Annotated in this window: 58 protein-coding genes and 1 pseudogene (2 of these 59 running past the window's edge); 40 read left to right on the top strand and 19 right to left on the bottom strand. The window is 55.0% G+C overall.

The window, feature by feature from the left end; translation table 11 throughout:
* The 3 genes in view from WMW72_RS18100 to WMW72_RS18110 are tightly spaced (at most 30 nt apart) and all read left to right on the top strand, a layout consistent with a single transcriptional unit that may run on beyond the window.
* Nucleotides 1–311, top strand: the 3' end of a protein-coding gene (locus WMW72_RS18100) for an SDR family NAD(P)-dependent oxidoreductase (RefSeq protein ID WP_341416926.1). 415 nt of this gene lie to the left of the window's left edge; 311 of the gene's 726 nt are visible here — the last part of the coding sequence; its start codon lies off the left edge, out of view; the stop codon is at nucleotides 309–311.
* A gap of 30 nt (nucleotides 312–341) precedes the next feature.
* Entirely contained in the window at nucleotides 342–980 is a 639-nt protein-coding gene (locus WMW72_RS18105) for a ThuA domain-containing protein (protein ID WP_341416927.1), read from the top strand.
* Between the two features lie 10 nt (nucleotides 981–990).
* Nucleotides 991–1755 (top strand): SDR family NAD(P)-dependent oxidoreductase, encoded by a 765-nt coding sequence (locus WMW72_RS18110; protein ID WP_341416928.1) that lies wholly within the window; start codon nucleotides 991–993, stop codon nucleotides 1753–1755.
* A gap of 83 nt (nucleotides 1756–1838) precedes the next feature.
* Here WMW72_RS18110 and WMW72_RS18115 read toward each other — a convergent pair whose 3' ends face one another.
* The gene (locus tag WMW72_RS18115; RefSeq protein ID WP_341416929.1) at nucleotides 1839–2033 is read right to left on the bottom strand and encodes a DUF6199 family natural product biosynthesis protein; all 195 of its coding nucleotides are present in this window, start codon (nucleotides 2031–2033) and stop codon (nucleotides 1839–1841) included.
* An 83-nt stretch (nucleotides 2034–2116) separates the two neighbouring features.
* Nucleotides 2117–2563, bottom strand: coding sequence for a NucA/NucB deoxyribonuclease domain-containing protein (locus WMW72_RS18120; protein WP_341416930.1), 447 nt, complete (start codon nucleotides 2561–2563; stop codon nucleotides 2117–2119).
* A gap of 166 nt (nucleotides 2564–2729) precedes the next feature.
* On the opposite strand from WMW72_RS18120, the gene WMW72_RS18125 reads away from it, so the two are divergent.
* Complete coding sequence (locus WMW72_RS18125) at nucleotides 2730–3671, top strand: hypothetical protein (RefSeq protein ID WP_341416931.1); 942 nt, start codon at nucleotides 2730–2732, stop codon at nucleotides 3669–3671.
* Here the strand turns inward: WMW72_RS18125 and WMW72_RS18130 are convergent.
* Nucleotides 3654–4100 (bottom strand): PilZ domain-containing protein, encoded by a 447-nt coding sequence (locus WMW72_RS18130; protein WP_341416932.1) that lies wholly within the window; start codon nucleotides 4098–4100, stop codon nucleotides 3654–3656. The two genes, WMW72_RS18125 and WMW72_RS18130, sit on opposite strands and share 18 nt — an antisense overlap.
* Before the next feature lie 112 nt (nucleotides 4101–4212).
* The gene (locus tag WMW72_RS18135; RefSeq protein ID WP_341416933.1) at nucleotides 4213–4440 is read right to left on the bottom strand and encodes a hypothetical protein; all 228 of its coding nucleotides are present in this window, start codon (nucleotides 4438–4440) and stop codon (nucleotides 4213–4215) included.
* Between the two features lie 205 nt (nucleotides 4441–4645).
* On the opposite strand from WMW72_RS18135, the gene WMW72_RS18140 reads away from it, so the two are divergent.
* Nucleotides 4646–4939: a DUF1811 family protein gene (locus tag WMW72_RS18140; protein ID WP_341416934.1), complete on the top strand. Its 294-nt coding sequence runs from the start codon at nucleotides 4646–4648 to the stop codon at nucleotides 4937–4939.
* Here the strand turns inward: WMW72_RS18140 and WMW72_RS18145 are convergent.
* Nucleotides 4936–5652, bottom strand: a complete 717-nt coding sequence (locus tag WMW72_RS18145) for a Crp/Fnr family transcriptional regulator (RefSeq protein WP_341416935.1) — start codon at nucleotides 5650–5652, stop codon at nucleotides 4936–4938. The genes WMW72_RS18140 and WMW72_RS18145 overlap by 4 nt on opposite strands.
* Before the next feature lie 193 nt (nucleotides 5653–5845).
* Between WMW72_RS18145 and mobA the strand changes: the two genes are divergently transcribed.
* Together mobA and WMW72_RS18155 are read left to right on the top strand one after the other, a co-directional pair.
* Nucleotides 5846–6520 (top strand): molybdenum cofactor guanylyltransferase, encoded by a 675-nt coding sequence (gene mobA, locus WMW72_RS18150; RefSeq protein WP_341416936.1) that lies wholly within the window; start codon nucleotides 5846–5848, stop codon nucleotides 6518–6520.
* A gap of 41 nt (nucleotides 6521–6561) precedes the next feature.
* Nucleotides 6562–7074, top strand: a complete 513-nt coding sequence (locus tag WMW72_RS18155) for a divergent PAP2 family protein (RefSeq protein WP_341416937.1) — start codon at nucleotides 6562–6564, stop codon at nucleotides 7072–7074.
* Here WMW72_RS18155 and WMW72_RS18160 read toward each other — a convergent pair.
* The 3 genes from WMW72_RS18160 to WMW72_RS18170 form a co-directional block, all read right to left on the bottom strand.
* Complete coding sequence (locus WMW72_RS18160) at nucleotides 7043–8674, bottom strand: ATP-binding protein (protein ID WP_341416938.1); 1632 nt, start codon at nucleotides 8672–8674, stop codon at nucleotides 7043–7045. The two genes, WMW72_RS18155 and WMW72_RS18160, sit on opposite strands and share 32 nt — an antisense overlap.
* Nucleotides 8675–8898: 224 nt before the next feature.
* Nucleotides 8899–9129: a DUF3892 domain-containing protein gene (locus tag WMW72_RS18165; RefSeq protein WP_341416939.1), complete on the bottom strand. Its 231-nt coding sequence runs from the start codon at nucleotides 9127–9129 to the stop codon at nucleotides 8899–8901.
* Between the two features lie 74 nt (nucleotides 9130–9203).
* Nucleotides 9204–9950, bottom strand: a complete 747-nt coding sequence (locus WMW72_RS18170; protein ID WP_341416940.1) for an MBL fold metallo-hydrolase — start codon at nucleotides 9948–9950, stop codon at nucleotides 9204–9206.
* Between the two features lie 410 nt (nucleotides 9951–10360).
* Between WMW72_RS18170 and WMW72_RS18175 the strand changes: the two genes are divergently transcribed.
* Together WMW72_RS18175 and WMW72_RS18180 are read left to right on the top strand one after the other, a co-directional pair.
* Nucleotides 10361–10975: a stalk domain-containing protein gene (locus WMW72_RS18175; protein WP_341416941.1), complete on the top strand. Its 615-nt coding sequence runs from the start codon at nucleotides 10361–10363 to the stop codon at nucleotides 10973–10975.
* Nucleotides 10976–11073: 98 nt separating this feature from the next.
* On the top strand, nucleotides 11074–11376 hold the full coding sequence (locus tag WMW72_RS18180; RefSeq protein WP_341416942.1) for a DUF1292 domain-containing protein: 303 nt from the start codon (nucleotides 11074–11076) through the stop codon (nucleotides 11374–11376).
* Between the two features lie 63 nt (nucleotides 11377–11439).
* Here the strand turns inward: WMW72_RS18180 and WMW72_RS18185 are convergent, their stop codons facing one another.
* Nucleotides 11440–11859: a DUF1885 family protein gene (locus tag WMW72_RS18185; protein ID WP_341416943.1), complete on the bottom strand. Its 420-nt coding sequence runs from the start codon at nucleotides 11857–11859 to the stop codon at nucleotides 11440–11442.
* Between the two features lie 143 nt (nucleotides 11860–12002).
* Here WMW72_RS18185 and WMW72_RS18190 point away from each other — a divergent pair, with 143 nt between their 5' ends.
* A complete protein-coding gene (locus WMW72_RS18190) occupies nucleotides 12003–12851 on the top strand; it encodes a Cof-type HAD-IIB family hydrolase (RefSeq protein WP_341416944.1) in 849 nt (282 codons plus the stop codon).
* A gap of 76 nt (nucleotides 12852–12927) precedes the next feature.
* Here WMW72_RS18190 and WMW72_RS18195 read toward each other — a convergent pair whose 3' ends face one another.
* Nucleotides 12928–14397 (bottom strand): aminotransferase class I/II-fold pyridoxal phosphate-dependent enzyme, encoded by a 1470-nt coding sequence (locus WMW72_RS18195; protein ID WP_479724855.1) that lies wholly within the window; start codon nucleotides 14395–14397, stop codon nucleotides 12928–12930.
* Between the two features lie 228 nt (nucleotides 14398–14625).
* On the opposite strand from WMW72_RS18195, the gene WMW72_RS18200 reads away from it, so the two are divergent.
* Nucleotides 14626–15807 (top strand): MFS transporter, encoded by a 1182-nt coding sequence (locus WMW72_RS18200; RefSeq protein WP_341416946.1) that lies wholly within the window; start codon nucleotides 14626–14628, stop codon nucleotides 15805–15807.
* Between the two features lie 94 nt (nucleotides 15808–15901).
* On the opposite strand, the gene WMW72_RS18205 is transcribed toward WMW72_RS18200, so the two are convergent.
* On the bottom strand, nucleotides 15902–16702 hold the full coding sequence (locus tag WMW72_RS18205; RefSeq protein WP_341416947.1) for a hypothetical protein: 801 nt from the start codon (nucleotides 16700–16702) through the stop codon (nucleotides 15902–15904).
* A 448-nt stretch (nucleotides 16703–17150) separates the two neighbouring features.
* A complete protein-coding gene (locus WMW72_RS18210) occupies nucleotides 17151–17774 on the bottom strand; it encodes a YktB family protein (RefSeq protein ID WP_341416948.1) in 624 nt (207 codons plus the stop codon).
* 236 nt (nucleotides 17775–18010) lie between these two features.
* Between WMW72_RS18210 and WMW72_RS18215 the strand changes: the two genes are divergently transcribed.
* The 8 genes from WMW72_RS18215 to WMW72_RS18250 all read left to right on the top strand — a co-directional run bounded on the left by WMW72_RS18215 (nucleotide 18011) and on the right by WMW72_RS18250 (nucleotide 29887).
* A complete protein-coding gene (locus tag WMW72_RS18215) occupies nucleotides 18011–18931 on the top strand; it encodes an ABC transporter permease (protein WP_423227568.1) in 921 nt (306 codons plus the stop codon).
* 30 nt (nucleotides 18932–18961) lie between these two features.
* Complete coding sequence (locus WMW72_RS18220; protein WP_341416950.1) at nucleotides 18962–19843, top strand: carbohydrate ABC transporter permease; 882 nt, start codon at nucleotides 18962–18964, stop codon at nucleotides 19841–19843.
* A 155-nt stretch (nucleotides 19844–19998) separates the two neighbouring features.
* Nucleotides 19999–21561 (top strand): extracellular solute-binding protein, encoded by a 1563-nt coding sequence (locus WMW72_RS18225; RefSeq protein ID WP_341416951.1) that lies wholly within the window; start codon nucleotides 19999–20001, stop codon nucleotides 21559–21561.
* A 105-nt stretch (nucleotides 21562–21666) separates the two neighbouring features.
* Entirely contained in the window at nucleotides 21667–22707 is a 1041-nt protein-coding gene (locus tag WMW72_RS18230; protein WP_341416952.1) for a response regulator, read from the top strand.
* Nucleotides 22704–24575 (top strand): sensor histidine kinase, encoded by a 1872-nt coding sequence (locus WMW72_RS18235; RefSeq protein WP_341416953.1) that lies wholly within the window; start codon nucleotides 22704–22706, stop codon nucleotides 24573–24575. Before WMW72_RS18230 ends, WMW72_RS18235 begins: the two co-directional genes overlap by 4 nt.
* Before the next feature lie 25 nt (nucleotides 24576–24600).
* On the top strand, nucleotides 24601–25368 hold the full coding sequence (locus WMW72_RS18240) for an SDR family NAD(P)-dependent oxidoreductase (RefSeq protein WP_341416954.1): 768 nt from the start codon (nucleotides 24601–24603) through the stop codon (nucleotides 25366–25368).
* Nucleotides 25365–27584, top strand: coding sequence for a heparinase II/III domain-containing protein (locus tag WMW72_RS18245; RefSeq protein WP_341416955.1), 2220 nt, complete (start codon nucleotides 25365–25367; stop codon nucleotides 27582–27584). The genes WMW72_RS18240 and WMW72_RS18245 overlap by 4 nt, the downstream gene beginning before the upstream one ends.
* Nucleotides 27581–29887 carry a DUF4962 domain-containing protein gene (locus WMW72_RS18250; protein WP_341416956.1) on the top strand — a complete coding sequence of 769 codons (2307 nt, stop codon included), beginning with the start codon at nucleotides 27581–27583 and terminating at the stop codon, nucleotides 29885–29887. The genes WMW72_RS18245 and WMW72_RS18250 overlap by 4 nt, the downstream gene beginning before the upstream one ends.
* A gap of 132 nt (nucleotides 29888–30019) precedes the next feature.
* On the opposite strand, the gene WMW72_RS18255 is transcribed toward WMW72_RS18250, so the two are convergent.
* Genes WMW72_RS18255 through WMW72_RS18265 form a run of 3 tightly spaced genes read right to left on the bottom strand, consistent with a single transcriptional unit; the run spans nucleotide 30020 to nucleotide 32673 of the window.
* A complete protein-coding gene (locus WMW72_RS18255; RefSeq protein ID WP_341416957.1) occupies nucleotides 30020–31096 on the bottom strand; it encodes an ABC transporter substrate-binding protein in 1077 nt (358 codons plus the stop codon).
* Between the two features lie 37 nt (nucleotides 31097–31133).
* The gene (locus WMW72_RS18260) at nucleotides 31134–31901 is read right to left on the bottom strand and encodes an ABC transporter permease (RefSeq protein WP_341416958.1); all 768 of its coding nucleotides are present in this window, start codon (nucleotides 31899–31901) and stop codon (nucleotides 31134–31136) included.
* Nucleotides 31834–32673, bottom strand: a complete 840-nt coding sequence (locus tag WMW72_RS18265; protein ID WP_341416959.1) for an ABC transporter ATP-binding protein — start codon at nucleotides 32671–32673, stop codon at nucleotides 31834–31836. Before WMW72_RS18265 ends, WMW72_RS18260 begins: the two co-directional genes overlap by 68 nt.
* A gap of 219 nt (nucleotides 32674–32892) precedes the next feature.
* On the opposite strand from WMW72_RS18265, the gene WMW72_RS18270 reads away from it, so the two are divergent.
* Nucleotides 32893–33753 (top strand): stalk domain-containing protein, encoded by an 861-nt coding sequence (locus tag WMW72_RS18270; RefSeq protein WP_341416960.1) that lies wholly within the window; start codon nucleotides 32893–32895, stop codon nucleotides 33751–33753.
* Between the two features lie 59 nt (nucleotides 33754–33812).
* Here WMW72_RS18270 and WMW72_RS18275 read toward each other — a convergent pair whose 3' ends face one another.
* The gene (locus tag WMW72_RS18275) at nucleotides 33813–34508 is read right to left on the bottom strand and encodes a response regulator transcription factor (protein ID WP_341416962.1); all 696 of its coding nucleotides are present in this window, start codon (nucleotides 34506–34508) and stop codon (nucleotides 33813–33815) included.
* A 34-nt stretch (nucleotides 34509–34542) separates the two neighbouring features.
* Complete coding sequence (locus tag WMW72_RS18280) at nucleotides 34543–35682, bottom strand: sensor histidine kinase (protein ID WP_341416963.1); 1140 nt, start codon at nucleotides 35680–35682, stop codon at nucleotides 34543–34545.
* Nucleotides 35683–35844: 162 nt separating this feature from the next.
* Here WMW72_RS18280 and WMW72_RS18285 point away from each other — a divergent pair, with 162 nt between their 5' ends.
* The 16 genes and pseudogenes from WMW72_RS18285 to gndA all read left to right on the top strand — a co-directional run bounded on the left by WMW72_RS18285 (nucleotide 35845) and on the right by gndA (nucleotide 54016).
* On the top strand, nucleotides 35845–36780 hold the full coding sequence (locus tag WMW72_RS18285; RefSeq protein ID WP_341416964.1) for an ABC transporter ATP-binding protein: 936 nt from the start codon (nucleotides 35845–35847) through the stop codon (nucleotides 36778–36780).
* Nucleotides 36781–36797: 17 nt separating this feature from the next.
* Nucleotides 36798–37967, top strand: coding sequence for an ABC transporter permease (locus tag WMW72_RS18290; protein WP_341416965.1), 1170 nt, complete (start codon nucleotides 36798–36800; stop codon nucleotides 37965–37967).
* Nucleotides 37960–39102: an ABC transporter permease gene (locus tag WMW72_RS18295; RefSeq protein ID WP_341416966.1), complete on the top strand. Its 1143-nt coding sequence runs from the start codon at nucleotides 37960–37962 to the stop codon at nucleotides 39100–39102. The genes WMW72_RS18290 and WMW72_RS18295 overlap by 8 nt, the downstream gene beginning before the upstream one ends.
* Nucleotides 39103–39273: 171 nt before the next feature.
* The gene (locus WMW72_RS18300; protein ID WP_341416967.1) at nucleotides 39274–39654 is read left to right on the top strand and encodes a glyoxalase superfamily protein; all 381 of its coding nucleotides are present in this window, start codon (nucleotides 39274–39276) and stop codon (nucleotides 39652–39654) included.
* 524 nt (nucleotides 39655–40178) lie between these two features.
* The gene (locus WMW72_RS18305) at nucleotides 40179–40775 is read left to right on the top strand and encodes a hypothetical protein (protein WP_341416968.1); all 597 of its coding nucleotides are present in this window, start codon (nucleotides 40179–40181) and stop codon (nucleotides 40773–40775) included.
* A gap of 237 nt (nucleotides 40776–41012) precedes the next feature.
* Entirely contained in the window at nucleotides 41013–41945 is a 933-nt protein-coding gene (locus tag WMW72_RS18310; protein ID WP_341416969.1) for a carbohydrate ABC transporter permease, read from the top strand.
* Nucleotides 41942–42790 carry a carbohydrate ABC transporter permease gene (locus tag WMW72_RS18315; protein ID WP_341416970.1) on the top strand — a complete coding sequence of 283 codons (849 nt, stop codon included), beginning with the start codon at nucleotides 41942–41944 and terminating at the stop codon, nucleotides 42788–42790. The genes WMW72_RS18310 and WMW72_RS18315 overlap by 4 nt, the downstream gene beginning before the upstream one ends.
* Before the next feature lie 57 nt (nucleotides 42791–42847).
* Nucleotides 42848–44206 (top strand): ABC transporter substrate-binding protein, encoded by a 1359-nt coding sequence (locus WMW72_RS18320; RefSeq protein ID WP_341416971.1) that lies wholly within the window; start codon nucleotides 42848–42850, stop codon nucleotides 44204–44206.
* Between the two features lie 132 nt (nucleotides 44207–44338).
* The gene (locus WMW72_RS18325) at nucleotides 44339–45334 is read left to right on the top strand and encodes a LacI family DNA-binding transcriptional regulator (protein ID WP_341416972.1); all 996 of its coding nucleotides are present in this window, start codon (nucleotides 44339–44341) and stop codon (nucleotides 45332–45334) included.
* Between the two features lie 36 nt (nucleotides 45335–45370).
* A complete protein-coding gene (locus tag WMW72_RS18330; protein ID WP_341416973.1) occupies nucleotides 45371–46345 on the top strand; it encodes an N-acetylglucosamine kinase in 975 nt (324 codons plus the stop codon).
* A gap of 40 nt (nucleotides 46346–46385) precedes the next feature.
* Nucleotides 46386–47696, top strand: a complete 1311-nt coding sequence (locus WMW72_RS18335) for a 6-phospho-beta-glucosidase (RefSeq protein ID WP_341416974.1) — start codon at nucleotides 46386–46388, stop codon at nucleotides 47694–47696.
* Nucleotides 47697–47872: 176 nt separating this feature from the next.
* Nucleotides 47873–48769: pseudogene (locus WMW72_RS18340) on the top strand (LacI family DNA-binding transcriptional regulator); the annotation flags it as partial.
* Nucleotides 48770–48856: 87 nt separating this feature from the next.
* Complete coding sequence (locus WMW72_RS18345; protein WP_341417006.1) at nucleotides 48857–50125, top strand: nickel pincer cofactor-dependent isomerase, group 22; 1269 nt, start codon at nucleotides 48857–48859, stop codon at nucleotides 50123–50125.
* A gap of 29 nt (nucleotides 50126–50154) precedes the next feature.
* Nucleotides 50155–51684 (top strand): gluconokinase, encoded by a 1530-nt coding sequence (locus WMW72_RS18350; protein ID WP_341417007.1) that lies wholly within the window; start codon nucleotides 50155–50157, stop codon nucleotides 51682–51684.
* A 19-nt stretch (nucleotides 51685–51703) separates the two neighbouring features.
* Entirely contained in the window at nucleotides 51704–52477 is a 774-nt protein-coding gene (locus WMW72_RS18355) for an SDR family oxidoreductase (protein ID WP_341416975.1), read from the top strand.
* A 123-nt stretch (nucleotides 52478–52600) separates the two neighbouring features.
* Complete coding sequence (gene gndA, locus WMW72_RS18360; RefSeq protein ID WP_341416976.1) at nucleotides 52601–54016, top strand: NADP-dependent phosphogluconate dehydrogenase; 1416 nt, start codon at nucleotides 52601–52603, stop codon at nucleotides 54014–54016.
* Here gndA and WMW72_RS18365 read toward each other — a convergent pair.
* On the bottom strand, nucleotides 54013–54357 hold the full coding sequence (locus WMW72_RS18365) for a hypothetical protein (protein WP_341416977.1): 345 nt from the start codon (nucleotides 54355–54357) through the stop codon (nucleotides 54013–54015). The two genes, gndA and WMW72_RS18365, sit on opposite strands and share 4 nt — an antisense overlap.
* Nucleotides 54358–54518: 161 nt before the next feature.
* Between WMW72_RS18365 and WMW72_RS18370 the strand changes: the two genes are divergently transcribed.
* A complete protein-coding gene (locus WMW72_RS18370) occupies nucleotides 54519–55043 on the top strand; it encodes a shikimate kinase (RefSeq protein ID WP_341416978.1) in 525 nt (174 codons plus the stop codon).
* Nucleotides 55044–55123: 80 nt separating this feature from the next.
* Here WMW72_RS18370 and WMW72_RS18375 read toward each other — a convergent pair whose 3' ends face one another.
* The gene (locus WMW72_RS18375; protein WP_341416979.1) at nucleotides 55124–55417 is read right to left on the bottom strand and encodes a rhodanese-like domain-containing protein; all 294 of its coding nucleotides are present in this window, start codon (nucleotides 55415–55417) and stop codon (nucleotides 55124–55126) included.
* A 171-nt stretch (nucleotides 55418–55588) separates the two neighbouring features.
* Between WMW72_RS18375 and crcB the strand changes: the two genes are divergently transcribed.
* The 3 genes in view from crcB to aroA are tightly spaced (at most 31 nt apart) and all read left to right on the top strand, a layout consistent with a single transcriptional unit that may run on beyond the window.
* Complete coding sequence (gene crcB / locus WMW72_RS18380) at nucleotides 55589–55975, top strand: fluoride efflux transporter CrcB (RefSeq protein WP_341416980.1); 387 nt, start codon at nucleotides 55589–55591, stop codon at nucleotides 55973–55975.
* Nucleotides 55976–55983: 8 nt separating this feature from the next.
* Complete coding sequence (locus tag WMW72_RS18385) at nucleotides 55984–56340, top strand: fluoride efflux transporter FluC (RefSeq protein ID WP_341416981.1); 357 nt, start codon at nucleotides 55984–55986, stop codon at nucleotides 56338–56340.
* A 31-nt stretch (nucleotides 56341–56371) separates the two neighbouring features.
* Nucleotides 56372–56553, top strand: the start of a protein-coding gene (gene aroA, locus WMW72_RS18390; RefSeq protein WP_341416982.1) for a 3-phosphoshikimate 1-carboxyvinyltransferase. The gene runs 1114 nt beyond the window's last position; 182 of the gene's 1296 nt are visible here — the first part of the coding sequence; it begins with the start codon at nucleotides 56372–56374; its stop codon lies off the right edge, out of view.

Here is a 56553-nt window from a genome sequence, read left to right on the forward strand (position 1 = left end):
CCTCCGAGGCCGGTCAAATCAATCAAACGTGGCGGGAGAGCTGGTATGGATACTGCATGTCCAAGGCAGCGCTGAATGTTCAGTCCAATATCGTCCATAACCAGTTAAGAAGCAAGGGCGGACGGGTGCTCGTCATCCATCCAGGCTGGATGAAATCGTATATGAGCGGTAAGCTGAATGAAAATGCCGATATTTCAGCCGCAGAATCAGCCGGCCATATCATCCATACGATTCAGCAGTATCAAAGCAGCGAGGAGATTTCGCAGCATCCGGCCTTCCTTGATTACAAAGGAACGGCCATGAGCTGGTAATCCATAGATATGACAAGGAGGCAGAAACCAATGACCAACCAAAGAAACGCCTTGCTGATAGGGGACGACACGAATGCCAGCTATCATCCGCTTGAGGCGGTGAAGCAGGAGATCATCGACGTGTTTCAAGGGCATCTGAACATTCATAGCACTGAAGACCGCACACAGCTTGAGCCGGAACAGCTTAGCTCCTATGATTTGTGCATCTCGTATACGGACAGCTGGAGAGTTCAAGTAACCCCGGCTCAAACGGCCAGCTTGCTTGCTTATGTAAGCGGGGGCGGAGGGCTGCTTATCATCCACAATGGCATCTCGCTGCAAGCCAGGTACGAGCTGACTCAGCTGGCTGGTGCCAAGTTTACCGGGCATCCGCCGTATGCTCCGCTTGAATTCACCCTTCCACCGGGTGGAGCGGATCACGAGATTATGCAAGGCATCCAGGCCTTTGCCATGGATGAGGAGCCGTACCGGTTCGACTTCGATCCGTTTACGGAGAAGACCGTTCTGCTGGAATATACGCATGAAGGGGCAAGCTGGCCTGCGGCTTGGGCACATCAGTATGGCTTGGGCCGTGTTGTTTATTTGATGCCGGGGCATCATGTGCATTCGTTCCTGCATCCCGAATATCGTAAGCTGATCCTGCAGAGCGGACAATGGGCCTGGAGGTGAGGGGGCAGGAATGAGGCTGCGGGATAAGGTCATCGTCGTTACCGGAGGCACCAGGGGCATCGGCAGAGGGATTGCGTTTAATGCGGCAAGCGAAGGAGCCACGACAGTTATCAGTGGCATCGACCCCGTAGAAGGCCGTCAGACCGCCGAGGACATCGCCAAGGCAACGGGCGCGACCGTTTACTTCTTGCACGGGGATCTTCGAAGCGAAGAGGCTTGCGAGCGCTTGATCGAAGTGACCGCCGCACGGTTCGGCCGGATTGACGGGCTGGTCAACAATGCGGGCATCTTTCCGCGGGGAACGCTGCTCGAGACGACGGAAGAGCTGTATGAAACGATCTTCGCCGTGAATATGAAGGCCCCGTTTTTTTGCTCCAAATATGCGATTGAGTCCATGATGCGCACCGGGGGCGGTTCGATCGTGCATATCGGCTCCATCCATGGGCATAAAGGATCTGAGGACCTCGCAGCTTACGCCTGCTCGAAGGGAGCGCTGCTCACCTTGAACCGCCACATCGCGGGGAATTACGGGAAATACGGCATCCGGTCCAACTGGATTACGGTAGGCTGGGTAGCGACGGAAGGGGAACTGGAGCTTCACCAGAGCAGGGGGGCCGATCTGCACGAGCTGCAAGAATTCGCGCGGACGCACATTCCTTCCGGCAGCATGCAGACGGCCGAAGATATCGCCCACGGCGTGATCTACCTATTATCCGATCAAGCGGCTCAGGTCACAGGCTCGGAGCTCAAGATTTCCGGAGGGCTCGGCGTCTGAGGAAGACCCGGTATTAAACGGCTTGAACAGGTTGGGGGAGTAAGAGAAAGAGGCCATGCTTGTCAGAGCATGGCCTCTTTCTCTTACCTGCCTCCCAGTATAAAAAAGAAAAACACAATCAGCACAATCGCACTGCTAATCCGGCTCATCAGGATATACGCATCGCTGGGCTCGGACTCGCCCTTGACCATCCATCCGTACCGCAGATACCAGCCGAACCTCGGGAAGGCAATGTTCAGAACGGCCAGCAGAATGAACAGAAAATAGAAGAAGAACATGCGCATCAGCTCCTTGATTTACTCTACGTCCGATAACGGTAATTGTTTCACAGGACGAGTCCGTCCTTAGGAGCCGGGCTTGCTTACTTCACAATAAATTGAACCCGGGTGCCGTCCTGATACGGCTCCAGCTTATTGCTGACCCAACTGCCTGCGCCCCGGTTATCGGAGGGGCTTATGTATTGGATATCGGCCCCGCGGCCGCCCTCCCGGCACATCGCCATCGGCCATTCATCCCGGTCATAGCCCTTTTTGACCGGAACGCCTTTTAAGGACTCCTGACGGTTCTTCTCGGCGCCGTTCCGGTCTATCGTACAGATATCTGATTTGCCGGCAGCGATGGCGTCCTTGATATGCTTGCCCGTCTCGGGGTAACGCTCCGACGGAAAGTCGAGTTTGACGGTCGCCGTTGCATCGGAACCAGTAGCCGGGATAGATGAAGGGAAAAAGTCCTCTTCCTTGTACAGATACGCGGCAAGCACGACAAGCAAAATCATAAACAATCTGACTAGGGGCTTCTTGATTCTCATGTTGGTCCTCCTTATCTGGCTCTACCTATTGTATCTTACATGGCAGTCAGATTCTACCCTGAATTCGAACGAATGTTCCTGTTGTGCTAGGATAGGTTCCCGCCCCGCCCGTATGGTATAATAGCACCAAACCATTCTACAGATGGAATAGAGGAGGATCTGGGTGATGAAGGATTGGCTATGGAGGCTCCAGCAGCCGCAGCCGGAGCTTGTAGAGGACGAGGTGCCGGGAGAAGAGCGGCTGGACTGGGGAGAGCATGAGTACGGGACCCACCGGTATCATGTCCGGCGGCTTATCGACGACTCGATCTCGCTGCTCCCGCTGCCGGAGAAGGCTGTGGTGCTTGGAGCGGGCAATCATGGGGATGTCGATTTGCCGGGCTTGACCAAGCACTTTCAGCAGGTAACGGCGCTGGACACCGAGGACAATATGCTCGAAGAGTGGCTTGAATCTGTAGGGGGGACGGTTCAGAATCGGTTGCGTTCATTGACGCGCGTCGATTATACCTGTCTGGACCAGATGTCTTTCTACGAAAAATTCGAAGAGCTGCTGCTAGAAGGGGCAGCCGCATCCGACATTTCGGCATGGATTCGGGATGCCAGCTTTCAGGTGCACAGGTACGAGGCGGTTCCGCATCTGAAGAAGGCTTTTTCCCTGGTCATATCCTCAGGGGTACATACACCGCTGTTCTATCCGGACGCGCTGCTGCAGCTTCATCCCTATTTGTCCCGATACAGTGAAGGGGACGTCCGGCAGATGCTCGACGCGCTGGCGTATTTGCGCAATTCGCTGATTACCGATTACAACCGGCTGCTGCTTTCCTTGCTGAAGCCCGATGGACGCATTGCGATGTGGACGGATATCATCGTGCTGGATGAGGAGCGAAGCTGGATTGCCGACGAATTATATGAGAACCAAACCGGTGAGGAGCGGACAAGCTTCTTGTTCGAGGCTTTCGGGAAGCACGGGATGGAAGCGGCTGTGTTGGGGCTTAAGGACCTGCATGATAAAATAAAACCCGATCAGCAGCTGTTCAGGAGCTGGATCGGGCATGCGGATTCGGGAAAGCGTTATCTGAGTGTCGGACTGTCAGGCCAGGCACGCTGATAGAGGCCCGAACTCTGAGGCTTCCTCCGGCGTCAGGAAGCTGCTGCTGCTCATCGGCGTCTGCTTGCGCAGACGGATCGCGAACTGGTTGAGTGTCCCGGCCAGATCCGATGTATCGGTATCATCGAGCGAGAATTTCAGGCTGTACTCGCAATGCCCAGGTTCGGGCAACACAGCGCGCACGATGATACCGTAGGGGCGCAGCTCCTTGCCAAGGCATTGGAACTTCAGCTCAGCGAGTAGACCGAGCTGCTCCGGAAGCGGGGATGGCGTGTAGAAACGGGCTCCTCCCGCACTGATATCGACAATGGCGGCTTTATGCTGTTTGAAAGTGCTGTCAATCCATTCGGCACCGATAATCTTCAGCTCGGCACCTAAAGGCTGCGACAAGGCAAGGCGGAAAAAACTTCGCTTATTATCCTGACTCATAGAGACAAAACCTCGGCATCTGAATGTTGGGAAAGGTTGAGATCAAGTTTTACTATAGCGCAATTATGTATCTATAGCAATCGTCTTGAATGCCTTTCTTGCCATAGGCTGTCTAATAAAGGGGCAGCTCGATGCTGATGTCTGTATCCTTGCTATGCAGGATGGCATTGTTGCCGATGATCTCAATACGGTCGATAAGCTGGAGTTCGGACGGGATGGATGAAGAGGGACGGGAAGAAGTGCGCTCAAGCACGCTGATTAATTGGGGAATCGCTTTCTGATCGCTCGATATAAAGCTGACGGGTATCTTTTTGTTCTGAAAGAGCAGTTCCGTAGTCACTGGGGATATTCCTCCTTTTCATGATCGGATACTTTAATTATATCACTCTTTATTGTGAATTTCGACCAAAAAGATGTTACACAAACCGACAATTAAACCGTTTAGCAGACATGATTTTGGCTATAAGTATGTCTTATTTGTAAAGGAATAGCACTTGAAGCTGAGCCAGCAGGCTCTACAATCTAGCATAAGGAGAATAGAAAGCATGAAAAAGCTATATAGTCAGATGACAAAGGGCGAGCTGCAGGAGGAGATCCGGCAAGCCCGGTCAGAGCTGGAGAAAGCGGAATTTGCCAGCCAGCGTGCCGTAGCCGAGCGTAAGCTGTTGACGGCCCAGGCTTATCTGCTCGATCCTGCCGACTACGGTCCGGGTCTGTACAAGGTCGATGGCGTTCAACTTCCGTTTGAAGTGAAATATCTCAATGGAATCATGGCATGGGGAAGACTGGGGGATGACCCCGAAGCAAGCTTTCCTATCTCCATGCTGACCCGGTTCTAGATCCGGCACATATCCTTTGGACAATTTTCGCACTGGCAGATCGTTTTCAAGTCGTTTAATTTCTTGACGACAATGAGATTTTGCTGCATGGAGACAATACCACTTTTTTTCAAATCCGCCAGCATCCGGTTCACGCTCTCGCGGGTTGCGCCGATCATGTCGGCCAGCTCGCTGTTTGTGAATTTTTTTGTAATGACGATATCCTCCCCCTGCTGCTTGCCGTACGTATGGCATAACCGGATCAGGGTGGAGCATAGCGCACCCGGCTTGCCGAACATCATCAGATCCCGGAACTTCGTCTGCGTCATCCGGTGCATCAAGCCCATCCACTTCATGAATTCTACGGCAAGGTCCCCATGCTGCCACAGCAGAACCTCCAGATCCTTCTGCTGAATGACACCTACCGTGCTGTCCTCCGTTACCTCCGCATTGAAGCTATTCAGCGAATGAACGAACGGGTCGACCTGACCGAACATGTCTCCTTTGTTGTACACATACAGGATATAGCTCTTGCCCTCGTCATTGCTTTTCGTCAGCCGGATCCGGCCTTGCTTCAAGAAGTACAGCCGGTCGGCAGGATCGCCTTCCCAGAACAGATGGCTTCCGGCCTCTGCCTTCATCTCGTACATAATCTCCTGAATTTTGCGCAAATTGCCCTCGGAGAAGCACTCCGTATTGGCTACGTGCAGCTCCGGCTGCTCCGCGTGTCTCATAGTAGGTTCCTCCCGCTCCAATTGCGAGTCTGTGACGTATTGCTTCTACCATACCGGATCTGAGCGGATTGCGATGTGATTCACATCACAATCTCTTGTAAAGCTGGTAGCAGTGTGATCTAGCTAACATGCAAACCTGCAGAGAGGGTGTATAGTTGGGCTTAGCATTCAACTTTGACGGAGGAAGTGAGTGATGATGCTGACCGGGGTTATTTTGGCGGGAGGCACGAAACGAACGATCCGCGGTACAACCGCAGATCTGCTGCCGCTCGCCTCGGAGACGCTGCTGGAACGACAGATTGGAGAAATGGGCAAGCTGTGCGGAGAAATTATTATTGTGACGGAGGAGCCGCGGCTGTACTTGGAGCATGTTCCCCGTTCGGTCCGAATTATAACCGATTTTTTCCCTAACCGGGGTCCCCTGGGGGGCTTGCATGCTGCCTTGGCCTTATCCAAATATGCATACCTGTGGGTAACGGGCAGTGCGATGCCATTCATATCAGCCGAATTAGCCCGGTTGCTCTGGGAGCATGTGCTGTTGTTTCAGGAGGAGGCGGCGCTGCCGGAGGTGGGGGGGACGGCATTCCCGCTCCATGGCATTTACCGCCAGTCTTGTCTCCATAAAGTGGGAGATATGATCGAGTCAAGCAGCTCGGAGCCGAGATGGGAGGCGTTGCTGGAGCGGATCGCGTGCCATGCCGTTCCGCTGGATGGATTGAAGGGTGAGACGGCATGGAGGGACGACCTGGCGTTCTCGCTGCGGATCAGCAGCGAAGCCGAGTATGAGAAGGCGCTGCAGCTATGCCCGTCGATTCAGCCGCCGGCTCATAATTATTGGCAGCGCGGCAGGGAGCTGTGGCTCGAATAGATCAAAAACGTCCGGTTCATGCTAAGCAAGAGGTGATGCGCATGAACCGGGCGTTATGGACGTCCCTGATAGGAATAGGAGCCGCACAGCTGCTGAAAGTATCTCCGAAGATTAAAGACCGGGAGGACTGGTCCTGGACCGATCTGATGGCGACCGGCGGAATGCCCAGCTCGCATGCTGCCGGTGTGGTTTCTCTGGCCTCATATATCGGACTGAAGCATGGATTCCGGTCGGATTCCTTCGCCGTCGCTTCGCTGCTCGGCCTGATTGTGATGTTCGATGCGATGGGCATCCGTTACCATGCGGGACAGATTGCCGGCGAGGTCAATGAACTCGAAGCGACTGTGCAGAATCTGGTCAGAGATCATCCTGACCATCATCATGAGAAGCGTGAGAAGCTGCTCGAAGAACGTCTCGGCCATATGCCGGTGGAGGTTGCAGGCGGCGCGCTCCTCGGACTTACGGTCGGGTGGCTTAGCTATGTCACGGAGCCCAGGGTGAAGCTGGACGCGTGGGGAGAACTTATAAAGAAATGGTCGCTGCCTCTTCCGTAAAGCCGGTTTCCCGCTCCCGGATCAGATTCACGGCCGGCAGCGTAATGGTGAATTTGGTGCCCATCCCGACAATACTTTCAACCTCAATCATGCCCTCATGATCTTGTACAATTTTATGGCATATCGATAGGCCGAGGCCGGTGCCGGAATCTTTGGTCGTATAGAACGGGATAAAAATTTTGTCCAGCTCGGCCTCGGGAATGCCTTTCCCCGTATCGGAAATCTCAATGACGGCTTTACTCTCCTGAGCATAGAGGCGAATTTCGATAAAGCCCTGCTCATTCATCGCTTCGAGGGCATTCTTGGATAAATTCAAGAGCAGCTGCAGCATCTTGTCCTGGTCCATCAGCATATAGATATCTTCTTCCTCATGAAAAAAAACAATTTTATGCCCGAGCCTGGTTGTCTCCGAATCAAGCAGGGACATAACCCGATGGATACAACTATGAATGGATTGAATCCGGTACTGGGTCACATGAGGCTTGGAAAATTGCAGGAACTCGGCAGTCAGCATACTCATCCGGTTAATTTCATCCATAATAAGGTCATACCAGGGCTCAATATTATAATTCCCCGCTTTGGATATTTGTAAAAATCCTTTGACCGTTGTTAGAGGATTGCGGATTTCATGGGCCATGCCCGACGCCAGCTCTCCGACGACCCGCAGCTTCTCGCTGCGCAGCATATGCTCCTCACGCTTCAGCCAGCTCTCCCGCTTCATCATATACAGCCGGTTTTCCGCCGCGGACATGATATCGTCCTTGGTCAATCCGTCCTCCGGAAAGCAGGCTATCCCGAAATTCATTTCGATGCCGGTTAACTTATGAAACTCGGAGGCCAGCATCTGCGTGATGGTGTCTATCGTTTGTTGGGCATTCAGCGATTCCATCACAATGGCAAATTCATCTCCGCCATAGCGGCTGATGAGAAGGCTTTCCGGGAACATAATCAGCAAGAGCTGCGCCGCTTCTCTCAGAATATCGTTAACCCCCTGAAATCCGTTGGTCGTGTTCAGCGATTTCAAATCCTTGCAATCCGCCAGAATCAGCACAACAGGCTTGCGCTGGGCCACGGTAGCTTCCATCTGCCGGTGAAACTCCTGGAAGTTGTACAATCCGGTTAACGGATCATGCGTACTGAGATGCTTTTTCTCATGAGCGAGCAATTGCTTCTGAAGCTCCATATCCTTCAGCAGCTTGCCGAACAGGAAGGCGAGAGCAAAGCAGCTCAGCCCCTCGAACAAGACATTGCCAATTACAGATAGGGTCCATGCTTGATAGCTGAACGCGATAGCAGTGTAGCCGGCCGTTAGAGTGATGTTCCAGATGATCGAGGTCTTCAGTCTGGCCATGCTTCGGTAGGATTGTGTCATATGCAGCAAGTAAAGGGGCAGGCACCAATCGGAAGAACTGACAACGTGGAAGAGCATAAGCAGGATGAACTGCGCAGTTTTATGTCCAGGGGGCCGCGGGATGAGAAAGCTTGCCATGTACAGCAGAGTAAATACAACGAGCAGCGGGTTGTATAGAGCCGTACTGTGCACAAGGGACCACGCGCAGACAAGAGCAGAGTAAATCAGGAAGATAGAGTAACCTTTCATGACGAAACTACAACTCCCATCCCTTTGCATTGAATATTTTGTTGGTATACATTAAAGTTCTGTGCGTGTCGAAAAAATCCTCCTAGTCTCTGCCAAATTATCTGATATTTCTTTATTGCTGAAAATATGGGAGGGGGCCAGGGAAGGGCGAGAGAGCCCCTTAGAGCATAGAGAAAAACCCGGCTATTCGCCAGGTTACAAAGCTGTGCTTGATGGGTGATCCGTCAGAAGCCTGGCAGATTGTCCAGGTTATTCGAAGGATCGCCGTCCGCATTGGAACGGAGATGCTCATCGCCATCCCGGCCCCGGAATACGTTGACACCGGAGATTTGCCCGTTCTTGGCCATATGCTGCGCCTCCAGATAATCGACGACAGCTCCTGAGGACAGCTTCAACTCCACTATATCGCCGTCCCCATTCTTGCGAACTGCTACCACATGCTGCTCTTGCGTCATATGAATCGCCTCCTTTTCTAGCTTAGGATGCGCGGTTCATAGATTTTTTATGCTGAGGGTAGCATGCGCCGGAGCTAGTCCAGCGAGAAGGTATAGGTTTTGGATTGCTCGATAAATGACATGACCCCGGTTCTGCCGATATAAGCCGGCATATCGTCCGTATAATGCATCAGCATCATGTTCCGCTGGAGTTCTATAGGAAGCTCGAGCAGTTCCTCCAAACTGGCATGAACCATGCCCGGCGATTGCAGTTGACAATCATGGAGGAAGTACCGGCATCCGTCTGCTAGAAGCTTCAGCAACAGCTCTCTGTTGAGCATTGAGTCGGAGCTGTAGAACAGCTTGTCGTTAAGCAGCAGCGAATAGCTGGATTTGCCTTCGATATGAACGCTCGGTATAAGACGAATCGTCAGATCCGGGGTGATCTGGCAAGGCTCGTCTTCTTCCAGGGTGATAACCTCGAAATAATCGCTCAATGAGGTGATGCCTTCCGCTTTGTTCTCAAGCCCTCCGCGAAGCGAATGCTCCCATAGTACTGTCGCCAGCGAGGCGGGGACAAATAACGGGATGCGGCGTTTAAAGGCATACATATTCCGAAACGCAAATTCCTCCAGCCCGCCCACATGGTCTGCATGAATATGGGTGATTAAAATTCCGTTCACGGCTTCAAGAGGAACGCCGAGCTCCATCAGTGCGCGTGAAGCGGTGAACCCGCAATCAATAAGCAGTTTATCATTCTTTAAATGAAGCAAAGCATTATTATTATTGAAGGTTTTCGCAAATGCGCTTCCTGTCCCAATCATTTGAAGTTGCAGCTTCACAAACTTACCCCCACTCAGCGTTTGGCAATGTGTAGACCAATATATCTGTATGTGCTGCAAGGAAAATATGGCTTGATTAAGCCCATAGTGCCAGTCGCAAAATCTTGGCCGGGCAGCTTTCCTATAATCTATCACGCATTTCGGTTTTGATTCAAGCGGGTTTTGTCACATTTTCGCTTAAAAAGTCACCCCTAATTCTCGTATATATTAGGCACAGCGGGGGGCAAATGGACGGCGTCCTACAAAAACCTCCATATTTTGTATGAAATCAGCCTGAAAGTGCTCATACACACAAGATATGGAAAAATGAGTCTAAATTTTTTTTATTAGTTGAGAAACTTCCGCAACTCTTGAGCCGCTCCCGAGTATAACTTAACAAAATGCGAAAAGATGATGGAGGTTGCTTGCAAATGAAAGTACCGCGACTGCTAACGATGGTGCTCTCGCTTTCGTTGTTTGGTACAACAGGTGTTCTCGCCAGCTCGGCATGGGGCGACTTTGAAGGCTTTGCCAAAGTAAGGCTTCTTGTAAATGATCAAGAGAAAACGTTCGGCGCTGATGAGGTGCCTGGCTTTCTTGTGAAGGGTAGCGCTGTGGTGCCTGCCCGTATATTGTCTGAAACGTTGCAATCGATCGTCAAGTGGGATAACGGCACTAAGACGGTCTCCGTGTATAAACCCAATGTACATATGGTCGTCGCCAAGACGGTAGGTGACGATTATTCGATTCAGAAGCCATTCGGCGGCGTGAAGAAGGGAGACCGGCTTGATTTTGCGGTCTTCGCCCAGATCGACGAATTGAAGACGCCGATCTACTCGTTCCGGATCGCGATCGTATCGCCTAACGGCGACCAGGTGAAGGCTCGCGAAGAGATTGTAGATGGACCCAAGAGCAGCTTCTGGTATACTTGGCCGTTCAATGTTACGTTTAGTGAATCGGGTGCCTACAAGGTTCGATTCGCGATCAAACAGAGTGCTGATAGTGATTATGTCGTCGTGTCCGAGAAGTCGATTCTATCGGATTAATGCCGCGTAAGCAGCAGATTCGATTCATTGACTTGGAATCGGGATGCGTGGTACTATACGGGGGAGCATTCAATATATAGATGAAATGAGGTTTTACCATGAGCGATCACATTCATGACGAATCCTGCAATCATGATCACGACCACGAAGAAGAAATTTTTATCGTGACGGATCAAGATGGTGTGGAACATGAGATGGTGATGGTGTATACGTTTGAAGCTAGCGACCGCGCTTATGCCGTACTTCTGGATCGTAATGATATGGAAGCTGACGGTGTCATATTCCGTATCGAAGAAGAGAACGAAGAGGCTTACCTGGCCAGCATCGAGGACGAAGAGGAATGGGATCGCGTTGTTGCTATCTATAACGAGATCATTGAAGAGCAAGAGCAGGAACAATAAGCATGCAACGATAAAACCCTTCTTGTCATCATGCAAGAAGGGTTTTTCAGATTATGCCGGTTGTTATTTACGGGGATTGAAGTACATGATGCGGCCGTTAAACAGATGAAGCTCGGCTTTCCACAGCTTGCCCAGGTATTTGCTGAATTCGTTGCCCTTGGACTTGTCGCCATGGGTACTGTCATCCGGCAGCACCATCTGAACGAAATACCGCTGGGTATCGTCTACGGTCTCCGAGCCGACGCCCATCACGATGTATTTGTACAGCGGGCTCGTCCCTTTCAGGTAAAACCACTTGCCTTCCGCCTCGGGCTTTGTCTCGATCGTGTACGGAAAGCCGGCACCGTCGTACTCCCAGCCGAGCTGGGCGCCGGTTTTCGCGAGCTGTTCGCGATAATGCTCGAGCTGCTGCCGGAGCTCATCCAAGCTCAGGGAGGAGACGGCTGAGCCTTCTACGAGTTTAATATACGCGCTTTGCGCCATGACCCATACACCTGCCTGCCTAGTGGACTGGAATTATGTTCCTTGTGTCACGCATCATGTTCATCATAGCATTAAGAATTTGCAAATACAATACTTGCCAGGCGAGCTAAGGAAGCATGGGAGAGAGAAGAGGAGCGGGTCAGATGGAGAGAGCAGATAAGCCTATTTTTGAAGGGTATGCACTGGTAACGGATATGGATGGGACGCTGCTGGATAAGCAGAAGGAAATCAGCCCGGACAATCTAGCGGCTATTCACCGGTTCGTCAGCGAGGGCGGACGTTTTACCGTGGCTACAGGCCGTATCGTCGAGCCAGCGGGTTATTTCGCGCGTCAGCTGCCGGTCAATCTGCCTGCCATTCTATACAACGGGGCAATGATCTACGATTACGAGCGGGAGGAGCCGCTTCACCAGACGCTGCTGCCTCGGGCGGCGGAGCAGGCCTTGCAGCGTGTGCTGGAGGCTTTCCCGGAGATCGGCGCCGAGATTTATGTACAGGGGGAGCCTTATCCGTATACGATCCGCGATAACGCTATGACCGCCCGGCACCGCGGCATCGAGAATTTCCCTCTGCAGGCTGTCGATGAAGTGAAATCCATCCCGGCGGATTGGTTGAAGATATTGTTTGCATGGGAGCCGGTGCTGCTTGATCAGGCAAGCGACGAGATGGTCAGGCTTTCATCGGGGACCGGGGTTGAGTGGGTTCGTTCAGACGGCCGGTATTTCGAAATGCTGCCGCAAGGGGCCACCAAGGGCGATGCGCTGGAGCAGCTGCTCGCGCTGACCGGGCTGGAGCTGGATAAATGCGTGGCGATGGGCGATCATCTGAACGATCTGGAGATGATCCGGAGGGCCGGCATGGGCGTGGCGGTCGGCAACGCTCATCCGCTGCTGCTGGAGGCGGCGGATCATGTGTGCAAGTCTCACACCGAGCATGCCGTGGCCGATGTGATCGGCTGGCTGGAGCAGCGTATTCGTTCAGAACGGCCGTAGCAAGATACAAGAAAGCCGCTTGTCCGGCGTCTTCACGGCGCTGGAGCAAGCGGCTTTCCTGTGTTGCAATAGTGATTTAGAAAATCGCCGGGGTTTCGACAATCACTTTCACATATTCGATGCTGCGATCTTCGGGACCCTTCACCGGCAGGCCGACTTCGATATGCTCGGTGATGTAATCGATCAGATCCTGCGAGATGACCTCACCTGGCAGCAGGATAGGGATGCCGGGCGGATACACATAGATAAACTCGGCAATGATCCGGTCGGCTGATTCCTTGAACGGAATAAGCTCCGTGTCGCCATAGAAAGCATCGCGCGGCGACAAAGTCAGCTGCGGGATTTTCGGAATCTTGATCACCAGCTCATTGGCCTCACGAATCGTAAAGTTCTCTTCGGACAGACGCCGCAGCGCAGTGATCAGGATATCTACGCTCTCGCGTGTGTCGCCCGGTGTGATGAGGCAGAGAATATTGTACATATCGCTCAGCTCGACCTCAAGGTTGTAATGCTCGCGCAGCCAATTCTCTGCGTCATAGCCGGTGATCCCCAGATGGCGGACGTGGATATTGACCTTGGTCGGATCGCAGTCAAAGGTCGCTTCACCGCCCAGAATCTCCCGGCCGAAGCATTCGAGTCCGGGAATATCGTTGATCTCCCGGCGTGCGAATTCGGCGAGCTCGATCGCCCGCTCCGCTATGGCCCGGCCGTTCAATGCCAGATTGCGGCGCGAGCAGTCGAGCGAAGCCAGCAGGATGTAAGAGGTCGACGTCGTCGTGAGCATACTGATGATCGTTTTGGCGCGGCGCACGTTGACCCGGCCTTCACGGATATTGAGTACCGAGCTCTGTGTCATGGAACCGCCGAGCTTATGCACGCTGGTCGCAGCCATATCTGCGCCAGCCTCCATAGCCGACATCGGCAGCCGGTCGTGGAAATGAATCAGCACGCCATGCGCTTCGTCCACGAGCACCGGGATGTTATAGCTGTGTACGATATCCACGATTTCCTTCAGGTTCGCGCATACGCCGTAATAGGTCGGGTTGATGACCAGCACGGCCTTAGCATCGGGATGGCGCTCCAGGGCGCGTTTGACGGAAGAGGTGGTGACTCCGTGGTCAATACCCAGATTCTCGTCATGAACCGGCTTCAGGAAGACCGGCTTGGCGCCGGCGAATATAATACCGGACAAAATGGATTTGTGCACGTTGCGGGGCACGATAATTTTGTCTCCCTCGGAGCAAACGGTCAGGATCATCGTCATGATGGCACCGCTCGTTCCTTGTACGGAGAAGAAAGTGTGGTCTGCGCCGAAGGCTTCGGCTGCAAGCTGCTGCGACTGCTCGATGACACCGGTTGGTTGATGAAGATCGTCCAGCGGTGCTATATTGATCAGGTCGATGGACAGCGCGTTATCGCCGATAAACTCCCGAAATTCGGGGTCCATGCCCACGCCCTTCTTATGTCCTGGAATGTGAAATTGAACCGGATTGCGTGCAGCGTGTTGTCTTAATGCGGTGAACAGGGGAGTTTTCGTCTGATCCACGGTCATCCCTACCTTTCATGGGCCTAGTAGATGCTGCTCATAAAACAAGCAAACATATCGAGTATAGCAAAATGCGCCGCGGATGCAAGGGATTTTTGGCATTCCGAATGTTAAGATTCGGAGTATGTCGATTTTGTTAACCTTGAGCCGCTAAGATTTCCATCGGCAAATGAGATATGATACATTTAAACTGCTGATTTACTAAAACTTAAAGGTAGTGTGATTGTGATGGATAAACGACTTCTTGTCATTATGGTGCTGATCATGACGGTATTTATCGGCTTTGGCATCATTATTCCCGTTCTTCCCGATGTTGTGACCGGTTCCGGAGCGGAGAGCTTTCATCTAGGGCTGCTGCTCTCGGTCTATTCGCTCGTGTCCTTCCTGATGTCGCCGTTCTGGGGAGGCTTGTCCGACCGGATCGGAAGAAGACCTATTATTATGATTGGTACGCTCGGCTTTAGCCTGAGCTTCTTCGTCTTCGGGATGGCGGGGGATAATCTGGTACTGATGTATGTCTCGCGTATTCTGGGCGGCTTGTTTTCCGGTGCTGTGACGGCATGTGCGGTCGCTTATGTGGCCGATATTACTTCGGAAGAAAACCGGACCAAGGGTATGGGACTCGTCGGCATGTCGATCGGTCTGGGCTTTATCTTTGGTCCGGCCGTAGGCGGCTTGCTCAGCGGCTACGGCTACAGCGTGCCGTTTTTTACGGCAGCGGGTCTGGCTCTGGCCATGTTCGTCTTCGCTTTCTTCATGCTGAAGGAATCGGTCACGGCGGAGAGCCGGCAAAAATCGCGCGACGTGAAGCAGTCGCGCTGGAAAGCGTTCGTAGGCTCGCTTAAATATTTATATGTGCTGAGCTTCTTCGTCTCATTCTCGCTAGCGGGTCTGGAAGCAACTTTGCTGTTATTCGAACGCGATGCTATCGGAGCGACGCCGACTCAGCTTGGCTTGATGTTCGCCGTGAGCGGGGTCGTAGGCGCCCTGATCCAGGGCGGGGTCGTCCGCCGTCTGATCAAGGCCGGACAGGAAGCTCGCGTGATCGGGATCGGGCTGGTCCTGTCAGCGCTCGGCTTCGTGCTGATTCTGTTCTCCAGCAGCCTGCTGACTGCATCGATCTATCTCAGCGTGTTCGCCGCAGGGAATGCACTGATCCGCCCTTGTGTGACCTCGCTGATTACACAGAAGACGACAGTCGGGCAGGGGGTAGCCTCCGGTCTCAGCTCGTCCATGGACAGCCTGGGGCGGATCGCAGGCCCGCTGCTGGGCGCTGGCATTTACGATTTCAGCCACAGCCTGCCATTCCTGATCGGAGCTGTGCTCTCGGTTGCTGCGCTGTATCTGCTCTATCGCTTCATCGTTCTCGACAGATCGGCGTCCACGAGGTCAGGCAAGCTGGCTTCTTAGGAGGTCGTATCTGGAATCATAATCCAAAAGCTGCCGTTTGCGATGAGCTTATCATCGGAAGCGGCAGCTTTTTTGGTGTCGGATGTCCGGCCGATTAAGGCTGGTCAGGCTTGGAATCCTTGACATGCTTGCGGTCTACGGCTTTTTCGACCCAAGGTGTCAGATTCTCTTTGATCTTGGCGACCAGTTGTTCCTTGTCTATGCCTTGGGCCGCCGCGATTTCTGTCAGTGACTTGCCTGCCTTAAGCTCGGCCTTCAACTCACTCTCCGTAATTCCCAGCAGGGCGGCGAGCTTGTCCGGGGCAGGCAGAATATGGCTGACGCCACGGCCATGCGGCTTATGGAGCTTCTTCAAATTATGCTGAACGAGGAACGTCAGATGCTTGTCTAGATTGTCCTTCATCCGGGAAGCCTGATCAGCTGTCAGCTTGCCGGAGGCCACAGCCTCGTCAATCCGTGCAATCCGCAGCGCCTTCAACTTTGTGACGAGATCGGCTTCGCTGACGCCGTGTTCTTTGGCGACCTCAGCCAAGGTTTGCTTTTGCAGAGAGGCGGTCAGCTTGTCCTGCGAGATGCCGAGAATACCGGCTGCTTCCTCGATGATGGCTTTGCCCGCCTGATGCGGCTGCTGGCCCTCGCCATGCTTGCCTTTACCAGCCGGACCCTCTTTGCCGGCTTGGTCCTTGCTGCTGTGCTTGCCGAACCAGCTCTTGGGGGCAGATTTGGCTGAGCCATCCTGTTCCGACGAGCTGCCCGAACCGGTTGACGGAGCTACCGCTGCACTGTCTTCGGCATTGGCCGGAGCATTCAGTCCGTAGAAGGCGCCTCCCCCTAACAATAGCGTAAGCGCTAAGGTGGAAATCACGACTTTGCTGGCATGCGTATGCTTCTTCATCCTGAACCATCCTTTCTACAGTTGGAGATACGGTTATATGTAACCATCTGTAGCATAGGCAACAAGGATTAAGCTCAGGTTAATTGCACCTTAGGATTTGCTAAATTTTGCTGGAAGCAGACAACAAAAAAGGGACGAAGGCTCGTCCCTTTCAAGAAAATATGCTCTTTTAAACTAAAGATTGACCCATGTTCCGTCCGGGCGCAAACATACGCGCTCAGGCGGGTTGGATCCATCGACGACGCCGACTTTTATGCAGCTGGAGAGGCCGGTTTCGAACACGATAGATTCGTGCTGTAAAACCTCAGGTTTCATATACGCTAACTTCGACAAAATAATCACTCCTTAAATGAACGGATATATTGATACATAATGTATCAAATATGATTATAAAGGCTTTTTTTGTCGCTGTCTAGACTATTTGAAAAGATTTCCTTTTTCTATATTGCTACAGTTTGGCAATTTGATACAAAGGCAGCAGTTGCTCGAAGGTTTGCTTGACCAGACCGAGGAACTTATCTCCCTCCAGAAGCTTCGCGTCGCTGGCTGCAACGGTACGGCCGATCAGGAACTCTACCTTCTTCACGTCGCGGAACCGCTCCAATGACCGGTTCAGGCCATCCTCGCCAAGCTCTCCTAGCGTCACATGATCCTTCTTCATATGGTCGAAGGACACGGCCATCTCCTGGGGAAGCGCCGCAAATTCATCTAGATGCTTCAAATAAGCCGAAGCAATGCCCTGCTTATTGGGCAGTTCGTAGATCAGAGCGAGCCAGATAAACACATGATCGTCGAACAGCCCGACCTGGAAGTGCGGATGCTGCTTGTAGCCGCGCTTGTTGCCGGCTATCGCCATCCACGTATCGACGGGGGCGTTCACCTTACGCCGCGCGTGCTGGGCGATGTGCAGGAACAGCTCTTCGCCTGCCTGAACGGATAATTCCTGCAGCACCTCGTCGCTAAGCTCCTTGAATTTGGGCTGAATCCGGCTGCGGATCGCTTCCATGCGGCCATCCAGGCCCTCTATGTGAAAGGTTTCGAAATCCTCCCGGTTAAATCCACTGAATGCCATGCTGATCCTCCTCATCCTTGGTAAGTGATCTCTATGAAACCTCTTTACTATATCATACCAGCCTCTGGACTGGCACGTGCGTTCCACCTAAAAAAAACACAAGTCAGTGAAAAGGCAATCCATAGCTGAAAGCGCTCTATCCAGGTTACCATAAGGCTACAACGACGAAGCTAATCGAGTAAGGAGGAACGCGTATGGCGGTCGACACGCAAGCAGTCAAGCCATTGCAAGACCGGATGCAGGAAGGACAGTTCAAGAGCTTACTTCGCAATATCTGGAAGTACAAAGCGCTGTATCTGATTTCACTGCCGGGGATTATTTACTTCATCATTTTCAAGTATGTTCCGCTGCTAGGGTCAGTCATCGCTTTTCAGGACTACAACATCTTTGGTGGCGTTACTGGCAGCAAGTGGGTCGGGTTCGAGCATTTCCAGAGGATGTTCGCGCATTATGATTTTCTCAATATTCTCAAGAACACGCTGCTGATCGGTTTGTACGATCTCGTGCTGGCCTTCCCGGCTCCGATCGTGCTGGCGCTGCTGCTGAACGAGTTGCGGCTCGTCGTGTACAAGCGTGTACTCCAAACCATCGTATACATGCCGCATTTCCTCTCATGGGTTATTGTCAGCGGTATTGCAATTAGCATTCTATCCCCGTCTACAGGGGCGGTGAATCACTTCCTGGCCTGGCTAGGCTTCGAACCGATCTACTTCCTAGGCGAAGAATCCTGGATACGTACGGTACTGATCGGCTCGGGCATCTGGAGAGATTCCGGTTACGGCACGATTATTTATCTGGCTGCGCTCGCGGGCATCAATCCCGATCTGTATGAGGCGGCGGAAGTGGATGGAGCGGGCCGATGGCGGCAAACGCTGTCCATTACGATTCCGGCGCTCATGCCGACTATCATGATTCTGTTCCTGCTGCATATCGGCAAGTTCCTGGACTTTGGCTTTGAGCGTGTCTATGTATTCCTGAACCCGCTCAACAAGGATAATGGTGAAATTCTCGATACGTATATTTACCAGGCGGGTCTGCTTGGTCAGCAGTTCAGTTATACGACGGCTATCGGTTTGTTCAAGTCCGTAGTCGGACTGCTCATGATCGTCATCGGCAACTTTATCAGTAAGAAAACCACAGGCGAGAGCTTGTATTAACGTTTGGCGAAAGCAGGAGGTGACCCTATCATGAATCGAAAGCCTACAGCCGGCTGGCAAACATTCAATGTCTTCAATTTATTGTTCCTAACCGTACTATCACTCGCGATGTTCCTGCCCTTCCTGAACGTGCTGGCGCAATCCTTCAGCAGCTCCGAGGCGATTGTCACCGGGAAAGTCTTTTTCCTGCCCGTTGAGTTCACCTGGATTAACTACCTGTATGTATTCAGCGATGCGGCCATCTGGCGCTCCTTCGGGATTACCGTGTATATTACGATAGTCGGAACGCTGATCAATCTGATTGCAACTGCATCCCTGGCTTATCCGGTGTCGCGGCAGGAGTATAAGGGACGCAATGTCATTGTCATCATGGTATTGATTACGATGGTATTCAGTGCGCCGCTCATTCCGAACTTTATCCTGATGAAGGGGCTCGGGCTTACCAACTCGCTGTGGGCGTTACTCATTCCCGGAGCGATCAGCGCGTTTAACTTCTTCGTTATGAGGTCGTTCTTCATGCAGATCCCGAGCGAGATTATCGACTCCGGACGCATCGACGGCTGCTCGGAGCTACGGATGATCTGGAGCATCGTCCTGCCTCTGTCCAAGCCCGTCATGGCCTCACTCGGTATCTTCTACGCGGTCAATCACTGGAACACGTACCAGAGCGCGCTTTACTACATCAACAAGCCGGCGCTGTATCCGCTGCAGGTAAAACTGCGCCAGCTGATCATGACTGACGACATCAGCATCGATCCCGCTTCTTCACAGTTCAGTGCGCTGGCTCATATGGACCCTGAGGGCATCAAAATGGCGACGATCATCATTGCCACGATCCCGATCATTATCATCTATCCGTTCCTGCAGCGCCACTTCGTCAAAGGGATGATGGTAGGCTCTGTGAAGTCGTAAGCTTGCGTCTAAGCGTCTGCGGATGAGGATATGAAAATCGCATATTCTAAAAAAATGACAATGCAAACCAAAGTCATTCCCTTGTTCCCAGCGGAATGTGCTCTTACAATGAGGCTATGAAAGCGCTATTATCCATTCAGGAAAAGAGGGGTACTATGAAAAAATGGATTTCCGCATCGATGGCCACTGTGATGACGGTCAGCGTGCTGACAGCTTGTGCCAAGCCGGCTGAACAATCAAACACGCAGGGGAGCTCCAAGCCAGCTGAGAAAACCAAGTTCTCGATCTCCATGCGCACGCTGAACTTCGGACATGTAGAGAAATCGCCGAACCTTAATGAGGACAAATGGGCGAAGAAGCTGGGCGAGCTGACGAATACGGAGCTGGATTTCATCCTCGTTCCTCACAAAGAGTATGAGCAGAAGATGATTCAGATGTTCGCGACCAACGATATCCCGGATGTCGTCATGAGCAGTGGCGGTGTCAATGGCCGGGATATGGCGGGTTCTGTGAAAGCAGGTGTATTCCTGCCGCTCGATGATCTGCTTAAGGAGCACGGACAGAACCTGCTGAAGAAGGTTCCAAAGAAGGCTTGGGAACAAGTTTCCTACCAGGGCAAAATCTACGCGATTCCGGAATATCTTTCGAACCCGTCGCGCCGCGCCACGTTCATCCGTAAGGACCTGCTTGATCAGGCGGGGCTGCCGGTACCGAAAACGGTGGACGAATACATGACTGTCTTGCGGAAGTTTAAGGAAATGGGCGTTGAAAACCCTTATATGGGCCGCGAGAACTTCAAGTACGCGGATACGTTCTTTGGCGCATATGACGTATACCCTTATCTGACGATGTATAAGCAGCAGGGCGATCAGATCGTACCGAAATTCTTCGATACGGAGAACATGACCAAGGCGCTGCAGGTATACAAAACTATGTTTGACGAGGGATTGATCAATAAGGAATTTGCGACAATCAACCCGACGGTCTTCAAGAACACGATCCTCTCCGGCAAAGCCGGGATCTTCTCGATGAACGCCAACGAGCTGATTCAATGGGAAACACAACTGAAAGCCAATGTGCCGACGGCCAAGCTGGAGATCATTCCTTCTCCGGTCGGTCCAGACGGCAAGGGGGGCTACTACTTGTATGGTCCGGTGCCACGCTCGTACTTCATCAACAAAAAAGTGAAGGACCCGGCTGCTATTGTCAAGTTCTTTGACTGGATGGTTTCGGACGAGGCCGAGAAGTTCTTCACCTTCGGCATTGAGGGAGACACCTACACCGAGGCGAACGGCAAGATCGATTACAAAGCACCGACTACCCCGCAGGCCGTGGACGAGGAACGCTATCGTCAAGCGTTCTTGTGGATGGTCCAGGATACAACGTATAATAAGGGAACGCTGAGCTTGACCGAGGAAGGCAAGAGACTCATGAATGTGTACGATACGACGCTGGCCAATGAAGGCCGCGATGGGATCACCTTCGAGCCGGCGCTGGAGTCCTCGATGAAAAATCCAGACATTTCCCCGGGTTCCGATCAGGCGCCTCCGCTGCTCCTGCAGCACATGATCAAGATGGTCTACGGCAAGGAGCCGATCTCCGACTGGCCGAAGGTCATCGAGGAGTGGAAGTCGAAGGGCGGCAATGAGATTCTCAAGGAGACGAACGAAAGGTTCAAGAATAAGGATTCCGGCACGGTCTCGATGCCGCGCAAATAAGCTCTGATAATGAAGCATTCTGCCGTCTCCTCACGCGCTGGCGCCGTGGGGAACGGCTTTTCCATAACTTAGTCAGCATACGTTAGTTCAGAAGGGGGCGTTCCCATGTACCGCATATTGATTGCAGATGACGAACCGATGATCCGCAAGGGGTTGCAGAAGCTGGTCGAACAGGCCGGGCTCCCGATTGTCGGCATCCGTACCGCCGAGAACGGGGCGGTTGCACTGCAGCGGATACAGGAGGAGCGCCCTGATTTTCTGTTCACGGATATCCGGATGCCCAAGCTGGACGGCTTGGAGCTGTGCCGCCTGGTGGCGGAGATGGATGCCGATATTCAGATTGTCGTCATCTCGGGTTACAGTGACTTTGAGTATGCCCAGAAGTGCCTGTCCTACGGTGTGAAGGAATACCTCTTGAAACCGGTTAATAAAAAGGCCGTGCATCACGTGCTGGAGAAGCTGGCGCTGAACAAGAGCAAGCAGAGCTCAGAGACGTTCGTAGCCGTCACGAAGCTGGAGCGATGGGCGGACGTGATGGAGAACGCCGTCTGGAAGCTTCAGGAGGCCGAGCTCGACGGGCTGCTGGAGGAGATGCGCAGTGAGCTGATGGGCAGCAGGCTCAAGCTGAACCGTCTGATCGAGGTGCTGCAGGAGCTTCATGCGCTGCTGCATAAGCGGCTCGGCGTTCGGGATATTTATCTGGTGCAGCACGAGCTGAATCTGGCGGCTGCTTCCGATGACGCAGAGGCTTGGGCGCGGTTCGCCAAGGATATGAAGGATCGATTGGCCGAGCTGAAAACAAGGCGCAAGGGTAAGCTGAAGGACCCCGTCGAGGAAGCGAAGCAGTACATTGAGGAGCATCTGGCCGAGGAGGTATCGCTGGAGGAAGTGGCCGACTTTATCGGCCTGAACGCTTCTTACTTCAGCCAGCTCTTCAAGCAGTCTTCGCAGGAGACGTTCGTGCAGTACCGCACCCGGCGGCGGATGGAGAAGGCCAAGAAACTGCTGGAGCAGCCGCATTGGCGTATTACGGATATCTCCGGCGAGGTCGGCTATGCCGATCATCCGCACTTTACGAAGACGTTCAAGAAGTATGCGGGCTGCCTGCCTTCCGAATACCGCCAGCGGATGGGCATCAGGTCATGAAGCGGAAAACGCTATCCAGCCAGATCTATCTGTACTTTATGATCGTGATCGTGCTGTCGCTTGCCTCGGTGGGCGTGTTCTCCTATCTCCAGTCGTCCCGCGAGCTGGACGGGCAGGTGAAGCAGTACATGGAGCAGATGATTGATAGCGCGACCTATCAGACCGATATTTATCTGCAAACGTATGAGTTGTTCAGCAAGTCCTTTGCTTCTAATCCCGATGTGCGGAGCTTTATCGAGATCGAGCCTGACGATTCCTATAAGTACTATGAATACTCGACCAGCATCAAGAAGTTCGCGCAAGAGTCCGTGACCTCGATCATGACGTTGTATAAGCAGCTTCATATGATGTATGTGGTGGGCCGGCATGGACGGGCGGTCGTCTATGAGAACCAGAATATTCTCAACTTCGACCCGGTGCTGGTTAAGGAAAACTACGATAACCTGATGAATTCGACCCCGGATGGCGGACGGATCAGTCTGCTGAACATGAGCATTCGGCCGGAGGACCGAGGTACGGTCGTGACGATGGCCGTCAAGGTGCTAGGCTCGTCGTACGGCGATTATAATCGCGGCGTGGTCGCTATTGAGATCAAGCTGGCAGAGCTGGCGAAGATCTGGGACCGGGTCAGCTTGGGGAAAAACGGATATTTCTTCATCATCGACGATGACGGTGACTATATTTACCATCCGTCGCTGCGCGATTCGAAGGAGGCTGGTCCGCAGAAGGGCGACGAACTCGCGCAACTGGTGCTCTCCAGCGGCAATGAGGCCATGCTGCATACGTACAAGGGTGAAGAGCGCATGTTCGTTTCCCGCAAGTCCAATTACTCCAATTGGAACCTGGTCGTCTCGATGCCCGTTAATGAGCTGCGCCGTCCGGCCTCCACGATCCGGACGACGACGATCATTATCGGCCTGGTCACGCTGGCCGTGGCGCTAGGGCTGGCCTCGCGCTTCGGACGGTCCATCGTAGCGCCGATTCGCGAGCTCAAGGAAAGTATGCGCGAGACGGAGAAGGGCAATTGGCAGCATATCGACGAGATCGGCCGGACCGATGAGATCGGCGGGCTCATTCACAGCTACAATCTGATGGTGACGCGTCTGTCGGAGATGATCGAGCGGGTGTACGAGGTGGAGCTGCAGCAGCAGAAGAATGAGCTGGAGCTGGGACGCTCGGAACTGGAGCGCCAGAGGGCTGAGTTCCAGTCCCTGCAGCTGCAGATTAATCCGCACTTCCTGTATAACACGCTGGAGACGATCAATTGCTATGCGATCGTGAAGGACTCGGATGAAATTACCGAGATGGTGGAGGCGATGGCTTTCATGCTCCGCTACTCGGTTCAGACGAATCTGGAGGAAATTACAGTTGCAAACGAGCTGAACCATGTCCGCAACTATATGATTATTTTGCAGCATCGCATCGGCCGGGAATTTGAGCTTGATGTGGCGGTTCCACCAGGACTGCTGCTGGAGAAGATGGTCCGGCTGACACTGCAGCCTTTGATTGAAAATATATTTCAGCATGCCTTTCCCGATGGCTTGGAAGAGAGGCATTTTATCCGCATTGATGCCCGCAAGCAGGACCGCCTGTTCCAGGTAACGGTCGAGGATAACGGGACGGGGATTTCTCCCGAGCGGCTCGCTGAGCTGCGTCGCAAGCTGGAGGAGAACCGTCTGGCCGCTCCGGAGGACCGGGAAGGACGCCGTGGCGGCGGCATCGGATTAATGAATGTACATCGCCGCATCCAGATGGTATTTGGTGAAGCGTACGGATTGTCGGTTGACAGCGAATGGGGCAAGTGGACGAAGATTGTGATGACGATGCCGGAAACGGACAGACCCCGGATGGGTCTGGTCAAACCTTAGCAACCATACATGGGGAGGAATTACGATGAACATCGATTTGACGGGGAAAATAGCACTGGTTACAGGGTCCAACGCAGGGATCGGACGGGCGATTGCGATCCTGCTGGCTGCAAACGGAGCGAAGGTAGGCGTCAACTGTCTGAATAATGTAGCACAGGGCCAGCAGGTTGTAGCAGAAATCCAGTCGGCTGGGGGAGAGGCCGTGCTCGTACAGGCAGATGTGACGGACCCTGCACAAATCGACCGGCTCGTGTCCGAGGTCGAGCAGGCTTTGGGCGGTACGGTAGATATTCTGGTCAATAATGCCGGCCATCTGATCCAGCGGGTGCCGAATACCGAGATGACGGAAGAGATGTACGACCGCATCCTGAACGTGAACCTGAAAAGCACCGTATTTATGTGCAAGCGGGTATTGGGTGGCATGAAGGAGAAAGGCGGCGGACGAATCGTGAATATGACCTCCGTAGCTGCCCATAACGGCGGCGGCCCTGGCTCCAGCATCTACGCAGCCAGCAAGGCGGCTGTGATGGCTTATACGAAGGGCTTGGCCAAGGAGGTTGCCGCAGGAGGGATCACGGTGAACAATGTATCGCCTGGATTTATCGGCAATACGATGTTTCATGCGACGTTTACACCGAATGCAGCCCGCCAGTCCACGATCGCGGGCATTCCGCTGCAGCGTGAGGGAACACCTGACGATGTAGCCGGAGCCGTGCTGTATCTGGCCTCCGAGCTGGCTTCCTACGTCACCGGAGAGACGATTGAGATCAACGGCGGGATGATGATGCGATGAGCAGGCTGTTGGAAGAGAAGCAGGAGAGGTATGCCTGGGCCGCAGAAGCGGTCCGGGCGCTGCAGGAAGAACTGGACGGGCTGAGCGCCGCGGGAAGCTTGATGGTTCCGCAGGAGCCCGGCGGCTGGTGGCATCAATATGTATGCCCCAACCATGATACCGAGCTGTTGTTCGACGAGCGGGACGTGGATCCGGCGTACTTCCTGTGTCCCCATGGCTGCCGGATCGAGGGAGATGCTTATCGGGGCGCTTGGCTGGTATTTAAGCATCAATCACTTGCACGAAGCGCACTGCAGGCTGCAGCGGTCTATGCGGCCGTCAGGGAAGAATCTTATGCGCAGCTTGGGAAGCGTTTGCTCGTGGAATATGCGGCTCAATTCCCGCAGTATCCCGTTCATCCCGAAGCTCAGAGCTGGATGCTGAAGGGCCGGGCCTTCCATCAGGCGCTGACGGAGGCGATCTGGTCGACGACGATGCTTCGCGCTTATCTGCTGCTGCTGGATGAGGGCGTTGCCTTCACGGGCGAGGAGGAGCGGATAATCGGAACATTACTGGATATGCTGGAAGGCAGTATGACCGAGTATCGCCATATTTTAATACATGAACGCGACAACGCTGAGAATAACTACACAGCCTGGCTCAATGCGGCGCTGTCTTGTGTCTATGCGGCACGCGGACAGCAGAGCGAGCTGGAATCCCTGGTCACGGATAAGGGAGGCTTTCTGCATCACCTGACGATCGGAGTCAAGCCGGATCAGCTCGAATTTGAGGGAAGCGTATACTATCATATTTTCGTACTCCGGGCTTATCTGATATCCGCCGAGATGGCTGCGAGGTTCGGTGTCGATCTATATGACGCGGGGGGCGAGCAGGGCCAGTCGATGCAGGGCATGTTCGAAGCGCTCTCGCAGCTTGCCGATGACCGCGGCGAACTTCCGGCGCTGCATGACGGTCCGATGGCGCGTCTGCCGTATGCGCGGGAGATCGCCGAGATTATGGAGCAGGGGCTTGCTCAGTACAGACTGGCGGAGCTGGAGCCGATTCTGCGGGAGGCGAACCGTCAGATGGGGGCGCGTGAAGGCGAGCGATGCAGTCTGGAGTCGCTGCTGTATGGTCAGGGCGAGCTAGGGAGCTCATCATCCGGCCGGGGGGCCGCCGATGGTGCTGGAGCACCAACCGGTGAAGCGGCTCTTGAAGCTGCAGCTGCAACCGATACGTCAGCCGGAGAGCCGACTACGGATCAGCCGGGAACCTCCCCGGCTGCATCGGCTCCTCGGCGGTCAAGGCTGTGGGCCGAGTCGGGATTCGTGCTGGGCCGCGTGTCCGGCAGCAAGCTGAGCTTTCTTGCGGATTTCGGCGAGCATGGCGGGTCGCACGGGCATGATGACAAGCTGCATCTGACACTGATGCACAGCGCTGGTTCCTTGACGCCGGATCTTGGGATGGTGCCTTATGGCTCAGCCCTGCGCAAGTCCTGGTTCGCGGAGACTGCCTCGCATAACACAGTGTCCATCGGAGGTGCCTCGCAGGCGCCTCATACAGGCCGCTGTCTGCGCTTTGAAGAGAACGGCAGCTATGTCAGCGTCTGGCTCCAGTCGACAGACGCATATGTCGGCTGGCGGCTTGACCGTCATCTGCTGCTGATGGGAGAGTGGATGCTGGACTGGTACGAGGTAGAGGCGGCGGACGGACGGGAGGATGCGATCGAATGGTGGATGCATCCCGTCGTTCCGGTTGAGACGGATTGGCTGGCAGCGTCCGACGGTATGGTGGGTGGTGATGGCCGGGAGTTCTATACGGTCTACACGCAGGACGAAGAAAGGCTGCTGCCTCTGGCAAGCCGCTTTGTACCGGCTCCGGCTGACGATGCAGCCGGGAGCGCGGCAGCTTCGATCCACTATCAAGTGGCATGCGGCGAGGTTGTGACGCATACGGCCCTAGTGGGTGCAGACCAGGAATTGCTTAGCGTGATAACGCCGGGCACCTCTGTGGACCCGAGTCTGCCGCTGACCGCATTGCTGCATCGGCAGTTCGGGACACACGCTGCATTTATTCATACTTATCGGGCCGCGGATACGGGATGTGTGCTGCGTTCCCGATCCCGGAGTGAAATCGAGCTTGAGGCTGACGGACAGAGCTGGCGGGTGCAATTGACGCCTGACCGGGGTCTGGTTTGGGAGGAAATGAGTAGAGCCGGAGGAGAGAAATGCAGATGAGAGAGCATGCACCGCTATATGAGCCGCTAAGCGGCACGCTAACCGTTCAATACGAACCGAATGAAGAAACTGTACTGGCTGAGAATCCGCCCCGGTTTACATGGATTCCGGCGCAGCTGGAGCAAGACCGCTATGTGCTGCAAATTTCCCTATCCGACCGATTTGACGGACAGGGGACCAAGACCGTTCAGCCAATTGCCTACAATCTGTATACGCCGGATGAGGCCTTGGCTCCCGGCACCTATTATTGGCGTTATGCGCTGCTTGACGAAGAAGGCGAGCGCACGGCGTGGAGCCGGGTCCGCAGGTTCGAGGTCCCGGCGGGGCTGCCGGAGACGCCGCTGCCAGACCGATCCAGTCGGTATGCCACCGCTTCGCCAGCCCATCCCAGACTCTGGCTTACCCCCGGCGAGGTAGAAAGCTTCCGCAGCCGACTGGCGGACGATCTGGACAGCTGCGGCTGGGCCGTGTTCTACGAGAAGTCGGTCCTGCCCTGGATAGACCGGGAACTTATCGCCGAGCCCTTGGCTTATCCGAACAACAAGCGGGTAGCGAATCTGTGGCGACAGATGTATATAGACTGCCAGGAGGCGCTGTACGCCGTGAGGCATCTGGCTGTTGCCGGCGAGCTGCTGGACGATGCAGACCTACGGGAGCGGGCCAAGACATGGCTGCTGCACGTCGCCTCATGGAACCCGGAGGGCACGACAAGCCGCGATTACAACGACGAAGCGTCCTTTCGGATTGCTGGGGCGCTGGCCTGGGGCTATGACTGGCTGTACGACAGCCTGACCGAAGAGGAACGCTCTGCGGTTCGCTCCGTGCTGCTCGTTCGGACGCGGCAGGTGGCTTTCCATGTCATCGAGCGGTCCAAGATTCATCATGTGCCCTTCGACAGCCATGCGGTCCGTTCGCTGTCCAGTGTGCTGGTACCGTGCTGCATCGTCCTGCTGGGTGAAGAGCCGGAGGCGCGCGAGTGGCTGGACTATACGCTGGAGTATTACGCGGGGCTGTATTCCCCTTGGGGCGGACAGGATGGCGGTTGGGCCGAAGGACCGATGTACTGGACGACCGGGATGGCCTTTATGAGCGAGGCGATGAATCTGCTGAAGAAATACACGGGGATTGATTTCTACAAGCGCCCGTTTTTTGCCAAGACCGGGGATTTCCCGCTGTATTGCTTCAGCCCGGACACACTCCGCGCCAGCTTCGGCGACCAGTCCACGCTGGGCGATCCGGTGAGCCTGAAGACAGGATTCAATGTGCGCCAATTCGCAGGTGTTACCGGGAATGGTCTGTATCAGTGGTACTTCGAGCGGGTGAGGGAAACGGATACCGACTCGGAGATGAAGTTCTACAATTACGGCTGGTGGGACTTCCGCTTCGACGAGCTGGTCTATCGGCATGATTACCCGCAGGTGGAGGAGGTCGCGCCGACGGATGAACGGATCGAGAGGATCAAGTGGTTCCGCGATATCGGCTGGGTGGCCTTCCATGCGAATATGGCCGATCCGGAGCGCCATGTGATGCTGTTGACCAAGAGCAGCAAATACGGCTCCGTCAGCCACAGCCACGGCGATCAGAACGGCTTCCTGCTGCATGCGTACGGGGAGCCGCTGGCGATCGAGAGCGGCCACTATGTCGCCTTCGGCAGCACGATGCATATGAACTGGCGCAAGCAGACCCGCTCCACCAGCAACATCCTGATCGACGGACTCGGGCAGTATGCCGGGACCAATAAGGTGCTGAATATGGCTGCCCAAGGCCGCGTAGAGGCTGCCGAGCAGCGGGAGGGCTATGCCTATTCCCGCAGCGACGCCACGGCGGCTTACAAGGAGCAGGTGCCGTATCTGGAGCGATACGTGCGCGAGCTTTACTTTATCGGGGGGTCTTACGTCGTCGTGGTCGATCATATCGATCTGGCCCAGCCTGGCAAAGTCGATTGGCTGTTCCAGACGCTGTATGAGATGAAGCTGGACGGTCAACACTTCCGCGTGCAGGGAAAGAAGGCGGACATGGATGGCCGGTTCGTGTACAGCTCCTCTGGCGAGCTGGAACTCGATCAGCGTGAGGGCTTCCCGGACGTCGACCCGTCAGAGATCGAGGGGCTGCCGAGGCATTGGACCCTGCAAGCCACGACTCGAGAAGCACGCAGCCACCGGATCGCTACGCTGCTCGTTCCCGTCAAGCATGGAGAGCCCAAATATGTCTCGTACTTCATGGACGATCAGGGGCATGGCGTTCACTTGTACTTCACAGAGGACGGCATCACCCATAAAGTAGACGTGCCCAAGGCTTATTGATTTCATCAGGGTCAGACTCTGTTATCGCCGCTCCTTGGCTTCTGCCGAGGGGCGGCTTCTTGGCGTGTCTCCAACCGGATCAAGCCGGCAAAAAGCCCGGAGCGCAGTAGGCTCCGGGCTTGCTCAATGCTATTATTTCCCGGCCTTCACTTCGCTTAGAAGTGACAAGTCGAGGAATTTGCTCAAATCAAGCTCTTCTTTCTTCACGTCCTTGATATAGCCGGCGTCGATGGAAACCTTGGTCATCTCTTCGATGGCTTCCTTGCTGACGTCGGTCGTCAGGTTCAAGTGGCTGATGGCCGCCTTGATGAGCCCGAGATCCATCCCCTTGCCGCTGAGCTCTTTGAGGCGGTTGTTGATCAGCTCGTACGACTTATCCGGGTTGGCCTTGATGAATTCGACCGCATCGGCGTTAGCCTTGACCGCTTGCTTCGCTGCATCGCGATGCTCCTTGAGGAACTTGTCGCTGGCTACGAGAATCGTAAGTGGGTAGTTGCCTTTGTTCGGAGGCACTTGATCCCAAGGCACGATCACCTTGCCGATGCCTTCCTGCTCCATCTGAGTGCCCCACGGCTCAGGGATGAGCGTGGCGTCGATTTCCTTCTGGCGCATGGCGATCAGCGTATCGGCTGGAGCGCGGGCGATGATTTGCACACCGGTTTTATCTGTCGTCACGTTCAGGCCGTTCTCCTTGAGCAGCAGGCGCAGCGAGATTTCATTGGTGCTGCCCTTGGTCGGGATCGCAACGGTTTTGCCCACGAGGTCCTTCGGCGAGTTGATGCCGGAGTCTTTGCCTGCCACGAGAACCGCGCCGCCGTTGTTGGCGCCGGAGATGACCCGGAAGTTTTTGCTCTTCAGGAACTGGGAGCTGGAAGGGCCGGGACCGACATAGCCGAGATCGATCTGATCGGTCGCGATCGCTGTGGAGAAGTCGGAGCCGTTGTCGAACGCTTGCACTTCAATCTTTACATTGTCACCCCAGTATTTCTTGAACAAGCCTTGCTCCAGGGCGATGTAGCCCGGTGCGTGTGTGACATTCTTGAAGATACCGATGCGTACCGTGGATGGGGCGGCTGCGGCCGGAGCTTTCTCTCCGCCGGTTGCGGCTCCGCCTTGAGGGGTTGCCGGTTCGGATTTGCTTCCGCATGCCGTCAGGGCCAGGGAGGCTCCCAGGACGACAGCCAGAATAGATGACCATTTTTTCTTCATTTTTTCTCTACTCCTTTTTGATTGCCGATGAATCGGGCTAAGATTTAGTCGGGCCTGCCAGTCCGTAGCGTACAAGAAGCTTGTCTTCCAGACGCTTGAAGCAGAAGTGGTCGGAGATGGTGCCCAGTACCGCGATAATGATCACGATACAAAGCATGAGCGCCGTATCGGCCAAATTTCGTCCATCCTGCAGCAGTTGTCCGAGTCCGACCCCCTTGGCGATCAGCTCACCGGCCACCAGCGCACGCCAGGCGAATGCCCAGGCTACGCGGACGCCCGTCATCATGTGCGGGAATGCTGCCGGAACCATGATCTGGTAGAACATCCGGAAGCCGTTGCCGGTGCCCAGCGTCAGGGCCGCCTTCGTATAGATGGCCGGAATGTTCTTGATCCCGGTACGGCTCGACATCGCCATCGTCCAGGTCGCGCCCAGTGTCGTGATGAAGATAACCGAGAAGTCATTCATCCCGAACCAGATAATGGCGAAAGGCAGCCAGGCGATACTCGGAATCGTTTGCAGCGCTACAACCAGAAACCCTATCGTATCGTCGATGAGACGGTAACGAGCGAACAGGAAGCCGAGCACGGTCCCTACGGCGATGGAGATCACGAACGACAGCAGCAGCCGCTTGATGCTTTGCAGCGTCGCCTCCAGCAGCTGGCCGTGGACGAAGCCGTCATAGAACGCTTGAAACGTTTGCAGAGCGGAAGGGAACTTCCAGCCCCAATCAAAAATTCTAAATCCCGCCTCCCAGGCCGCTAGAAGCAGGATCAGAAAGATCGTTCTTCTTAAGGCTGTACTCATCGCCGGTTTCCTCCCTTACTACTTTCTCTAGCTCGTCTGCCAGCGCTTCCATGATAAGGGCTTCCACATGATGCAGAACCGGATCGGCCTGATTGCGGGGACGCGCAGCCTGAACGGCAAATTCCTTCTTGATGCTGCCGGGACGGGTGGACATCACCAGCACGCGGTCGGACAGGATGACCGCTTCTCTAATATTATGAGTAATAAAAAGAATAGTCTTGCGGGTTTTCAGCCAGATTTCCTCTAGGTCCTTATGCAGGATAAGGCGGGTTTGCTCGTCCAGCGCAGCGAAGGGCTCATCCATGAGCAAGATCTCCGAATCCATGGCCAGCGCCCGGGCGATAGCCGCCCGCTGCTTCATGCCGCCGGACAGCTCATGCGGGTAACGGTCCGTGAATTTGCTGAGGTGAACAGCCTTGATATGCTCCTTGGCGATCTCCTCGCGCTCCGCCTTGCCGATTCCTTTCTGCTTGAGGCCGAAGGCGACGTTCTCCAGCACGGTCAGCCAAGGAAACAGCGCATGCTCCTGGAACACGACGACCCGGTCCGGACCGGGTCCGCCGCAAGGCTTTCCGTTCACGGTAATAATGCCTTGCTCCGCGTTCTCGAGCCCTGCTACCAGGTTCAACAGCGTGGACTTGCCGCAGCCGGAAGGACCGAGCAGCGAAACGAACTCTCCCTTGCCGATCGTAAGTGACACGTCATGTATCGCGGTATAAGGGGCCGAGCCCCGTTGCTGGAACGTCTTGCTGACGTTGCTGATTTCGATCAAAGCAATCACTCCTTGTAACGTCATTCTGGATGCCAAAATCCCGTAAGCATTTTCAAACTAATTCTATAGGAATTAGAAAAGTTGTCAACTTCATTTTTTAGAAGGAAAACCGCCGATTTTGTCGAATATTTACAAATAGGCATATTTTACCGTAGAAAGGGATGAGTCCGCATTAAACGTTATCAACGCGTACTGCTTGCTGCAGGGGTGCTCGGAGGGGTGTTCACCGCCGGGGTTTACGCACAGGATGTGCTTGAGCGGGTGGAGGCTTACCTGCGCCCGGATTTTCAAGTCGTGATTGACGGGGAGAATGTCAGGATGGATAGTCCGGTACTCGTCTATAACGATACGAGCTACCTGCCTCTGAAGGAGATCTCCCAGCGCCTCGGCGCGAGCGTGTATTGGAAGAGTGAGACGAAGCAGATTTATATCAACACGCGGGTCAATACGGAGCAGCGCCAGGAGGATCCGAATCCAACCTACGAGACGATTGAACTCAACAATCCTTATTCGGCCATGGTCAGTTACCTAGGGGCGGAATATCCCGTACTGGTAACCTCCAACATTAAGTCAGGGAGCTATGGCCGCTACTACCGGGAATCCGATGTGAAGCGTATGGGGGTGGATACCAAGGGGTTGGCCAAGGCCAAGGAGCGTCTGACTAACGAGGTGTTCGTTCATGAGAACGAACTGGCCAAGCGCTGGAAGCAGACTCCGACACAAACGTATGCTGCAGGCTATGAAGCTTATGTCATCGCGGATGAACTGCATCCGAAGAAAATCGATATATTGCGCAGTCATATCAAGGGTATGGAGAGATTGACCTACGGGGATGTGGAGTACAGTTCAAAGCCGATTATAGTGCAAAAAGTACCTGACAAGGAAAATGCATACGACCTACTGTATCTGGAAACTGTCCGCATGCTAAATGTGTATGTGAATTCCTCCAGCCGTTATAAAATCGCTCGCTTGGTCATTTCGCAGGATATCTTCAAATCCGATTCCTATGTCGTCAATAATCAGAATACGACCGATCTGGAGCTTGAGGCGCAGAAGCGGGAGCATCCGGAGAGCAAGTAACCGCCAATCGAAAAGATCCAGACTCGCCGGTACAGTACGCCTAATCTGCGGGGGAGGGATCAACGCGGATCTTTCCCCCGCCAGTACATAATCGCGATCTGGGTCCGGTCCCGCACGCCGAGCTTGCTTAAAACTTCAGTCACATAATTTTTGACCGTGCCCTCGCTCAGGAACAGATCCTGGGCGATTTCTTTGTTGGAGAGCCCTTCGGCAATCCGTTCCACGATCTGCAGCTCGGTGGCCGTTAGTCCGTACGGCTCCAGCCGGGAGCCCGGCGAATCTACGGAGGCTTCGGCCTGAGTCTGAGGGATGCGCGGCTGACCGGCGCGGGCTCCGGGTTGAATCCAGTCCGTCAGCTTGCGGGCGATATCCGGATGGATCAGCCAGTTGCCTTGATGGACCGTCTTGATGCCCTGCACGATGCGGTCCGGAGGGATGTTTTTCAATAGATAGCCGCTCGCTCCGTTACGCAGTGCTTCCACGATATAGTCGTCATCGTCGAAGGTCGTCAGGATCAGTACGCGCGTATCAGGAGCCGTCTGCTTAATCAGGCGCGTACCCTCCACCCCTGAGCAGCCGGGCATGCGGATATCCATCAGCACGACATCGGCCTCACCTCCTGCAGCTACGTAAGCGTGGGCAGCCTCTCCATCGCCGAAGGTTCCCGCTACGGACAGCTCGGGGTCCAGCTCCAGAATCATTTTCAGGCTCTCGCGTATAAACGGGTCATCATCGACAATAATGACATGAATCATGGTCAGCCTCTCCTTTATCCTGTACGGTTAAGGTCTAATGCAGGCTTCCTTCCTGGGACAGGGGCAGTATGGTTATGATCCGAAACGGATGCTCGCCTCCGAAGGTCAGTTCCCCTCCGACCAGCCGTACCCGTTCCTCCATGCCGCTAAGCCCAAGTCCCTTACGCAGGTTAGCCAGATCGGGCAGCTTGCCGTTATTGGAAACGGTCATCACGACCCGTTCGTTGTCGTAATGCAGATGCAGGTCGATTTCCGTAGCGCCTCCGTGCCGGATCGCATTGGTGACAGCCTCCTGCGCATTGCGGTACAGAATGATTTCCAGACTCGGATAGATCGGGCGCGGCAGGCCGGAGATGTGATGAGAGACAGCCAGCCCGCGGTCTGCGGCCAGACTGTCGATCAGCCGGCGAATGGAAAAGCTGTGCAGCTCTTCGTCTGCCGGCTTCAGCCTCCTCACCGTATGCCGCAGCGTATCCATGCTTTCCGTCAGGTGATCGCGCACCTGTCCGGTCAGCTTCAGTGCCTCGGCTTGCCGGTCGGGCATGAGACGGATCGCGGCTTCCAGCATCATCTTGGAACGGATCAGCTTATGTCCCAGATCGTCGTGAATATCCCGGGCGATCCGGGTCCGCTCCTCGGCCTGGGCGAGCTGCTCGACCCTGCCGGCGTATTCGAGCAGCCGGTTTCTTGCCGCGTCCAGCTCATAGGCTTTATGCCGCAATTGGTCGTACACCTGCTCCAGATCGCGTGTCTGCCGCCCTGCGTCAGACAGCCTCAGCAGCAGCCCGCCGATCGTCAGCGCGCACAGGTTGGCGACAAGGGTGAGCTGCAGGTCCGTATGACCGTATAGAGTTGCATTCAGAGCAACGAGATGAAAGGCGAGCTGCGGAAGACGCAGGGGCTCGTGCCCGTCGCGACTGGATGCAACCATACCCGACAGATGACAGAGAAAGAGAAGCCCTCCGTAAGTTCTCCCCAGCCAGACAATGGCTAATGTTTCGATCAGGCTGGCCATTCCCCGCATGTGCTCCGGCAGCCAGGACCGGCGAGCCTGCGCCCAGACGAGCAGAAGCAGTACGCAAAAGGTAAGCCAGCCAAGCTCAGGCAGCGGGATGAAATAGGCCGTGCCCAAAGCCGGCAAAATAAGCAATAAGTACCGCAGCCATACAAGCATAGTATCCTACCGCCTCCTTGGCCGATTATATCATACAGATTTCCTTTCACGAAGGTGACTTTGGTCACCCGCAACTCATGACCAAGGCTAACTGTGAGGATCGGCACGCTGTTGTACAATGGATGAAGCTATAGAACGACAAGATCCAAAGGAGCGTGCAGGATGAGCTTGGTGCAGATCGAACAAGTGGTCAAACGTTACGGAGGTATGATCTCAGTCGATCATCTGACTCTGACGATCCGGCAAGGGGAGATATATGGGCTGCTCGGTCCGAACGGCGCGGGGAAGAGCACGACGATCAAGATGCTGTGCGGATTGCTGGACATCGATCAGGGGGAGATCCGGGTTGACGGTTTCTCCGTACGCCAGCGGCCTCTCGATGTCAAGAGACGGATCGGGCTGGTGCCACAGGATCTGGCAATCTACGAGCGGCTGACGGCGCGGGAGAATGTGAATTTCTTCGCCAGATTGTACGGCTTGCGGGGCAATCTGCTGCAGGAGCGCGTGGATGAAGCGCTGGAGTTCGTCGGACTGAGCGACCGCCAGCATGAGCGGCCCGGGGAGTACTCAGGCGGGATGAAGCGGAGGCTGAATATTGCGTGTGCGATTGCCCACCGGCCCAAGCTGATTATTATGGATGAGCCCACTGTCGGCATTGATCCGCAATCCCGGAATCACATCCTGGAGTCGGTCCGGCAACTCAACCGGATGGGCTCCACGATTATTTACACCAGTCATTACATGGAGGAGGTCTCGGCGCTCAGCACCCGAATCGGCATTCTCGACAAGGGGCATCTGATTGCTGAGGGGACGCAGGAAGATTTGCGTGCGCAAGTATCCGACGAGGAAAGGCTCATCCTTCAGACGGCACATATGTCGGCTGCGGCTGTCCAGGAGCTGCAATCGCACCCGCGGATCAAGCGGCTTACCGAGACCGACGGCAGGCTGGAAGTGTGTGTGCCTGCGAATCATGCACCGTTGCAGGACGTGCTGTTCATCCTGTCCAAGCATGATGTTACCATTCAGTCCCTAACCCGCGTGGAGCCGGATTTGGAAACGTTGTTTCTGTCCCTGACCGGACGGACGCTGCGGGATTAGGGGAGGTGAATAGTAGCATGGCAAACATAGCTCTGATCGCGTGGACTCACATCAAGATGATCAGCCGGGTGCGGGTAGTGATATTCGTGATGATGGTATTTCCGCTGCTGCTGATCGTCATTCTCGGCTCGGCACTGTCCGAATCGTTCGGTACCGTGGATATGAAGCTGAAGCCGGTGAAGATCACGGTCGTCAATCTGGATCAAGGCATCTGGAACGAGCGGATGCTGGGATACCTCCATTCTCCCGAGCTCGAGGGAGTGCTGGAGGCAAGTCAAGGGAGCACGCGCGAGGAGGCGGTCGAACGCCTGCGCACGGGCAGCTCGGAATTTGCCGTGGTTATTCCGGCAGGCTTCGGGGCCGCTCTCCAGGAGGGCGGAGCGGCCAATTGGGAGCTGATTGCCGGCAAAAACCGGCAGCAAAATCTGATCGCCCAGACGGTGCTGTCCGGTTATCTCGACAGGATCAATTATACACAGGCGACGGCAATCGCGGCCGTCCGTCAAGGTGCCCAGCCTGCCGTTGAGGCGGAAGGCGGAAGAGACAGGGCGGCCTTGATCAAGCTGGGCAGACTCGGTGAGCAGGGGCATCGTTATACGGCCATGCAATATTACGCCTCTTCTATGCTCATTATGTTCATGCTCTATTCCGGCATGATGCTAGCGATCACGCTGGTAGGAGAGCGGGAGAGCCACACGCTTGCCCGGCTCTCGGCGCTGCCAGTCAGTATGAACCAGATAGCCGGCGGCAAGATGCTCGGCCATACGCTGCTGACGCTGCTCCAGGCGGCACTGATCATCGTATTTACGCAGTATGTATATGGAGTGGACTGGGGGGACAGCCTGCAGCTGCTCGCCGCGAACTGTCTGGCTGTGGCGGCAGCTTCCATGAGTATCGCGATGATCGTCACGGCTTTTGCCAAATCGATTAAGGCGGTCACGGGCACCTTCCAATTCGTCATCATCATCATGACCTTCTTGAGCGGAGGCTTCACGGCCGATATGCCACAGGTCGTCGAGCTGCTGGGCCGGTTTACCGTCAACCAGTGGGCGATGCAAAGCCTGCTGCATCTGATGATCTATGAACATGCGGCAGCCGTCCAGCAGCTAGGAGTACTCGCGGCAATCGCGGCCGGACTTGTGATCGCTTCGGGAATCACGTACTGGAAGGTGGGATACCGTGAATAGCTTGATCATTGCAGCCAACCTGACGAAGAGGACCATCGGTCATTGGCGGGGCATATTGCTGTACATTCTGATTCCGGCTCTGGCTGTTTCGCTTATTATCGGGCTGATCGGAGCGGGAGGGGATCGGCCGGTCCCGATTTCTTATTACAATGCAGATTCGGGTGCAGCCGGGGCTCATATCGTCCGCGAGCTGTCGAGGAATCCGAGGTATAAGCTGATAGAGTCGCAGGGTCCTGAAGCTATGAAGCGGTCGGTCCTGGAACGCAAGGCGTCGGCAGCCTTCCTGATTCCTGCGGATTTTACGGCGAGCCTTCGGACCGGTGAGCCGAGCCAGCTCGAGCATTACGATGTGGCGCTTAGCGAAGCTTCCTTCACGCTGCGTATTGCCTTGCAGCAGGGCGCAGAACGGATCAAGGCTGGCGTGGATGCGCTGAAGGCTTCCGGGGCTGGAGAGGGGGCCCTCGAGCTGATGCTTCAGGAGGCAGAGCAGCATAGAATCGGTTGGACGATGACGGATTATGGCTGGTACGAGAATCCGGCACTGAGGCTCTCCACGGGCATTATGATTTTATTTATCATGGCAATTATCGGACATTCGGTATCCGTGATCGTCGAAGACCGCAGGCAGCATACGATGACGCGGATGTATGCGGCCCCGGTCCGAGCCTTCGAGATCGCCTTGGGCAACATGATGGGCAGCTTCCTGGTCGGCACCCTACAGATCTTGATCATGTTGTCCTTCACGCGCTATGTGCTGGGCTTCGACTATGGCTTGCCGTTCGGTCCCCATTTCCTCGTCATGGAATGCTTTCTGCTCGCCGTTATGGGGATTGCCAGCGCCGTAGCCGGGCTGGTTCGCAGCCGGGAGAACATTGCCGCCCTCAACTCGATCGTTTCCACCCCGATGTGCATGCTTGGCGGCTGCTTCTGGCCGGTATCGGTCATGCCTGAGTATATGCAGAGGCTGTCAAGCTTTGTCCCGCAAAGCTGGGCAATCGACGCCGTGAAGCGTTTGGCGACCGGGCAGCATTTGGCCGATTTGACGCTGCATTTCGGTGTGCTGCTGCTGTTTGCCATTGTTCTGCTCGGCTTCGGCGCAGCAATCTTGAGGCCGGCTTCGCAGGAATCGGCATGAAAGCGGCGAATGCTTACTAGAAATGAAGTCTAAAACAGACATTAGGAAGTCAGACTGGTGGCAGGACAGGGCTGTCACAACATGCAAAGGGCGGTAGCAGAATGCTGACGAGGCCATGGTCTTGGCACGCTAGTCTGCAGCTGCCGTCAGAGAGGGGAGGAAGGCGTGGGCATGGAGCCGGAAGATAGGCGATTCACAACGATTACGCCGATTTTGCGAATGTTTGACGAAGCGAAGGCCAAGGAGTTTTACGGCGGATACCTAGGCTTCAAGGTCGACTGGGAGCACCGGTTCGAGCCGGAGCTGCCGCTTTACATGCAGGTGTCGGCGGGAGCTTGTGTGCTGCATCTGTCGGAGCATTACGGGGATTGCAGCCCGGGCGCGGCGCTTCGGCTGGAGGCAGCAGATGTCAGGCTGCTGCATGCGGAGCTGTCGGCCCGGAACTATCCGTTCGCGCGGCCAGGTTTGGAGGAGACACCTTGGGGTACGCTGGAGCTGAGGGTAACCGATCCGTTCGGCAACCGTCTCGTCTTCTACGAGGCGCTGAAGTGAGGGCGGATGTCCGGCTCTGTGGAACCAAATGAGGCTTGTCCGTGCGGTGAATGGGCCTGATCCGAAGCTCTCAGAACGACGAATACATAGATCATATGGATGGGCCTGGCGGAGTTCCCTCCAGGCTTTCTCCCGCATGCCGCCCAATTGTAAGTTCATGGGCCGCGCTTGCTCAACCCGTACGCAAAGCCTTGCCAGGCGCGGGTTTTACCTGTTTAGGGCGAGGTGGCGTATGCATGTCTGGAGAAATTGAGAACGCTGTCATTCAGTCAGGCATACAAAAAAAATAGGTGTGGAATCCGGAAAAAAAGTCAATAATCCAAGTTGCTAAAACATATGATTCATAATAAGATATAATTAAGAAACTGAATAGTCAGAAAATTCTTTCAGACGCTTATTGTTTCTCATTCCAAGGCTCCTCCTGCTTGCTGCCATGGGGCAGCGGCAGGCGGGCCATACGCAGCAAGGATTGCAGCACGCGATGCACCCTGTTGATACTGTTATACCTTGAGGGAGGGATTGCCGTGAGTAAAAGTCATGAAGTAGAATATTGCAACCTTGAGTTACGATTTGACCGTCGGCTAATCCGTAACTTCATCAAAACTTTAATCCAGGAAGGCTACTCGCTCTATTGGAACGAAAGCGACCAGCAGTTTATCGTGTCGATCCGCACAGGCCGCAAGCTTGTGAAGCTGAAATTCCAACGGATAGGCGAGCGCTATAAAATTGTCGGCAACTATTCCTTCAAGGATGAAAAGCTGGCAGAGCTGATGGAGAAAATGATCGGCGATACGCGGGGTCATGCGGTTGTGAAACGGTTCAAGGACCGTCAGATTCTCATTGAAAATATCATGTTTGGTGAAATCATCCGGATGGTAGAAATTTCGGGGGTGGAACATAAGGTGCTATTTCAAAAAGAACCGGTCGTGACGTTGGAAGAGATGATGCAGGCGTTCCGCTCCAAGCGGACAGATGAACGCATTCCCGTATTGCGCATGGAGCTCGATTATGAGCTGGCAACCCTGCATGAGGCTATGGCCGCTGCAGATCAGAAGGCGATCCAGACCAGCAAGCTGAAGCTCGTCGAATTGAGACAAGAAATGCTCTTACTGGAGATGTGACGATGACGAGTAGTATCAACTGAAGAGAGACCTTGCATACAGAATGCAGTCTCTCTTTTATATTTTTGTAAAGTTCTACTTGTTAATATCTGGGGTCATCGTTTATAATCAACTTATAAAAGTTAAAGCACTTTAACTTTTGAGTGTATTTTTATTTTCACTTTATACCAAGAGATAAAATTATTTATTTTAAAAGGGGGATCTTACGGACTAAAGTTAAAGCGATTAAACTTTTGGTTGAAAGTCATAACGGCTAGGGAAGGGGAGGTTCCACTGGGCGCCAGTAAAGGAAGTCGTCGCGAGAGCAGATATTTTTATGCATTCGTATCTCCATGGATCGTCGGTTTTATCGTATTCGCCTTGTTTCCGATCACAGCTTCCATGTACTACAGCTTTACGGACTACGATATTATTCATGCGCCCGTGTTTGTGGGTCTTGCCAACTACACGGAATTGCTCCAGGATGAGCAATTTTGGAATTCCATTCGAGTTACGCTGCAGTATACGGTGATCAGTGTACCGCTCACGCTGCTGCTTTCCTTGTGCTTTGCTTTACTGCTTAATCAGAAAGTGCCGTTTAAGGGCTTTTTCCGGACCGCGATGTATTTCCCCAGCATGATCTCCGGAGTCTCGATGTCGTTGTTGTTTTTCTGGGTGTTTAATCCGCAGGCGGGGCTGTTCAATTACGCTCTGTCTCTCCTTGGGCTGGAGCCAATTCATTGGCTGCTGGATGAGAAGTATGCGCTCTGGGCGCTCATCATCATGTCGTTCTGGGGCATGGGCGCAGGCATGCTGATTTTTCTCGCCGGGCTTCAAGGCGTTCCTTCCAGTCTGCTGGAGGCCGCCAGACTGGATGGCGCAGGCAGGTGGAGGTCGTTTTGGAACGTTACTTTTCCGATCATCTCGCCAGTCTTCCTGTTCCAGCTCATTATCGGGATGATCGAATCGTTTCAGGTATTTACGCAAGCGTATACAATGACCCAGGGCGGCCCTAATTACTCCACCTGGTTCTACGTGTACAACATCTATATCAACGCCTTCAAGAACTTCCGTTACGGTTATGCTTCCGCCATGTCCTGGCTGCTGCTCATCGCCGTGATGCTCGTCACCTTCGTCATTATGAGAACCTCCAACCGATTCGTACATTACGAAGGGGGCTCGAACACATGAATCAGACGAGGCTGACGCTAGATCCTATACGCATCATCGGATTTCTTATTCTTCTGGCTGTTACGGTGATCATGATCTCTCCGCTATGGTTCATGGTGTCCACCTCCCTGAAGACGACCAAGGAGATGCTTGCTTTTCCGCCGACGTGGATTCCGAATACGTTCGCATTCGGCAACTTTCGGACCTTGTTCGAGAATCCGGATCTGAAGTTCGGCCAGCAATATGCCAACAGTCTGATCGTCGCTGTTTGTTCGGTCATCGGTACGGCTATTTCGTCCAGTCTGGTAGCCTTCGGCTTCTCCCGGTATTACACCAGATGGAAATCGCTGCTGTTCGGGCTGCTGCTTGGCACCATGATGCTGCCGTACCCGGCCATCATGATTCCTCAGTTTCTGCTGTTCCGTCAATTGGGCCTTCATGACTCCTTGCTCCCGCTTATTGTGCCTTCTTTCTTCGGATCGGCTTACATGATCTTTTTGCTCCGGCAGTTTTTCTATTCGCTGCCCAATGAGCTGTTCGACGCAGGTCGAATCGACGGCTGCAGCGAGTTTCGTTTGTTCTGGAATCTGACGCTGCCGCTGTCAGGGCCGGTGCTCGCGACCGTTTCGATCTTCACCTTCATCTGGTCCTGGAATGATCTGCTCGCTCCGGTTCTGTATCTGGATTCCCAGGAGCATTTTACATTGCCGATCGGCATGGCGGCGCTGCTGTCCTCGAAGTTACGGATTGCGCCGTGGAATCTCTTGATGGCGGCTTCGCTGTTATCCGTCCTGCCGATTGTCGCTCTGTTTACGGTAGCTCAGAAACGATTTGTCGAAGGTATTGTGCTGACGGGTATCAAGTGACGCTTTAAGGCGAATGTAGATTCCCGTTAAAAAGCGATTCAAGGGGAGGATGCAAGAATGAAGAGAACGAAACAAACAGCGGTTATGGTACTCGGAGTGACGCTCGCCAGTGTGTCGGCGCTGTCCGCTTGTTCCACGGATAAACCTGCAGGCGGCAAAGACGGGGGCGAGGTGGTGACGATCACGCATTACACGATCGACTCGCCGGACCGTACATTTGTGGAGAAGCTGATTCCCGACTTTGAGAAGCAGCATCCGAATATCAAGGTCAAGGTGACCAAGGCACCCTACGAGCAGTTCGATTCCAAGCTGCAGTCGTCGATCGCTGCGAACAATGCGCCGGATGTCACCTCCCACTGGGGCTACGGCGGATTCATGGAGTACTACAATAAGGGCATGCTGGCCGATCTGACACCGCTGATGGAAGCCGATTCATTCAAAGCATCCGATTATAACATGCTTGAAGATCTCATGAATATTTATAAAGTAAATGGCAAGACCTACGGCATCCCAGTCAACAGCTATGTGACGGTGCTGCTTTATAACAAGGACTTATTCGACAAGGCTGGACTTGCTTATCCGCCTACCGACTACAACGATAAGAGCTGGACCTACGACAAGATGGTCGATTACGCGGCCAAGATGACGGTGGATTCCAAGGACTTGAATAAAGTGCAGTATGGCCTGGACTTCGGTTGGGGGGAGCGCGACCAGAAGCCCCAATACTTCGGTGCCAAGATCTACTCGGATGACACCTGGCAGAACGGCGGCAAGCCGTCGGCGGTCAATTTGACCAAACCTGATGTGATCGAGGCCTACAAGAAAATTTACGGGCTGATCTGGGATAAAAAGGTCTCTCCGACACCGGCATTCTCCAAGTCCGTATCCGGGCAATTCGGCGACCCGTTCCTGTCCGGCAAAATCGGCATGTCCGTTGTCGGCTCGTGGAGTCTGGCCGCTTCCAGCGAATTCAGCTTCAAGGTAGGCGTCGCTGCCGTTCCGCAGGGACCGAATGAGAAGGTACGGAGCGTGCTGTACGTCGACCCGCTGTTCGTGCTCAAGGATTCCAAGCATCCGAAGGAAGCTTACGAATGGATCAAGTATCTGATCACGACGGAAGTCCAGGAGAAGTCGATTGAGCTCAGCGGCGGCAATCCGCCGGTCAACCAAAAGGCGGCTGAGAAGTACTACGCCAACTTCGAAGGGATCGAGCCCAAGCAGATCCGGCAAGTATACGAGGGGGCCATCAAGCACGGTGCCGAATCCTACAATCACCTGATCTCGCACTACTCGCAGATCAATGAGCTGTTCATTAACGAGCTGGCCGGCGTGGAGAATGGAGACAAGAAGGTGGAGGAGGCGCTCCCGGTCATTCAAGATAAGCTGACCAAGCTGCTGGAGCGGGTGAACAAGTAACGAAAAGTCCGGCAGGAGGGATGCGGCTCTTCATTCCTCCTGTGTATTTGACAGCCGAATTATGGTAATTTGGAAGCAGGCTGTACATTGTTCGATGGACTGTAAGAATAGAGCACAGGAGTTGGATGGTTCATGAAAGTAAGTATTTTTGACGTCGCCAAGAAAAGCGGTCTGTCGGTGGTTACGGTATCGCGTGTCATTAATCAGGCGGGCACCGTCCGTGAGAAAAACCGGCAAAAAGTGCTCCAGGCTATGAAGGAACTGGATTATCATCCCAATGCGGCAGCGCGCAGTCTGGCCCGCGGCAAAACCGGGATCATCGGCCTGGCGATTACGACCTTGAACGACTCCTTTCTCGACGCCGTCGTGAAGGAGATCAACGACCTGCTAGCCGCCAAAGGCTATTTTCTGGCGCTGTCCATTTCTACGGACGTATTCTCGTCCTTCGATAACTCGATGTTCCAGGAAGACCGGGTAGACGGCGTCATCTTGCTTTCGCCGATTCAGGAAGATGAATATGTCATGGAAATGAAAAAGAAGAAGATACCGTTCGTGCTGCTGGATAATCAGCATGTTCATTCTTCGGTATCCTCTGTCGTTGTCAATAACTATAAAGGCGGCTATGAAGCCACCAAGCACTTGATTGATCTTGGACATACGGAGATTGCCCATGTTAGCGGCCCGGAGCCGTTCCTCGCGAGCAGCGAGCGCTGCCGGGGGTATGTCGATGCGATGCAGGAAGCGGGGCTGAACTCCCTGTGGGTGGATCAGGGAGATTTCAGCATCCCATCCGGCTATGAGGCCGCAAGCCGCTGGATCGCCGCCGGCAAGCTGCCAACGGCTGTATTCGCTGCCGATGATTTTACCGCGCTCGGCGTCATAGACGCCTTGAAGAATGCGGGCTATCGAATCCCGGCCGATGTATCGGTTGTCGGGTTCGACGATCAGATATTTGCGGCGGAATTCCGTCCCCGCTTGACCACGGTGCGCCAGCCTGCGGATAAGATGGGGAAGCAGGGCGTCGATATTTTGCTGAGCCGGATCGACGGCTCGGTCAAGCGGAATGTGACGGTGCAGCTGGAGCCGGAGCTGATCATCCGGGAATCGACGCAGTCCATAAGAGTCTAAAGGACGATTAGAGACGATATACAGGAGCTGGAAGCGATGAATTATTATTTGGGTGTGGATGCAGGCGGGAGCAAAACCTATACACTCGTCACTGACGAGCAGGGTAACATCATAGGCAAGGGAGAGAGCGGGAACGGCAACCATCAGCTAGGGGTAGACCGCGCCCGCGCCAATATTACAAGCTCTGTGGAGAAGGCGCTGCAGCAGGCGGGGCTTTCCCGCGAAGACATCACGCATGCTTTCTTCGGTCTTGCCGGCGCTGACCGGCCGATCGATTATACGATTCTTCGTCCTCTGGTGGGAGGACTCGGCTTCCCGCGTTACGGCATCGATTGCGACACGATGATCGCGATGCGTGCAGGCACGTCCGAGCCGTTCGGCGTCGTGCTGATCTGCGGCAGCGGCACGAATAGCGCCGGGAAGAATCGTCAGGGCGAATTTTATCAATGCGGCGGCTTTACGTACCAGTTCGGCGACTTCGGCGGCGGAGGCACGCTGTCCGTGGAGGCGTTCCGTTCGGTGATCCGGGCGTGGGACGGCCGGGAGCAGCCGACTTTATTGACCGAGCTCATGCTGGAATCGCTGGGATTCGCCTCCGTGCAGGAGATGTTTGACGATTACCTAGATAACAACCGGCCCGTGCCCTTGCATGTGGCCAAGCTGGTATTTCAGGCGGCCGGGCAGAATGACGAGGTCGCACTCCGCATCCTGCGGGTGCAGGGCGAGGAGCTTGGCAGGTCGGCGACCGCTGTCATCCGGCGGCTTGGGATGGAGCAGGACACATTCAATGTCGTACTTGCGGGCAGCATCGTAACCCGTGGCGAGGGACCGTATGTGCATGCCTATATCGAACAAGCGGTTCAAGCGGCAGCCCCTCACGCGTCGATCGTCAAGCTGAATGTCGAGCCGGTCGTCGGTGCGGTTTGGACGGCGATGGAGGCGGCGGGGGGAACGGTATCTCCCGAAGCTTATAACAGGCTGAGAGCCGTGTCCGATTATCAAACGGTATAGCGACAACTGAATACGAGATTGAATGAGGATGTGACTACGGATGAGAGACGCATTGAAAATTGCAATTATTGGCGGCGGGTCCTCTTATACGCCGGAGATTGTGGAAGGGTTTATTTTGCGCTATGCGCAGCTGCCGGTGAAGGAGCTCTGGCTCGTGGACGTGGAGGAAGGCCGGCATAAGCTGGAGATCGTCGGCAGTCTGGCGAAGCGGATGATCGAGAAGTCGGGTCTGCCGATCGAGGTGCATCTGACCCTGGACCGTCGGAAAGCGATCGAGGGTGCCGACTTCGTCTCCACGCAGATGCGCGTGGGGCTGCTCGAAGCCCGGAAGTGGGATGAGCATATCCCGAATAAATACGGCGTTATCGGCCAGGAGACGACCGGACCGGGCGGCATGATGAAGGCGCTCCGGACGATTCCCGTCCTGCTGGATATTTGCCGGGACATCGAAGAGCTGAGTCCGGATGCGTGGCTGCTGAATTTCACGAATCCGGCGGGGATGGTGACCGAGGCGATTCATAAATACTCGAAGGTCAAAAGCATCGGCCTCTGCAATGCGCCGATCGGGCTGCACAAGTGGCTGATGAATAAATATGAGGTGCCTGCCGGGCAGATCTATACCGAGTTCGTCGGCTTGAACCATCTGCACTGGGTGACGCGCGCGGAAATCAATGGCGTAGACAAGCTGCCCGAGCTGTTGGACCGGCGTGAAGAATATAGCGGCAAGAATGTGCCCGCGAGCGAATGGGACGCGGATTTCCTGCGCTCCTTGCAGGCGCTGCCTTCGTATTATCTGAAGTACTTTTATATGACGGATGCGATGCTTCAGGAACAGCTGGATTCCATGAAAGCGAACGGAACGCGCGCCGAGGTAGTGAAGCGGGTCGAGGACGAGCTGTTCGAGCTGTACAAGGACCCGGAGCTGCAGGAGAAGCCGAAGCAGCTGGAGAAACGGGGCGGTGCCTACTACTCGGAGGCGGCCGTGAACCTGATGGATTCGCTGTACAATGACCGCAAGAACATTCAGACGCTGAATGTGATCAATGGCGGCATCATCGATTTCCTGCCGGCCGATGCCTGCATCGAGGTAAACTGCATCGTGACCGGCCAAGGTCCGGTGCCGCTTGCGCTGACCAAGGTGCCTGAGCATGTCAAGGGTCTGATGCATGCGGTCAAGACGTATGAACGACTGACGATCGAGGCGGCCGTACAGGGCAGCCGGGATTTGGCCCTGCAGGCGCTCGTCCACCATCCACTGGTGCCGTCGGTGGGCGTAGCCAAGCCGCTGCTGGAGGAAATGCTGGATCAAAACAAACCGTATTTGCTGCGTTTTTTCAGTCAGAACGTTTAGCTCACGATTCATATGCCGAAGCTCTCTGAGAAGAGGGCTTTTTGGCATGCAGCGGAGGCAGCCAGACGAGAACCCGAGTTCACAAAACAGATGGTTGTTAACGTGTGCATAACGTGGTATTCTGAATCATAAGAGGTGAACGTATGAGCGATGTGACGATCAAGGATATCGCCCGCATGGCCGGCGTTTCTCATACTACGGTCTCCCGGGCTTTGAATGATAGCCCGTTGATCAATCCGGAGACGAAGGAAAGAATCAAATCCATCGCCGGCAGTATGAATTACACGCCCAATTATAGCGCCAAAAGCCTCGTGCTGGACCGCTCGTATAACCTCGGCTTGTTCTTTACGACTCTGCATCAGGGAACCTCGTCAGGCTTCTTGTACGCAGCTCTGCGCGGGGTGAACGATGTAATCAAGGATGGCTACAATTTGATCGTACGGGGAATCGACGACTTCAAGAGCTATCATCACGTCAACCGTAAGAGCTTTGACGGCATCATCGTGATGAGCCAGAGTGCAGCGGATCAGCCGTTTATCGAGTATGCGGCGGAGCGGGGCATCCCTCTGATCGTGCTGAACCGGCAGATTGAGATGGAAGGCGTCTGGAATTTCGTTCCCGACGATCAAAGCGGCGCCTACCGGATCACCGAGTATTTGCTGGAATGCGGTCACCGGCGGATTGCGATTATCGAAGGAAAACGGGGCTTCAAATCCTCCCATGCCCGCAAGGCGGGGTATTTGGAGGCGCTTCACGCGGCGGGAATCCTTCCCGAGGATGAGCTGTGCCTGCGCGGGGAGTATGATTTCGAAAGCGGCTACCGGGCGATGGAGCGGATCCTGCAGCTGAAGGAAAGGCCAACCGCCGTATTTTGCAGCAGCGACGATATGGCTCTGGGAGCTGTGAAAGCGGCCACGGAGCGAGGAGTCCGCGTGCCCGACGACCTGTCCGTTGCCGGGTTTGACGATACGCTGTATTCGGCGTTTATTACGCCTGCGCTGACGACCGTCCGCCGTCCGATTGAGGAGATGAGCCGGGTCGGCGCCGAGAAGCTGGTAGCGCTTATCGAGAAGAAGCAGGTGGAAGATCACAAACGAATGTTTCGCACGGAGCTCGTGATCCGCGATTCCGTGAAACCGATATCGGAGGAGATAGACACGATGAGCGTATTGAGAACGCTGCTGCAAGATATCCCCGTACCGCAGATGGTACGCATCAGACAGAAATTCGACGGTTCCAAGCTAGAGAATCCGGTGCAGGTGTTGAAGGAAGAGCTGGCGAAGCCAGGCTCTGTTGACCGCATCCTTCCCGGCCAGCGCGTAGCGGTCGCCGTCGGCAGCCGGGGCGTAGCCAATCTGGCCGAGCTTACGCGGGCGACGATTGAAGCGATCCAGGCAGCGGGCGGGGAGCCGTTCATCGTGCCGAGCATGGGGAGCCATGGAGGCGCGACAGCCGAGGGGCAGAAGGATGTGCTGCATCATCTCGGAGTGACTGAGGAGGCTATGGGCGCTCCGATCCTGTCCTCCATGGAGGTCGTCCAGATTGACCAGCTCCCGAACGGGCTGCCCGTTTATGTGGACAAATATGCCTACGAAGCGGATGCCATTGTGGTCATCAACCGTGTGAAGCCGCATACGGCATTCCGCGGACGGATCGAGAGCGGCATGTTGAAGATGATCGCCATCGGTCTGGGCAAGCAGAAGGGAGCCGAGGCCTGCCATCAGCTTGGCTTCAAATACATGGCCGAGAATGTGCCGGCTATGGCCCGGATCATGATCGACAAGCTGCCGATCGTGTTCGGCGTCGCGCTGGTCGAGAATGCGTATGACGAGACCTGCATCGTCGAGGTGCTGCCAGCCGAGAAGATGGAGGAGCGCGAGGTTCACCTGCTGGAGGTGGCCAAAGCCCGCCTGCCAAAAATTTTATTCGATCAGATTGACGTGCTGGTGATCGATTATATCGGTAAAAACATCAGCGGCGACGGCATGGACCCGAATGTAACGGGCCGCTATCCGACTCCTTATGCCCATGGCGGTCCTGATGTGTCCAAGATGGTCGTGCTCGACCTGACGCCGGAGACCAAGGGGAATGCCAACGGCGTCGGTACCGCGGACTTCACTACGCAGCGCCTGGTCGATAAAACGAACTTGGCGGCTACCTACGCCAATGGCCTGACCTCCACGGTGTGTGCACCGACCAAAATCGCCACGACGCTGGAGAACGATTACTATGCGATCAAAGCTGCCGTGAAGACGTGCAACATTCTCGATTATACGAAATGCCGTCTGGTGCGCATCCAGGATACGCTTCATCTGGGCGAGATCGAAATTTCCGTGAATTTGCTGGAAGAAGCGCAGCAGCACCCGGATATTGAAGTGATATCCGAGCCGTATGAGCTGCCTTTCAACGAACAAGGCAACCTGAGATAAAGGAGTTCAACAACGTGCATAAGCCCTATATGATTTCCGCAGATATCGGGACGACGAGCGCGAAGACGCTGCTGTTCGACCGGAGCGGCCGGATTTTGGCCTCCCATGCGGTAGAATATCCGCTTCATACGCCTACGCCGGACACGGCTGAGCAAGATCCTGAGCAAATCTTCCAGGCGGTGCTGGCCGGCATCCAGTCCGTTGTCTCCCAAGGCGCAGTCCGCATCGGGGAAGTGCTGTGCGTATCTTTCAGCTCCGCGATGCACAGTGTGATCGCAGTCGATGAGGCTTTCCGTCCGCTGACGCCATGCATCACCTGGGCGGATAACCGCAGCGTGGGCTATGTCCAGAAGCTTAAGGTAAATGCCGCCGGGCATGACATCTATCTGCGGACCGGTACGCCGATCCATCCGATGAGTCCGCTGCTCAAGCTGATGTGGTTCCGTGACAACCGTCCGGAGCTGTTTGCTTCTGCGCATAAATTCATCGGGATCAAGGAATATGTCTTCGCACGGCTGTTCGGCGAGTGCGTGATCGACCATTCGATCGCGAGCGCCACCGGCTTGTTCAACCTGCGCCAGTTGGATTGGGATACTGGGGCGCTGGCTGCGTGCGGCGTGCGGCGGGAGCAGCTGTCGCGTCCGGTGCCGACCACGCATATCGTGCAGGGCCTGCGGCAGACCGACGCGGCTTATCTGGGCCTTGCGGCAGATACGCCGTTTGTCGTCGGCGCTTCGGACGGCGTCCTGGCCAACCTGGGCGCAGCGGCTTTCGAGCCGGGCGTCTATTCAGTGACCATCGGAACGAGCGGCGCGGTTCGCGGCGTTGTGCGCGAGCCTGTGACGGATCCCAAGGGCCGGTTATTTTGCTACGCGCTCAAGGAGGATTTCTGGGTTGTCGGCGGTGCGATCAACAACGGCGGCATTATGTTCCGCTGGGTCCGCGATCAGCTTGCTACGGCTGAGGCAGAGGAAGGCCGCCGTCTCGGGATGGACCCGTACGATTATTTGACCCAATTGGCTGCGGGTGTGGCTCCGGGCTCGGGCGGGCTGATCTTTCTGCCGCTGCTGGCGGGCGAACGCGCTCCCTACTGGAATGCGAATGCGCGCGGTGTGTTTTTCGGACTGTCTCTGTACCACCAGAAGCCGCATATGATCCGCTCTGTCCTGGAAGGCGTGATGTACAGGATCCATTCCGTTGTACAGGCGCTGGAGGAGCTGAGCGGACCAACGAAGGAGATCCGGGCTTCGGGCGGGTTTGCCCGGTCGCCGTTCTGGCTGCAGATGATGGCGGACGTGTTGGGCAGTCCGGTCGCCGTACCGGACACGATCGAGGCGTCCGGTGCGGGAGCGGCTTTGCTCGGCATGCTGGCTACCGGAGAGATTGCAGACTTCTCCGGTGCGCATGAATGGGTGAGGGTCCACCATACGCTGCAGGCGGATACCGGGGCCAATGCCGTCTATAACGAGTTGACGGGTATTTATAGCCGGGTCTATCACCAACTGAAGGACGAGTTCGACGCGATCGCGGCCTTTCAGCAGAAGTACACGCTCACTTAACTAGGGGAGGAAGCGAATCATGGCTTTGAATTTATTCGACTTGACAGGCAAGACGGCGGTAATCATCGGGGGGAACAGCACGCTTGGCGGTTCGATGGCCGTAGGTCTGGGCGGACACGGAGCGGATGTGGCGATTGTGGGCCGCAATCAGGAGAAGGCACGCGAGGTGGCAGCGGCGGTGGAAGCGGCTGGCGGCCGGGCGCGCTGCTTCGAGGCGGACGCAACTAGCACAGAGGATCTGACGCGGGTTTTGGCTGAGGTGCTCGAATGGACAGGCCGTTGTGACATTCTGATGAACTGTCCGGGCAAGAACAGCGTGACCCCTTTCTTCGATCTGCAGATGGAAGAGTGGGATTCCATCATGGACGTCAACTTGAAAAGCGTTGTGCTGGCTTGCCAGGTTTTTGGGAAGCATATGGTCGATGCGGGAGAAGGCGGAAGCATCATCAATATTTCCTCCGTTTCCTCGGAGCCGCCGCTGTCGCGCGTCTTCACCTATTCGGCCTCCAAGGCGGCTGTCAACAGCGTGACGAAGTTTTTGGCCAAGGAATTTGCTCCGGCACGCGTGCGTGTTAATGCCATTATCCCAGGATTCTTCCCGGCCGAGCAGAACCGTAAGATTCTCTCTCCAGAGCGTACCGAATCTATCATGAAGCATACGCCTATGAACCGTTTTGGCGAGGCGGAGGAGCTGCAGGGAGCGGCTGTCTACCTGGCTTCCGAGAAAGCGTCTAGCTTTGTGACAGGATCGCTGCTGAGAGTCGATGGCGGCTTCGGATCGATGACGATCTGAGATGAGGTCTTGAAATTCAATTGATAATGACTGATAATGGGTTCTAAAGTACCTGTGCGCCTTTCATGCTTCAACGCACAGGGGTAAATAAATATTGGATTTTGAGGAAGGAAGAGAAACCAAATGTCCAAACAGCAAATCGGCGTTATCGGTCTGGCGGTCATGGGGAAAAACCTGGCGCTGAACATCGAAAGCCGCGGTTTTACCGTTTCCGTATTCAACCGCTCCCGCGAAAAAACGGATGTGCTTCTTGAAGAAGCGAAGGGCAAAAATCTTGTAGGTACATACAGCATCGAGGAGTTCGTGGCCTCGCTGGAAGTGCCGCGCAAGATCCTGATCATGGTTCAAGCAGGCTTCGCGACTGACGATACGATCAATCAACTCGTTCCGCACCTGGATAAGGGCGATATTATTATTGACGGAGGCAACGCGTTCTTCCCGGATACGCAGCGCCGCAACAAAGAACTGGAATCGCATGGCATCCGTTTCATCGGTACAGGCGTATCCGGCGGCGAAGAGGGCGCGCTCAAGGGCCCATCGATCATGCCGGGCGGACAGAAGGACGCTTATGAGCTGGTGGCTCCGATCCTGACGGCGATTTCCGCCAAAGTCGGCGACGATGCATGCTGCACGTATATCGGCCCAGACGGTGCCGGTCACTACGTGAAAATGGTTCATAACGGCATCGAGTACGGCGACATGCAGCTCATCTGCGAAGCCTACCAGCTGTTGAAGGACGTCCTGGGCGTCAACACGCAAGAGCTGCACGAGATTTTCGCGGACTGGAACCGCGGCGAGCTGGACAGCTACTTGATCGAGATCACGACGGACATCTTCACCAAGTACGACGAAGAGACCGGCAAGCCGATGGTAGACGTCATTCTCGACTCCGCCGGCCAGAAGGGTACTGGCAAGTGGACAAGCCAAAGCTCGCTTGATCTTGGAGTACCGCTGTCCATCATCACCGAGTCCGTATTCTCCCGCTTCTTGTCCGCTATGAAGGAAGAGCGCGTGGCAGCAAGCAAAGTGCTCACCGGTCCTGAAGCTAAGCCTTATGAAGGCGATCGTGCGGCATTCATCGAGGCAGTTCGCAAAGCGCTGTATGCGAGCAAAATCTGCTCCTACGCCCAAGGCTTCGCTCAAATGAGAGCGGCCAGCGAAGAGTACGGCTGGGATCTGGACTACGGCAGCATCGCGATGATTTTCCGCGGCGGCTGCATCATTCGTGCGCGCTTCCTGCAAAACATCAAGGACGCTTACGACCGCAACCCAGAGCTGCGCAATCTGCTGCTTGACGACTACTTCAAGAACATCATCACGAACTACCAGGATGCTTGGAGATCGGTCGTATCGACAGCCGTATCCAGCGGGATTGCCGTACCGGCCTTCGCTTCGGCACTGGCTTACTACGACAGCTACCGCACCGAGCGTCTGCCGGCCAACCTGCTTCAGGCACAGCGCGACTACTTCGGCGCCCACACCTTCAAGCGTTTGGACAAAGAAGGAACCTTCCACTATCAGTGGATCAAAGAGGACTAGAAGCGGCTTCGCCCTTCTCGCCTGCGCGCGTCCTTGTGAAGGCCGTGTGACGCTTCGCGGAGCCAGCTCTTGAGCCGATCGGCCTCCTGGTCGAATCCGTTGCGGCGCTGGATCAGCATCAGCGAAATCTCGGCAAAATAACGAAAGTTCTGCAGCAGGCGTGGCTGGGAAAGATCCATTAACTCGGGATCTTCCTCAGCCACCTTTTTTTTGATATATTCCAGCATCCAGACAATCTCCTCTTTGCATAGAGGGCGTGATGGGTCCATGATCTGATCCAGCTTGCGACGGGTCAGGTCGGTGGCCGAGGCTTGCTTGGGGGTTAATGCGTTTTGTGTCATATCGCGGCTCCTTTCGTACAATCAGCCTTAACAGCATTGACGGTTCGGGCTGGAATTTATTCACAACCATCTTATGTTTTTACCAACCTTTCTATTCACCTTTAGCAAGCTGTGATATGATAGGGACAGTTTATAGAAGGAATATTCAGGGGTGTTGGACGTTGACGAAGCGCAATGTGGTGTTGATCGGCATGATGGGTACGGGCAAGTCCACCGTCGGTCAGGAGCTCGCTCGCCGGCTCGGCTTTGCTTTTGTAGATTCGGATGCAGAGGTTGAGCAGCGGCAGGGAATGACTATCAAGGATATGTTCGCGCAGCTGGGCGAGCCGGCCTTCCGCGAGGCGGAGACGGACACCATCCGAACGATTATGGGCAAGCCCGGTCAAGTGGTCGCCACCGGAGGCGGCGCTGTACTGGCTGAAGCAGGCCGGGCTGCGATGCAAGAGGGAGGCTTCGTGGTAGCGCTGCGGGCCGGAGTCGAAACGATCATCCGGCGCGTCCGCGAGGATCAGAACCGCCCGCTGCTTCAAGGCGATGTGGAGGAGCGTGTGCGGACGATTATGGAAAGCCGCAAGCACGCCTATGACTTCGCGGAGCTGAAGGTAGACACGGACGGGCGGAGCGTAGAAGATATTGCCGATGAGATTTGCAGGGCGTGGGCAGCTCTGAGCACCGCTCAGGCTTAGGAAGTGAAACCCCTCGTCCATATGCACGAGGGGCTTCGATTTGGAACGGATCACAGAGCCGGAGCTGCTGCGAAGAAGTCTTAGAGCGCTTCCCACTCCAGCATGCCTCCGGTCATATTTTTCAACTGGGTTAAGCCCTGTGCCTGGAGATACTCGAGCGCCCGTCCGCTGCGATTGCCGCTGCGGCAGACGAGAATCGTCTCGCCGTTCTGCGGAATTTCGGAGATGCGGTCGGGAATTTGCATTAATGGAATATGAACGGCACCGGGAATGATACCCTGGGCCACTTCTTCGTCCTCGCGGACGTCGATCATGTCCAGTTTCTCCCCATTGGCCAATCTTTGCTTGATTTCTGCAGGTGTGATCGTTTGCATACGTATAGCCTCCTTGTTCGTACACGGCTGTTGGGGCCGATGGCCTCATCATACCTATGATCGGGAAAGCGTGTCAAACTATTGGCGGGCACCGCTTACGCCAGTACCCACTACAGTTTACTTCTCAGAGGCGTAACAGCATGACTGTGCAGGAGAGGAGAGACATGCCGGGTGACTTGGTTGTACATCGGAATCGCAGGTATTGTTGGAGCGCTGGCACGTTTTGGCTTGTCTGTCATGCTAAATAACCCGGATGCTGCCTATCTGCCCTGGGGGACGCTGCTCATCAACTTGTCAGGCTGTTTCCTGCTGGGTCTGCTGGCCTACGCCCCGAGGCTGGGACGGTACCCGCAGCTTAAGATAGCACTGACGACGGGACTGATCGGTTCATACACGACATTCTCTACATTCAGTTGGGAGCTGCTGCAGTTTGTGCAAGGCCATCTTTGGCTGCATGCGGCTGTTTATGTACTGGTAAGTTCAGGCGGAGGACTACTGTTTGTCCGGCTCGGCAGCGGGATGATTTTTCGGCTGGGGAAGAGGGGAATTGCCGAATGATGTCGAATATGATGGTAACGCAAATGATGTGGGTGGCCGCAGGCGGATTTCCGGGAGCTATTGCCCGGTATGTCGTTGGCCGGGCCATCTCGTCTCGTGTTCCCTCTGACGGAATACCTTACGGTACGCTGACCATCAATGTGCTGGGCAGCTTTCTAATCGGTCTGCTTTGGGGGCACGGCCCGTCGCAAGGGGAAGCCTTGCTATTCGGCACCGGATTTCTCGGCGCATTCACAACCTTTTCCACTCTGAAGCTGGAAAGCGATGCGCTGTTCCGTGCGGGAAAGGCACGAAGCGCCTGGCTGTATCTGGGCTTATCGTATACCGCCGGCCTGTTGCTCGCGGCAGCCGGGTATGCGCTGTAAGGAACATAAGTGAAGGAGCGAATACATACTGATGAAAGCTATCGTCAAACCTACGCCTCGATTGGAAGGCACGATTAACGCATTATCGTCCAAAAACTATACGACCCGTTACCTGCTGATCGGCGCTCTCGCCGACGGCATTAGCACGGTTCATTATCCGGCCCACAGTGAGGATAGCGATGCGATGCGCCGCTGTATCCGGGATCTGGGAGC

Origin of the sequence: Paenibacillus filicis (genome assembly GCF_038070315.1) — a bacterium.
Lineage (GTDB): Bacteria > Bacillota > Bacilli > Paenibacillales > NBRC-103111 > Paenibacillus_G > Paenibacillus_G filicis.

Excerpts from the sequence above, each read along its gene's own strand:
- WMW72_RS18320 (WP_341416971.1), top strand. The coding sequence starts at position 42,848 with ATGAAGAGAACGAAACAAACAGCGGTTATGGTACTCGGAGTGACGCTC.
- WMW72_RS18115 (WP_341416929.1), bottom strand. The coding sequence starts at position 2,033 with ATGTTCTTCTTCTATTTTCTGTTCATTCTGCTGGCCGTTCTGAACATT.
- WMW72_RS18255 (WP_341416957.1), bottom strand. The coding sequence starts at position 31,096 with ATGAAGAAAAAATGGTCATCTATTCTGGCTGTCGTCCTGGGAGCCTCC.
- WMW72_RS18215 (WP_423227568.1), top strand. The coding sequence starts at position 18,011 with ATGCAGGAAGGACAGTTCAAGAGCTTACTTCGCAATATCTGGAAGTAC.
- WMW72_RS18125 (WP_341416931.1), top strand. The coding sequence starts at position 2,730 with ATGAAGGATTGGCTATGGAGGCTCCAGCAGCCGCAGCCGGAGCTTGTA.
- WMW72_RS18190 (WP_341416944.1), top strand. The coding sequence starts at position 12,003 with ATGGAGAGAGCAGATAAGCCTATTTTTGAAGGGTATGCACTGGTAACG.
- WMW72_RS18210 (WP_341416948.1), bottom strand. The coding sequence starts at position 17,774 with ATGGCATTCAGTGGATTTAACCGGGAGGATTTCGAAACCTTTCACATA.
- mobA (WP_341416936.1), top strand. The coding sequence starts at position 5,846 with ATGATGCTGACCGGGGTTATTTTGGCGGGAGGCACGAAACGAACGATC.
- WMW72_RS18275 (WP_341416962.1), bottom strand. The coding sequence starts at position 34,508 with ATGATTCATGTCATTATTGTCGATGATGACCCGTTTATACGCGAGAGC.
- WMW72_RS18260 (WP_341416958.1), bottom strand. The coding sequence starts at position 31,901 with ATGAGTACAGCCTTAAGAAGAACGATCTTTCTGATCCTGCTTCTAGCG.
- WMW72_RS18350 (WP_341417007.1), top strand. The coding sequence starts at position 50,155 with ATGATTTCCGCAGATATCGGGACGACGAGCGCGAAGACGCTGCTGTTC.
- WMW72_RS18250 (WP_341416956.1), top strand. The coding sequence starts at position 27,581 with ATGAGAGAGCATGCACCGCTATATGAGCCGCTAAGCGGCACGCTAACC.
- WMW72_RS18185 (WP_341416943.1), bottom strand. The coding sequence starts at position 11,859 with ATGGCGCAAAGCGCGTATATTAAACTCGTAGAAGGCTCAGCCGTCTCC.
- WMW72_RS18365 (WP_341416977.1), bottom strand. The coding sequence starts at position 54,357 with ATGACACAAAACGCATTAACCCCCAAGCAAGCCTCGGCCACCGACCTG.
- WMW72_RS18245 (WP_341416955.1), top strand. The coding sequence starts at position 25,365 with ATGAGCAGGCTGTTGGAAGAGAAGCAGGAGAGGTATGCCTGGGCCGCA.
- WMW72_RS18155 (WP_341416937.1), top strand. The coding sequence starts at position 6,562 with ATGAACCGGGCGTTATGGACGTCCCTGATAGGAATAGGAGCCGCACAG.
- WMW72_RS18105 (WP_341416927.1), top strand. The coding sequence starts at position 342 with ATGACCAACCAAAGAAACGCCTTGCTGATAGGGGACGACACGAATGCC.
- WMW72_RS18230 (WP_341416952.1), top strand. The coding sequence starts at position 21,667 with ATGTACCGCATATTGATTGCAGATGACGAACCGATGATCCGCAAGGGG.
- WMW72_RS18330 (WP_341416973.1), top strand. The coding sequence starts at position 45,371 with ATGAATTATTATTTGGGTGTGGATGCAGGCGGGAGCAAAACCTATACA.
- WMW72_RS18225 (WP_341416951.1), top strand. The coding sequence starts at position 19,999 with ATGAAAAAATGGATTTCCGCATCGATGGCCACTGTGATGACGGTCAGC.
- WMW72_RS18205 (WP_341416947.1), bottom strand. The coding sequence starts at position 16,702 with ATGAAGAAGCATACGCATGCCAGCAAAGTCGTGATTTCCACCTTAGCG.
- WMW72_RS18375 (WP_341416979.1), bottom strand. The coding sequence starts at position 55,417 with ATGCAAACGATCACACCTGCAGAAATCAAGCAAAGATTGGCCAATGGG.
- WMW72_RS18345 (WP_341417006.1), top strand. The coding sequence starts at position 48,857 with ATGAGCGTATTGAGAACGCTGCTGCAAGATATCCCCGTACCGCAGATG.
- WMW72_RS18290 (WP_341416965.1), top strand. The coding sequence starts at position 36,798 with ATGGCAAACATAGCTCTGATCGCGTGGACTCACATCAAGATGATCAGC.
- WMW72_RS18200 (WP_341416946.1), top strand. The coding sequence starts at position 14,626 with ATGGATAAACGACTTCTTGTCATTATGGTGCTGATCATGACGGTATTT.
- WMW72_RS18355 (WP_341416975.1), top strand. The coding sequence starts at position 51,704 with ATGGCTTTGAATTTATTCGACTTGACAGGCAAGACGGCGGTAATCATC.
- WMW72_RS18240 (WP_341416954.1), top strand. The coding sequence starts at position 24,601 with ATGAACATCGATTTGACGGGGAAAATAGCACTGGTTACAGGGTCCAAC.
- WMW72_RS18335 (WP_341416974.1), top strand. The coding sequence starts at position 46,386 with ATGAGAGACGCATTGAAAATTGCAATTATTGGCGGCGGGTCCTCTTAT.
- gndA (WP_341416976.1), top strand. The coding sequence starts at position 52,601 with ATGTCCAAACAGCAAATCGGCGTTATCGGTCTGGCGGTCATGGGGAAA.
- WMW72_RS18385 (WP_341416981.1), top strand. The coding sequence starts at position 55,984 with ATGATGGTAACGCAAATGATGTGGGTGGCCGCAGGCGGATTTCCGGGA.
- WMW72_RS18160 (WP_341416938.1), bottom strand. The coding sequence starts at position 8,674 with ATGAAAGGTTACTCTATCTTCCTGATTTACTCTGCTCTTGTCTGCGCG.
- WMW72_RS18165 (WP_341416939.1), bottom strand. The coding sequence starts at position 9,129 with ATGACGCAAGAGCAGCATGTGGTAGCAGTTCGCAAGAATGGGGACGGC.
- WMW72_RS18110 (WP_341416928.1), top strand. The coding sequence starts at position 991 with ATGAGGCTGCGGGATAAGGTCATCGTCGTTACCGGAGGCACCAGGGGC.
- WMW72_RS18130 (WP_341416932.1), bottom strand. The coding sequence starts at position 4,100 with ATGAGTCAGGATAATAAGCGAAGTTTTTTCCGCCTTGCCTTGTCGCAG.
- WMW72_RS18140 (WP_341416934.1), top strand. The coding sequence starts at position 4,646 with ATGAAAAAGCTATATAGTCAGATGACAAAGGGCGAGCTGCAGGAGGAG.
- WMW72_RS18180 (WP_341416942.1), top strand. The coding sequence starts at position 11,074 with ATGAGCGATCACATTCATGACGAATCCTGCAATCATGATCACGACCAC.
- WMW72_RS18175 (WP_341416941.1), top strand. The coding sequence starts at position 10,361 with ATGAAAGTACCGCGACTGCTAACGATGGTGCTCTCGCTTTCGTTGTTT.
- WMW72_RS18300 (WP_341416967.1), top strand. The coding sequence starts at position 39,274 with ATGGAGCCGGAAGATAGGCGATTCACAACGATTACGCCGATTTTGCGA.
- WMW72_RS18280 (WP_341416963.1), bottom strand. The coding sequence starts at position 35,682 with ATGCTTGTATGGCTGCGGTACTTATTGCTTATTTTGCCGGCTTTGGGC.
- WMW72_RS18325 (WP_341416972.1), top strand. The coding sequence starts at position 44,339 with ATGAAAGTAAGTATTTTTGACGTCGCCAAGAAAAGCGGTCTGTCGGTG.
- WMW72_RS18285 (WP_341416964.1), top strand. The coding sequence starts at position 35,845 with ATGAGCTTGGTGCAGATCGAACAAGTGGTCAAACGTTACGGAGGTATG.
- WMW72_RS18220 (WP_341416950.1), top strand. The coding sequence starts at position 18,962 with ATGAATCGAAAGCCTACAGCCGGCTGGCAAACATTCAATGTCTTCAAT.
- WMW72_RS18120 (WP_341416930.1), bottom strand. The coding sequence starts at position 2,563 with ATGAGAATCAAGAAGCCCCTAGTCAGATTGTTTATGATTTTGCTTGTC.
- WMW72_RS18145 (WP_341416935.1), bottom strand. The coding sequence starts at position 5,652 with ATGAGACACGCGGAGCAGCCGGAGCTGCACGTAGCCAATACGGAGTGC.
- WMW72_RS18315 (WP_341416970.1), top strand. The coding sequence starts at position 41,942 with ATGAATCAGACGAGGCTGACGCTAGATCCTATACGCATCATCGGATTT.
- WMW72_RS18235 (WP_341416953.1), top strand. The coding sequence starts at position 22,704 with ATGAAGCGGAAAACGCTATCCAGCCAGATCTATCTGTACTTTATGATC.